The organism is Streptomyces sp. NPDC048751 (assembly GCF_043198595.1).
Lineage (GTDB): Bacteria > Actinomycetota > Actinomycetes > Streptomycetales > Streptomycetaceae > Streptomyces.
The window spans coordinates 673,263-730,933 of the sequence record NZ_JBICUX010000002.1 but is presented as its reverse complement, the minus strand read 5'-3'; the positions used below and the strand labels follow the sequence as shown (position 1 = coordinate 730,933).

Below are 57,671 nucleotides of genomic sequence, written 5' to 3'. Positions count from 1 at the left end.
CCGGCGGGATGGGCACCGTGTGGCGGGCTCACGACGAGCTGGTGGACTGTGAAGTCGCCATCAAGCAGCCCCGGTTGCCCGGCGATCCCGAGGACGAGCAGCACCGGCGGGCCGCCCATCGCCTCTACCGCGAGGCCCGCGCCGCCGCCCGCGTCGACCACCCCTCCGCCGTCACGATCCACGACGTCGTCGTCGAGGAGGAGGGCGGGGCCGCCGAGGGCCTGGTGGACGGACTGCCCTGGATCGTCATGGAGTTGGTCCGCGGCGAGTCCCTGCACGAGGTGCTGCGGCGCGGCCCGCTGGACCCCGCCGAGTCCGCCCGCATCGGCCTCGCCGTCCTCGGTGCCCTGCGCGCCGCCCACGCCGTCGGCATCGTGCACCGGGACGTGAAACCGGCCAACGTCCTGCTCGGCCCGCACGGCCGTGTCGTCCTCACGGACTTCGGCATCGCCCATGTCCAGGGCGAGCAATCCCTCACCGTCAGCGGGGAGTTCGTCGGCTCACTGGAGTTCGTCGCCCCCGAGCGCATGTCGGGCGGCGGTATCGCCGGCCCCGCCTCCGACCTGTGGTCCCTGGGCGTCCTGCTCTACGCCGCTGTGACGGGAGGGTCACCCTTCCGCCGTACGACCGTGGAGTCCACGCTCGCCGCGATCCTCGCCGACGACCCGCCCGAGCCGAAGCAGGCGGGCCCGCTCGGCCCGGTCGTCGTACGGCTGCTGCAGCGGGACCCCGAGCGACGGCCCGGCGCGGAGGAGGTCGCCGCGGTGCTGGAGGCGGTGGCGGAGGGGCGGGCCGTACCGCCGGACGCGCCGCGTGCGCCGGACCCGGTCGCGCCGGTCGAGCAGAATGCCCCGGTCGCGCCGCAGCCGGGGGAGACCTCGGAGGGGCCCGCGCCCGCGCCCACCCCGACGCCGCCCGCACCCGCGCAGCCCGAAGTCCGCCCCAAGCGCCGTACCGCCCCGGTCGCCGCCGTCCTGCTCGGCGGGCTCCTCGTCGGCGGCATATGGCTCGGCACCTCGTCCGCCCTCATGGAGACCGAGGGCGGCTCCGCCTCCGCCGCGGTGGAGACCACGGGGCGCGGCGAGACCCCGGGACCGCCCGGCGCCTGGAAGGCCCACAAGGAGGAGGACCTGGACGCCGTCCTCTCCGTTCCCGCCGCGTACAAGCGGCTGTACGAGACGGGAGTCGCCAAGGGCCCGTCCCGACAGGTCGTCTACGGCGGCGAGGACGGCAGGATCGCGGTCGCGCTCCTCCAGTGGGACGAGGCGCCCGGCACGACGCAGGGGCAGGCCGAGCAGTCGGAACTGTGGGGCGAGTACGAGCACAGCACCCCCCAGTACTCGCGCACCACCTTCGACGGCGACGAGGCCGTTCTCGCCGACACCACGTACGACCCCGACGGCAGGCCCACCCGTGTGCTGAAACTGGTCGTCCGCACCGACGCGAACCGCATGTACGAGCTGCGCGTGTCCATGCCCAAGGGAACGCCGGAGGAGAAGAAGGGGACGGCGGTGTTCAAGGGGGCCCGCGACCGCCTGGAGATCGAAAAAGGCTGAAACGCGGCCGGTCGCCTCGGAAACACCACCGTCCAACGCCCTGATCAGCGCGTTCGTTGCCAGTGACCACTGGCGCCGTGTGTGCGCCCGGTGAATCCTCATTACCGGCGGGTACCCAAAGTCCTCCCCGCGTCATACCCTGCGCGCATGACGGACTCGCAGGCCCCCGAGAAGACCGGCACCGAGAGCGGCACCGAGAAGACCGGCACCTCCTCCACCGGCACCAACCCGATCGCCCCCGCCCCCCTCGGCGTACGGACCGCCGAGGACGTGGTCACCCCCGAGCTGGTCGCCCAGCTCACCAAGGGCGTGACCGGCTCCGGTCGGACCGCCAACCACACGCCGTTCACCGGCGAGAAGCTCGCCGACCTGCCCGAGTCCACACCCGAGGACGTGGCCCTCGCCTACGACCGGGCCCGCGCCGCCCAGGCCGTCTGGGCGCAGACCCCCGTCCGGCAGCGGGCCGCCGTGCTGCTCCGCTTCCACGACCTGGTCCTGGAACGGCAGGCCGAGGTCCTCGACCTGATCCAGCTGGAGACCGGCAAGGCCCGTCTGCACGCCCACGAGGAGGTCCAGGCCGTCGCGGTCGCGGCCCGCCACTACGGTCGTAAGGCCCCCGCCTACCTGCGGCCCAAGCGGCACGCCGGCGCCGTGCCCGCCCTCACCAAGGTCACCGAGCTGCGTCACCCGCGCGGGGTCGTCGGCCAGATCGCCCCCTGGAACTACCCCCTGGAACTGTCGGTCGGCGACGCGCTGCCCGCGTTCGTCGCGGGCAACGCGGTCGTGATGAAGCCGGACACGGAGACCTGCCTGACCGCCCTGTGGGCCCGTGACCTGCTCATCGAGGCGGGCCTGCCCGCCGACGTCTTCCAGGTCGTCCTGGGCGAGGGACCGGTCGTCGGCCCCGAGGTCGTCAAGCACGCCGACTACGTCTCCTTCACCGGCTCCACCCGCACCGGCCGCGAGGTCGCCCAGGGCGCCGCCGCCCGCCTGGTCGGTGTCTCCCTCGAGCTCGGCGGCAAGAACGCCATGCTGGTCCTCGAGGACGCGGACGTGGAGAAGGCGGCCGCGGGCGCGGTCCGGGCCTGCTTCTCCTCCGCCGGCCAGCTCTGCATCTCCATCGAGCGGCTGTTCGTCCACGAGTCGATCGCGGACGCCTTCGTCGAGCGGTTCGCCGCCCGCACCAAGGCCATGCGGCTCGGCACGTCCCTCGCCTACGGCGCCGACATGGGCTCCCTCGTCGGCGACCGCCAGCTGGAGACGGTGACGCGGCACGTGGACGAGGCCGTCGCCAAGGGCGCGAAGCTCGTCGCGGGCGGTGTGGCCCGCCCGGACATCGGCCCGTACTTCTACGAGCCCACGATCCTCGACGGCGTCGAGGCCCCCATGTCCGTGTGCACGGAGGAGACCTTCGGCCCGGTCGTGTCGATCTACCGCTTCAAGACCGAGGACGAGGCGATCGACCTCGCCAACTCCACGCCGTACGGCCTGAACGCGTCGGTCTGGACGAAGGACGGCCGCCGTGGCCGCGACGTCGCCGCCCGCCTGCGCACCGGCACGGTCAACGTCAACGAGGGCTACGCCCCCGCCTACGGCAGCGTCCAGTCCCCCATGGGCGGCATGAAGGACTCCGGCCTCGGCCGCCGCCACGGCTCCGAGGGCATCCTCAAGTACACGGAGGCCCAGACGGTGGCGCAGCAGCGGCTGCTGCCGATGGCGCCGTCGCTGGGGATGGACGACGAGAAGTACGCGCAGTTCATGAGCCGCAGCCTGCGCCTGATGAAGGCGTTCCGCTTCAAGTAACCCATCCGGCCCGCACGGACACTCAACGAGGAGAACACGTGCCCCAGGACGCTTACGACTACGACGTCATCGTCGTCGGCTCGGGCTTCGGCGGCTCGGTCACGGCCCTCCGCCTCTCGGAGAAGGGCTACAGCGTCGGCGTCCTGGAAGCCGGCCGCCGCTACACCCGCGAGTCCCTCCCGAAGAACTCCTGGGACCTGAAGAACTACCTCTGGGCCCCCAAGCTCGGCATGTACGGAATCCAGCGCATCCACCTGCTGGGCAACGTCATGGTCCTGGCCGGGGCCGGCGTGGGCGGCGGCTCCCTCAACTACGCCAACACCCTCTACGTACCGCCGAAGGCCTTCTTCGACGACCCCCAGTGGCGTGACATCACCGACTGGCAGGACGAGCTGAAGCCGTACTACGACCAGGCGCAGCGCATGCTCGGCGTACGGGTCAACCCGACCATGACCCCCTCCGACGTCCACCTGAAGGCGGCCGCCGAGCGGATGGGCGTGGGGGACACCTTCCACCTGGCTCCGGTGGGCGTGTTCTTCGGCGACGGCAAGGACGCCGACGGGTCGGCGAAGGCCAAGCCGGGGCAGGAGGTGGCCGACCCCTACTTCGGTGGCGCGGGGCCCTCCCGAAGGGCCTGCGCGGAGTGCGGCGAGTGCATGACGGGCTGCCGCCACGGCGCGAAGAACACCCTGAACGAGAACTACCTCCACCTCGCCCAGAAGGCGGGCGCGCAGGTGCACCCGATGACGACGGTCGTGTCGGTGACGGACGACTCACGGGGCGGCTACGCGGTGGCCACGCTCCCCACGGAGCACGGCCGCAGGTCCAGGGGCCGGGTCTTCACCGCCCGCAGGGTGGTCCTGGCGGCCGGCACCTACGGCACCCAGACCCTCCTGCACCGCATGAAGGCCAACCGGCTGCTTCCGTACGTCTCCGACCGCCTGGGCGAGCTGACCCGCACCAACTCCGAGGCGCTGGTGGGCGCGCAGACCGACAACCGGCGCTACCGCAAGGTGACGGGCGAGCCGAAGGCCGACTTCACCCGGGGAGTCGCCATCACGTCCTCGATCCACCCGGACGAGAACACCCACATCGAGCCGGTCCGCTACGGCAGGGGCTCCAACGCGATGGGCGGCCTGTCGATCCTTCAGGTCCCCTACGTGGAGGGCTCGTCGAGGGTCGCGGCCTGGCTGCGCAGCGCCGCCCGCCACCCGCTGCTGGTCCTCCGTTCGCTGTCCAACCGCCGCTGGTCGGAGCGGACCATCATCGGTCTGGTGATGCAGTCGCTGGACAACTCCCTGACGACGTACCTGAAGCCGACGGGCGTGGGGAAGGGCCTGCTGACCGCCCGCCAGGGCCACGGCGCCCCCAACCCCAAGCAGATCAGGGCCGCCTCGGAGGCCGCCTCCGCCCTCGCCGCCGACATCAACGGCTTCGCCGGGTCCAACGTGGGCGAGCTGATGGGCACCCCGCTGACGGCCCATTTCCTGGGCGGCTGCCCGATCGGCTCCTCCCGCGACACCGGCGTCATCGACCCGTACCACCGCCTCTACGGCCACCCCGGCATCTCGGTCGTGGACGGCTCGGCGGTCTCGGCGAACCTCGGCGTCAACCCGTCCCTCACCATCACCGCCCAGGCGGAACGCGCGATGTCCTACTGGCCCAACAAGGGCGAGGCGGACCCCCGTCCGGCGCAGGGGGCGGCCTACGAACGCCTGAAGCCGGTCGAGCCGAAATCCCCGACGGTCCCGGCGGACGCGTTCGGCGCGCTGCGGCTGCCGTTCCTGGGGATGCCGGCGGTACCGCCGAAGAAGTAGGCGCCCGCACCGGGAAACAGGGAGTCGGAAAGGAAAGAGGGACTCGCGCTCCCCTCCGAGCGCGAGTCCCTCTCTCTGTCCTGGGTCAAGCCTTACGCGCCGGCCTCGGCCTTGCGCCGACGCACCACGAACACCGCACCCGCACCGGCGACGACGGCGACACCGCCGACGAGCCCGATGATCGGCAGGGCGGAGCTGGAGCCGGTCTCGGCGAGGCTGCCGTTGACCTGCGGGGTGTTGCTGCTCGGCTTCTGGTCCGTGACGGGGGCCTTGCCGCCTTCCTGCGGCTTGGTGCCGTCGGTGTCCGTGCCCGGGGCGACGATCTGGAACTTGTAGGAGATCTCACCGAAGCCGGTGCACTCGCTGTCGCTGTCGCCGTAGATCGTGGCGCCCAGCGAGAAGCCGGCACCGACCGGGGCGGACTTCGTCACGTTGACACGCAGCGGGATGTTGACCTCGTAGCCGGGCTCCAGCGTGTCGGTGTACCCGACGTACCCGACGGCGTAGCCACCCTCGTTGAGGTCCTCCCAGACCTTGTCCTCCGGGTTCCAGGCCTGGAGCTGGACCTGCTTGCTCGTGAACAGGTCCTCGCCGGCCTTGTCGGAAGAGGCCCCGGCGAAGAAGTCGAGGTCCTGGAGGGTGGAGTCGGAGTTGTTGGTGACGTTCAGCGAGAACTTGTGCCAGCCGCTGCCCGCCGCGATCTTGCCCGGCAGGCCGGAGATGCTGACGTCGACCTTGGTGTCCTCGCAGAACGAGGGCTCGGGCTCGGGCTCGTCCGTCGCCGAGGCGCTCGGGGACGGCGTGGTGCTGCCCGACGGCGAGGCCGAGGCGGAAGCGGACGAGGAGGCGGAGGCCGAGGAACTCGCCGAGGCGGACGCGGACGCGCTCGCGGACGACGAGGCGGACTCGGAGGCCGACGCGCTGGCGGACGCCGAGGAGCTCTCGCTGGCGGACGCGGACGCGCTGGCCGACGTGGAGGAGGTCGGCTCCTCCGCGAAGGCAGCAGGAGCCGAGAGCAGAGCGAGCGGGGCTATGGCAGCCGTCGCGGCCGCAACGGCCATGGCACGGCGAAGCTTCATGAAGACCTCGAAAGTCTGGTGTGCTGCGACCCTCGCAGCACGTGCTTTGGGGAGGCCTCCGCGTGTGGGGCGCGGGTGTGGCCCTTGGTTCCGATGGTTTGATCAGTGAGGCCCGTGAATGGTTGCGCTCCCACTCACACAATTTTTATGTGCTCTGGCTCACATACGGTTTGCGGTGTTCGAGGAAGACCCAGTGAGACGTCGACGGGTCTGACGTACTCTCTGCTCCCACACCCAACTCGCAGAAGGGCGCCGGGCGTCGTGGCCGACAGATCGTCTGATGAGGGGTCCATACCCGACGAGGCGTGGGAGAAGTTCCTCCGGGACAGCGAAAGCGGGGCGGGGAGGGACGTTCCCAAGGAGCCCTCCGCGCGGGCGCGGCTCGTTGCTCAGCGGTTACGGGAGCAGGACGCGCGGGGTGAGGCCCCCGCGGGGTGGCGGACCGGGCCGGCGTCGCAGGAGCTGAACGGGCGGAAGGCCCGGCGCAAGAAGGCGTGGACGGTGGTCGGGGTGGTCGCCGCGATCGCGGTCGGCGTCGTGGCGCTCAAGCCGTCGCTGCTGCCCGGGGACCCGTTCGGCACCGGGGAGTCGGATGTCGCCGCGTCTCCGCTGCCCGCCGAGACCGCCGCCCCGACCGGCGCCCCCGCCGAGGCGCCGCCGCAGACCCCCACCCTCGACGCGCCGTTCGCCGGTTCCCCCGCCCTGCGCTGGGCCGACGGCGAGGCCGGGATCGTGCTGCCCAGGGCGACCGCGGTCGGAGGGGCTTCGAAGGCGCGCGTGGAGGAGGCGCTGAAGCTCACCAGGAAGCTGCTCGTCGCTGCCAACCTCGACCCCAAGGTCCTGCGCGGCGAACGCCCGGAAGCCGCGCTCGGCGTCCTCGACCCCAAGCAGCCCGAGTTGGTCGACGATCTGAACACGTCCCTGCGCTCGCCCAGCGAGAAGCACGATCCGCTGCGGATGTTCAGCCGGTTCGATCCCGACGAGGTCCGGCTCGTGGGTGACGTGGTCAAGACGCGTGGGCGCATCACCTTCGAGAAGGGCAAGCACAACGGCGTCGCCGTGCACGCCGACTACACCTTCGTCTACCCCGTCGTCCGCGCCGACGGCTCGACCGAGGTCACCCGCACCATCGTGCGCCGCGCCCTCGACGTCGAACTCTCCGACCCCGCCCACTACAACGCCACCCCCGGCCGGCTGGTCGTAGTGAAGTACAACGAGGAGGCCGGCAACTCCTCCTGCGACGTCCACGACGGCTACCTGCATCCGAACTTCCCGAGCGACGCGCCGACCAGCGCCCCGCCGAGCGGGCCGACGACCGACCCGTACGACCGCAGCAAGGAACTCGGCGCCGACGGGTGGGAGGACTGCGGGACGGTCTCCCGCGTCTGAGCCGGTCCGGCGCACGGGCAGAGCGAAGGGCCCCGCGAGACGGAACCGCGGGGCCCTTCTTTCGTCAGCACCAGCGTCAGGGCAGCGCCGGTGCCTCGGGAGCGGCGCCGGGGGGTTGCGCCGCTTGCCTCGCCCGCCTCGGTCGGCGCCCCGATGCGGTCGGGGCACGTGGGTGGTCTCGACCTCTGGCGGTCGGTCGGCATCGCAATGCGGATGTCCGCGAAGGGACTTGGGGGCTTTCTACGCATCGTGCTGGATGGACGCGGCCTCCGCAACCGTTTGACCCGGCCTAGATGCATTTTTGCATTTTTCCGCCGGTCGGCCCCGGGCGTCCCCGGAGCCGGCCGTTCTCTTGAGTGACCGGGCTGCTGTCCCCTGCCGTCCGGTCACTTTCCTGGAGCGAGGTCCCACAGCGCACGGCACGTTCCGCACGCCTCATCGCTCCAGCGAGCCACGCGTGGTTCTTTCGGGCCCGCCCCTGGCTGACACGGACACCCCGACCAACGAACCCGTCCGCGGTGCGGTCACGCTCCGTACGGGTGAGAACGGGGCCGAACTCAGATGCGACCCCGGCACAGCTCGAGCAGTGTCATCGCGACGGACGTGCCCGGCTTGCCCAGCGCCTCGCTGTAGTGGTTGAGGATCTCCATCTCGCGGGAGAGGTTCACGCGCCGGCCGCCGGAGGTGATCCGCGCGTCCTGGATGACGGCGGACACGGCCATCCGTTCCTGGATCAGCCCGATGATCCGGTCGTCCAGGGCGTCGATGCGCTCACGTGCGCCGGTGATCACGTCGGCGGCCTCGGCGGTGCGGGCGCCGGTGATGTCGTTGGCGGTCATGGCGGTCATGGGGGCTCCTCATCGGTTCGGTGATCGGTTCGGCGAGAGGTGCCCCGGAGCGGCAGGATCCGGAAAACGCCAGGCGCCCCGGACCTTGTCGGCCCGGGGCGCCTGGGAAGTCGCTTGTCAGTTGCTCAAGCAGCACGACCATGGCAGCCGGTGGGCCCGGTGCCATAGGTAAAGAGGAAGGTCGTGTGCGTGAGCATGGGGTCAGTATGCCGTGCCGCCGGGTGACGTCCAAGGCGGTTCACATCCTGAGACGCGGGGGTGACGTCGGCGACGGGACCGGCCGCACGCCCACTCGGTAGAATTGGCCAGCACAGAGACCCCGCCCCACCGCCGGAAGGCCCCCGTGTCATCAGCGACTCCCGCTGCCGCCGCCCCCGACACCGTCCTGGTCGTCGACTTCGGCGCGCAGTACGCCCAGCTCATCGCCCGTCGAGTCCGCGAGGCCCGGGTCTACAGCGAGATCGTGCCGAGCACCATGCCGGTCGCGGAGATGCTCGCCAAGAACCCGGCGGCGATCATCCTCTCCGGCGGCCCCTCGTCCGTGTACGAGGAGGGTGCCCCCCGCCTCGACCGCGAGCTCTTCGAGGCCGGCGTCCCCGTCTTCGGCATGTGCTACGGCTTCCAGCTGATGGCCACCGTCCTAGGCGGCACCGTCGACAACACCGGCGCCCGTGAGTACGGCCGTACGGACCTGCACGTCAGCAAGTCCGGCTCGACCCTCTTCGAGGGGACCCCGGGCGAGCAGGCCGTGTGGATGTCGCACGGCGACGCCTGCTCCGCCGCCCCCGAGGGCTTCACCGTCACCGCGTCCACGGACGTCGTCCCGGTCGCCGCCTTCGAGAACGACGAGAAGAAGCTCTACGGCGTCCAGTACCACCCCGAGGTGATGCACTCCACGCACGGACAGCAGGTGCTGGAGCACTTCCTGTACCGCGGTGCGGGCCTGACCCCCGACTGGACCACCGGCAACGTCATCGACGAGCAGGTCGCCGCGATCCGTGAGCAGGTCGGCGACAAGCGCGCCATCTGCGGCCTCTCCGGTGGCGTGGACTCCGCGGTCGCCGCCGCCCTCGTCCAGAAGGCCATCGGATCCCAGCTGACCTGCGTCTACGTCGACCACGGCCTGATGCGCAAGGGTGAGACCGAGCAGGTCGAGAAGGACTTCGTGGCCGCCACCGGCGTCCAGCTGAAGGTCGTCGACGCCGAGGAGCGGTTCCTCAAGGCGCTCGCCGGGGTCTCCGACCCCGAGGAGAAGCGGAAGATCATCGGACGCGAGTTCATCCGTGTCTTCGAGCAGGCCCAGGCGGAGATCATCGCGGACGAGGGTCCCGCGGTCGAGTTTCTCGTCCAGGGGACCCTGTACCCCGACGTGGTCGAGTCCGGTGGCGGTACCGGCACCGCCAACATCAAGTCCCACCACAACGTCGGCGGCCTCCCCGAGGACCTCGAGTTCCAGCTCATCGAGCCGCTGCGCAAGCTGTTCAAGGACGAGGTCCGGATGGTCGGCCAGGAGCTCGGCCTGCCCGAGGAGATCGTCCAGCGCCAGCCGTTCCCGGGCCCGGGCCTCGGCATCCGGATCGTCGGCGAGGTCACCAAGGAGCGGCTCGACCTGCTCCGTGAGGCCGACGCCATCGCCCGCGAGGAGCTGACGGCGGCCGGCCTCGACCGCGACATCTGGCAGTGCCCCGTGGTCCTGCTCGCGGATGTCCGCTCCGTCGGTGTCCAGGGCGACGGCCGCACCTACGGCCACCCGATCGTCCTGCGCCCGGTCTCCTCCGAGGACGCCATGACCGCCGACTGGTCGCGCCTGCCGTACGACGTCCTCGCACGCATCTCCACCCGGATCACCAACGAGGTCCGCGACGTCAACCGTGTCGTCCTCGACGTGACGTCGAAGCCGCCGGGCACCATCGAGTGGGAGTGATCCCACCGAGCCGGTTCATGTCCGCTTGAGAGTGCGCACCGGCTCTCCGGGCTTCCAGACCTGGGCGACCAGATACGTGTCGTCCTCGACGTAGGTCCGTACGACCTCCGTCAGCTCGGTGCGGAAGAGGTGGAACGGCTCCGGCGGTTCCACCTCTTTCACGTATCCGGACTTCACCGCCGGGTCCTCCACCTCGATCGCCCGCCCGCTGATCCGTACGTCCCCACCGCCCATGCCGGTGCCCTCGCCCGGGTTGGCCTGGAGGGCGAAGCGCGGGTCGCGGCGCAGGTCGAGCGCCTTGAGCGAGTCCGGCATCATGCCGAGCCACAGCTCACCGTGGAGGAACCGCACCTCCAGGCCGGAGGTGCGCGGTGAGCCGTCCCTGCGCAGGGTCGCCAGGACATGGTGGGTGAAGGCGCCGAAACGCTCCTCGACGAGCGCGGCGAGATCGGGTTCGGCGGTGACGAAGGTCGCCCAGTTCTCTGTCATACGGCGAGTCTCGCGCCGATACCCGACAGCTGCTGTCCGGTATCAGTGGCCTTCCACCCCGTACGGCACCGGCCGTACGAACCGCTCACGCCCCGACTCGTCCCGCACCTGCGTGCAGCCCGCCGCCGTGAGCTGTGTGGCCAGCTTGGCGCGCCGGGCCGCGTTGACGCGGAGGGCGAGCAGCAGGAACGCGGGCAGCAGCACGGCGAGCGGGAGCAGGACGACGTACTTGCCGGTCACCACCGCCAGGAACAGGAACAGCAGCGGGAAGGCCCAGGCCATGGTCAGCAGCTGCTTGCGGTTGGCGGCGGCGCCCAGACCGTCGTACCGGATGAGTGTCGTGATCAGGTCGACGTCCTTCTGCGCCTCCGGGACCGGAGTGATCGAACCCAGGTACATGCCGGGGACCGGGCGGCCGGGGCCCGGGTCGGGGAAGGCCGCCCAGTTGGCCGCCGCGCGCTGCCGCGCCCAGGGGCTCGGGTCGGGGACGAGATACACGTGCGCGATCTTGTGCTTGCCGACCAGGCGGACGTCCGCGTACCGGTAGCCGTAGCACTCGGCGATGTACGCGAGCGCGCCGAAGGTCGGCCACTCGGCGAACGGGTGCACGAGCTCGATGGTGTCCTGGGTCGCGATCTGCCGCATCAGAGCGGGGATGTGCCGGTCGGCGATGCTCACGGAAGCCTCCAGTGGCTGAAAAGTGTTGCTGAATATCGGATTCCGCACACCAGACCAGTGAGCCGGGGCAAGGGTTGCATGCACCCGGGCCGCGCTTGGGCGCGTCATCTTTACAAAAGACCCCTGCCCTTTTGGGCTGACCGACGGTAACTTCCGCCCCGTAAAGCAACCCCCGCAGGAGGACCTATGCAAGGGCCCACGCCGCCCCTCCCGCTGCCCACCGACCAGTTGCAGTTCGCGATGCCGCCGATGCACGACACGGTCGAGGACGAACGCCGACACCGCAAGGAGCGGCTGGCGGGCGCGCTGCGGATCTTCGGACGGCTCGGCTTCGAGGACGGGGTCTCGGGGCACATCACCGCGCGCGACCCGGAGTTCAGCGACTGCTTCTGGGTCAACCCCTTCGGGATGCCCTTCAAGCACGTCACCGTGAGTGATCTGGTGCTGGCCAACTCGGACGGGCAGGTCATCGACGGCCGCTACCACGTCAACCAGGCCGCGTTCACCGTACACAGCCAGGTGCACGCCGCCCGCCCCGACGTCGTCGCGGTCGCCCACTGCCACTCCGTGCACGGACGCGCCCTCTCCGCCCTCGGCGACCTGCTCGACCCGATCACCCAGGAGAGCTGCGCCTTCTACGAGGACCACGCCCTCTACGACTCCTACACCGGCGTCGCCGTCGACGCGCAGGAGGGCCGGCGCATCGCGGCCGCGCTCGGCTCCCGCAAGGCGCTCGTGCTGCGCAACCACGGGCTGCTCACCGTGGGGGACTCGGTGGACGCGGCGGCCTGGTGGTTCCTGTCCATGGAACGGTCCAGCCAGGTGCAGTTGACGGCGAGGGCCGCCGGGCGGCCGATCCTCATCGACCACAAGCTGGCGGTGGCGACCCGCGAACAGCTCGGCGGCGACCTGGTGGCCTGGATCAACTACCAGCCGCTGTGGCAGGACATCAGCCGGAGTGAACCCGATCTGCTCAGTTAGAGCCCTCTGAGCGCCGCCGCCTTCGTCATCGCTGACTCCTCGTTATCGAAGTTCGAGCGGCCCGGTCAATACGGCGGCCGAAGCCTCACCCGCACTGACCACACCTGCCGGACGCGACCCCCGGAACGTAGGGCACAATTCGCGTCATCGCAGGGGTGTGGCACGGGAGAAGAACGGCGGTGGCCGGAGGCTGCGCAGGGCCACCGGTCGTCCTGGTTCGTGGGGAAGGCGGGCGGCGGACGTGGCGGTCCAAGAGGCGAGACAGGGCGCGGACATGGGCGCGCACTCAGGTGGCTGCACCTGCGGGGACTGCCCGCACGGGGCACGCGCGGGACACCGGCGGGCCGTGGCCGAATTCCTGCTGAGACGGGACGAGTTCGCGGCCGGGCAAGGACTTCCCGCCGCCGTGGCCCACTCGGCCTCGGCCTCCCGCCAGTGGGTCTCGGAGGAACTGGCGCAGTCCGCGGAACTCGTCGCCGAGCGCGGCCGGGCCGAGGGCGCCGCCTGGCTGGCACGCCTGTGGGGCAGGACCGCGTTCACCGTGTGGGCGTCGGTCGTCCTGCTGCTCCTGGTCCAGGCGCTCACGGCGATCGGCGCGGGCTGGACCGCCGCGCGCACGGCCGGACTGCTCGCCGCGGTGCTCGTGGGCGGCGCGCTGACGGCCGCGTCCTGGTTCCACCGCGCCCGCGGCGGGGCGCTGGCCCCGGTCATCGGCGAGGACAACCGCCTGTCCACCTCGCGCGCGGTGGCCACGGCGTGGGTGCTGTTCGTTGCCTACGCGGTGCTCGTACTCGTCGGACAGCTGGCCGCCGCCTCCGGGAACGCCCGGCGGGACGCGCTGATCTCCGGGCTCGAACTCGCCCGCGGCGCCGGTGCCGTGACCGTCCTCGCGGTGGTGTGCGGGATCGCCGTACTGGTGCGGCGGGTGGTCGGGCTGCGGGTGCTCGGCCAGCGGCTGCAGAAGGTACGGGCGGACCGGCCACGCGCCGCCGACCTGCTCACCGACGACTCGGGCCGCGGCACCTTCGCCGACATCCAGTACGTCGTGATCAGCGCCGTCGCCCTCGCCTTCGCGGCGGTGCGCCTCGCCCGCCGCCCCGAGCAACTGCCCGACCTGCCCTGGGGGCTCGCGGTGGTCGTGCTGGTCTCGGCGGCCACCTACCTGGCGGGCAAGTACGCCGAGGGCGGCCGGCCCGTGATCCTCTCCGTGGTCCGGGCCCGCGAGGCCGGTGACCTCGACGCGCCGATCCGCACCGGCGACGACATCGAGATCCGGGGCGCCGGTTTCGTGCCGCCGGGCGCGCACGCCGCCGACCGGCTGTCCCGGATGGTCGTCCGCATCGGCCCCGTCAACGTCCACGTCCCACTCGTCCCGGTCACCGGCGGCTTCAGCAACCCGACCGACGCCGTCCTGACGGTGCCGGTCCCCGCGGACGTGGAGCCGGGGCGGGTGGAGGTGCAGGTGGTGACCGCCGCGGGGGTGGAGACGAACCGGTACACGATCGACGTGACGGAGTGACCGGGGAGACGTCCCGGCTGTCAAGAACCTGTCGGTGTGCACGAGAGGGGTGAGCGGGACCTCCCTTTCGTACGTATGGTCTGTTGAGGGGCCATGTCACGGCGGCGGAGAGGCGGCTAGGAGCCATGACTCACGGCATGCGTTCGGACACTCACACCCCCTATCTCGACAGTGGGCACAGCTGGCGGGACAACGCCACCCGCTACGCCCTGCTCCCACTCCGTGTCTTCCTCGGCGTCACCTTCATCTACGCCGGCCTGGACAAACTCACCGACGCCGCCTTCCTCAAGGACTCCGGTGCCGGATCCATCGGCGACACGATGCGCGCCGTCCGGGACTCCTCGGCCATCCCGGCCCTCGTCGACATGGCCCTGAAGAACCCCGTCGGCTTCGGCTACGCCATGGCCTTCGGGGAACTCGCCGTCGGCATCGGCACCCTGCTCGGACTCCTCACCCGCGTCGCCGCACTCGGCGGAGCATTGATCTCCCTCAGCCTGTGGCTGACCGTGAGCTGGGGCTCCGACCCGTACTACTACGGCAACGACCTCGCGTACCTCATGGCCTGGCTCCCCCTCGTCCTGGCAGGTGCTCCCTTCCTCTCCGTGGACGCCATGCTGCGGAGGCGACGGCGGGGCGGCGGGTACCGGTAGGCCGCGGGCCCGCCGCTCACACGGGCCCCGTCGGCCGGGCTGACGACGGCTCAGCGGCGGGGGAACGGCGGCGTCGGCGTATCCCGCGGGTGAGGAAGGCGACCGCGCCCGCCAGACAGAGACCGCCCGTGACGATCGGGATGACCGCGAACCACGGAGTGTCCCAGAGGCCGCCCGCGTCCCCGGCGTAGAGGACGCCGGCCAGGGTGAGGAACGCACCGGCGACCAGCCTTCCGGGCTGGAACTCATGACGCAGCACGGCTCACCTCCGCCTGTCCCACGCCGACCCGGAGATCCAGGTCGAGCGTGCCGGTGCCCTTGCCGCCCGAGGCCGGCGCCAGGGTCACCTCCTTGTACCTGCCCGGCTTCACGTCCACGTCCTTCTTGTCGTCACCCGGCAACTGGACGTCCCCCAGGCCCACATCGATGTTCAGCCGCACCGTCACGTCCGGCGGCACGATCACCCGCAGCCGGCCCACGCCCACCTCGGCCCGGGCGGTCACGGTCTGGCCCTTGGCCGGGTCCAGCCGGGACAGGTCCAGGATGCCGACGCCGGTACCGAGGTCGTACTTGTGCCGCACGTCCGCCACCGCGGCGGGCCGCCATGTCTCACGTATCCACTGGGTGCCGACGTCCTTGGGCAGCGCGGCCGAAGCGGCGAGCAGCCCCGCCGTCACGACCGCCAGGAACACCGACCCGGCTCCCATGCGCCCGAGGAAAGCGCTGACGGCCATGCCCACCCCGAAGACCACGAGCGCGAGGGACAACCCCGTCTGCAAGCTGGTACCGAGCGGATGGTCGTCCCAGGTCAGCCGGGTGCCTAGGGCACCGGCGAGCACGGCGAGCAGGAAGACCCAGCCGCCGATCCAGCGGGGGCCGCGCGGCTTCGGCCGGGGCCTGGCACGCAACGCGTCCCTGTCCGCGCGGCCGCGTCCGTCGGTGCCGCGGCCGATGTTGACGGCCGCTGCGATGTCGCGGTCGGCGGAGTCGCGGGGACCCCAGAGATAGCCGGTGCCTCCGACGTGTGTGCCGTCCTTGACGATGGGCTCGCGCCACCAGGAGGGGTAGGCCGAGGGGACCGGCGGTGCCTGCGCCTCCGGGGGAGCGTCGGCCGCGGCCTGGGCGGCCAGCGGGTCGGGGTCGGGCGCGCCGCGTCGCGGCGACCAGTATCCGGCGCCCGCGAGGAGCAGGGAGAGGACGACGGAGAAGGCCAGCACGCCGCCGTTCTTCAACATGGACAGGAAGACCCCGCAGCCGACCAGCGCGAACAGCACGGCCGCCAGCGCCTGCCCGTCCACCCGGCCGGTGAGGAGCTTGCGCACCTCGTTCTGGTCCTCGCGTGCGTACGGCACGAAGAGCCAGGCGAAGCCGTAGAAGATGAGGCCGATGCCGCCGGTCGCGGAGAGCACCGCGAGCGTGATCCGGAAGATCACCGGGTCCATGTCGCACTGCCGCCCGAGCCCCGAGCACACCCCGGCGATCATCTTGTGCTGCCGGTCACGGCGGAACCGGTGCGGGGCGTCGGCTTCCTCGACCGCCTGTTCACCGGCTCCACCGGCACCCTGTTCACCGGCGGCGCTGCGGGGCGTCTCGCCGGGTGCCTTTCCGGGGGCGGGGCGCGCGTGGGGCGTGGCACCCTCGTCGGGCACCGCGTCCGCGGCGTGCTGGTGATCGGTCATGCGTCCATGGTGACGGGCGAGGCGCTTCGGCGGCAGTCGGAACGACCCTGGTCGGACCCTGATATCGCCCCTGAGCCGACGCGGGGGAACCGTTCGACGGCCACGCCGTTCGACCCGCCGCCCAAGCGGGCCGTCACCCCGGGCGTCAACGGCTCCGCACAGCTCACGAGGGCTCGGACGCGGGGTCAAGGGGTGCTGGACGGCGTGGGGGAGCCGGCGCGGGCGCAGGCGTAGGGCAGGGGCTTGCAGAGCACGTCGGGTATCGCCGCGGGCGCGAGGACACCGATGAGCACGAAGGCCACCATGGCCAGCGCGATGACGGCGGTGAGGACGAGGACCCCTTTCTGCCGGCGGGCGGCCCGCTCGGCGGCCTTCTTGCCGGGGATCTCAGGGGCGGCCCGCTTGGCGGGCGCCCGAGGTACGGGCGCGGGCCCGGGACGAGCGGGTGCGGTGTCATCGGTGCCGGACGGCCTGGACGGGGTGGGGAGCCGCTGCACGGGTTGCGGAGTGTTCGTCCTCGCCGGCACAGGACGGTCGCCGCCGTTCGTGGAGGTGGTCCGACGCTCGTCCCGCCGCACGCCCGTGGCTTCCGTCCCGAAGGCCGGAGGCACCGGGGGGAAGGGAGGTGAGGGGGGTGAGGGGGGTGGCGGGGGTGTGCTCGCGGGCACCGGTCGGGTCTGCGCGGCCTGCCCGCGACCGCTCAGCGGCGCGTCGGGGCGCAGCCGTGCCAGCGGCGGGATGTCGTCCGGGTCGGAGTCGAGGTCCTGGAGGAGTCGGGCGACGAGGCCCAGGACCCGGAAGTCGGAGCTGTGCGAGAGGACGTCGAACGCCTCCGAGGTGTTGGGGTCGGCGAAATCGCCCATGCCCAGCAGCAGCCGCTCGTCCTCCGGTTCCCGCAGCTCCGTCCACAGGTCCGGGTCGTGGGCCAGGGCGAGAAGGCTGAGTTGGATGACACGGGCGGGGAAACGGTCCATACGAGGGCCGAACAGGTCCACCGCCCGCGGATGCTGGTAGTGGCGGTGGCCCCCCTCGGGCCGTGCGGCACCGGCCAGGTCGGGCACGTACATGGCGTCGTAGTCCACGAGCCGCACCCGGCGGCCGGCGGAGACCAGGACGTTGCCGTGCTGGAGGTCGCCGTGGGCGATGCCGAGTTCCTCCAGGCGCAGCACGACATCGGTGAAGTCACTGGCCAGCTTGCGCAGGTACGTGCTGTTGTGCACGTTCTGGTCGATCCAGTCGATCAGCCCGGGGGCACGGATCCACGTCATCTTGGTGACCGGCCAGCGGTTCTCGCCGACCCGGATTCCCTCGGGCAGGAACTGCACGGGGACGTACCAGCGGTCGGTGTCCGGATCGACGTCGGCGAGCCTCGCGCAGATGCTCCGGTAGCGCTCCGGCCGGATGTCCGAGGCCCGCGTGAAGCACTTGACGCCCCACTCGCGCTGCCCGCTCTCGGAGACCAGGTGGTAGACACCGCCGAAGTTGCCGCTGCTCGCCATCGGACCCAGCAGGACGTCACCGGTGACCCGCGCCGTCCGGAGGTCGGCGTCGTCGGGAAAACACAACTGAGGGTGTTGCAGGGCGGTGCTGTAGTCACCGAGGGTGGGAAAGCGGCCGAAGCCCGCGGGGTCAGGGGTGGTCATCGTCGGTCTCCTCCCGGATACCGCGGAGGGGTGCCGTGTCGGGGTCCCCGGGTTCGGCGCCGAGGACGGCGGCCATGAGGGTCACGTCGTCGTTGCGGAGCACGCCTTCCGCACGCAACTGCGTGATCACGTGCGCGAACCGCGCGTCGTCGCCCCGAGCCAACCTCGTCAGCTGTTCCCACGGAGACGTTCCCGCCTCCTGACTGAACAGCGCCCAGGCCGCCAGCGCGTCACTCGCCAGGAAGAAGACGTCGCCCGGCAACGCCCAGCCGCCCGCCAGGGTGACCCGCCCGGCACCTCCCGGGCCGAGGGCCTCCAGACTGTGGACCAGGGCCGGGGTCCTGCCGAACGCGCCACTGGTGGTCAGCGGGAAGGCCGTGACCAGTGTGCCGTCGCGCACCTGGAACAGCTCGCAGTCCCCGACGGCCGCCGCTTTCCACATCCAGGAGACCACCGGTCCGCCGTCGCCGGGTACGGGCGTCAGGGCGACCGCCAGCACGGCGGCGGCCGCGCCGTCCGTGAGCCGGCGCGGCTCCCAGTAGTGCAGGGGACGGCCCAGCTCCCGGACGTAGGAGCGCAGCCAGGCGGGCCATCCGTCGGCCAGTGACGTCACCACGGCGCGGAACGCGTGCGGGTCCGACAGCGTGCGCAGTGGGCACGCGCAGAGTTCCTTGACGAGCATCCGGGCCCATTCCCCCGACAGCGCGGACTCGGTGGCGCCGTCGGCGACCGCGAGACGCTCGGTGCGGGCGGCGGCGCCCGCCGGTCCTGTGCGGTCGCCCTGCGCGGTGGCGTAGGCGGCGTCTTCGTACTCGTCCGGCGTGTTGCCCGCCTTGTGCAGTCGCCGGACGGTGACGTCCCAGGTCACCGCACCGCGGAGCCGGGCGCCGGCGCGACATGGCGGGTGCCGATGTCCAGCAGCTTGATCACGTCGACGGCGTTGCCGTTGAACACCAGGCCCCGGCTGCCGTACCGGACCGGGACGTTCAGTGATCCCGCGGTCTCCCGCATGCTGTCCGGCAGTTCGCTGGACATCGCGAACAGCAGCTTGCCCTCGAGCGGCAACTCGTCGGGGGCCTGCGGATACAGCATGGGATCGAGCGGAGTTGAGGTCACGTGCGCGTTGAAGAGCAGTACTTGGCCGTCCTGGGTCGACAGGGACCGCACCCGCTCGGCGGGCTCGACCGGTGACTCCCCGGTGGCCAGACCGTCCGTCAGATTGACCACGATCGGAGGAAAACTGCGCGGATGCTCGTCCACCCACTCCGACAGCAGGTCATGGGCGTAGTCCAGGGCGGCGGTCATGTCGGTCCGGCCGGCGGCTGTCGTCTCCACCCACACCGGGAACCTCACCGGCACGTCGATCACGCCCCCGGCCCCGTCCGACTGGGTCCGCGTCCGCTCCTCGACCCGGGCAGGATTGTCGCGCAACTCGCTGATGGTCACGATGTCCTTGTCCGCGAGCGGGCCGCAGAACAGTGAGCGGACGGTGTCGTTGTAGCCGATGATCGAGATGTCGTAGTAGTTCTTGACCTTCGACTGGGCGCTCGGGCTGGCCCGTTGCACGAGTTCGAAGACCAGCCGGTTCAGGGCGTCGGCGACCTCCTCGGACTTGGGGCGGGTGCCCCCGAAGAAGGGCGAGTCCATGGAGCCCGACTGGTCTATGAGCAGGACCACGTACGTCGGGTGAGCGCTGTTGATCTCCGCCTCGTACGGCATGCTGTCTCTTTTCCGCTCTGTGGATGGTCGTGTGCAGGGGGTGTCGGGTGTGCGGCTGGGGTGGACGGGCGGGCTGCGGCCCGTGCCACGCGGGCGTCCGGGGCCTCAGCCGACGCGGTTGAAGAGGACGGTCAGGGCCGCGTCTATCTCCGGGTCGATGCGCAGGGCACCCTGTGGCCCGCCGGTCCCGTCCCGCACGGCCACCGCGTAGAGGTGGCAGTCGGACGAGCCGGTGAACACCAGGCCGCCCCGCGCGCGGGGACCGCACCGGCCGATCCGGCCCCCCACGCGCCACGACCACAGCCTGCGCCCGCTCCCTTCGGCGACGGCCCACAGGTGCCGGTCACGGGTGGCCACGAAGACCATGCCGGGGCCCCGGGCCAACGGGCTGGTCACGGCGGTGGGCAGGGCGACGACGGACAGCAGGTGCCCCGATACCGGGTCGTGGACCCAGACCGCGCCTTCGGCGCCCTGCGAGCCGCCCACGTACAGGGCACCGCCCGCGACCAGTGGCGGCCCGGTGAGCACGCCGTCGGTCGAACGGGTCCACAGGACCTCTCCCGATGTGGCGTCGCAGGCGTACACCCGGCCGTCCGGGGTGCCGCCGACCAACAGGTCGCCGGCCAGTGCGATGCCGCACCCGTTGAGGTCACCGAGTTCGGGCCGGGACCACAGGACGCTGCCGTCGGCGGCCAACCGGTGCAGACCGGTCACGGTGGGCATCCACAGGCATCCCGGCCCCGGAAGCGCGCTGGAGGCCAGCACGTCCGCGGGCACGCCGGGAACGGCGACCGTGCGCGAGGACAGGTCGCGGAGGTCCACCGTCTGCAGGGTGCCGCCGATCCCGCCGAGCCAGACACGGTCGTCGACCACGGCGGGCGCGGAGCCCAGCGGGTCGTCGATGGGCGCCGACCACTCCACTTGGCCGTCGTCCGCGCGCAGGCTGTACAGGACGCCGTTCCGTGCCGCCAGCAGGATGCGGTTCCGGTACGGCACCGGGCGTGCCTGGCAAGGCCCCCCGGCCCGGAACTCCCACAGAGGGGTGCCGCTGTGGCCCTCCAGAGCGCGCAGTACGCCCTCGCCGCGGTCGGTGCCCGCGACGTAGAGGACGTCGCTCGCGTACGCCAACGGGGCGTCGGGCAGGAAGCCGAGGTCTGTCGTCCATCCGCTGGGCCGGGGCGCTCGTGCCGATGGGGCGGCGCCCGGGACCATGGTTCGCTGCCCGTGCCCGGCGGCGTGGTGGGCGCCGTGCACGGCATCGGCCGGGTCCGTGACAGCCGCCGGCAGCTCGGTGTTCGGCGCCGGCTCGTCGGGTGGCGGGGTGACGTCGGGCAGGGACGCGACGTGGGGCGCCGGCTGGGCGAAGTGATCGACCATGGCCGACGCAGCCTCTGGCGCCGTCGGCACCGGTGCGGGGGCGGTGAGCGGAATTTCCTCCGCCGCGGACAGCTCGCCGGGGCCCTGCCCGGCGGGTTGCGGGACGTCGGCGTACGGCACGTCGGCAGGGTCGGGCGGCAGGGTGCCGCAGTCGTTCGTCCGCCGGCTCGGGGCGGCGTTGGCCGCGGGCGGGTTCGCCGGTGCCGTGGCAGCCGGCAGGGTGGTGCGCGTGGCGCCGAACGTGGTGACGGTGGCGATGGAGGCGCGGCCGGCGGCCGTCGTCCGGACCATCCGGCTCGTCCACTTCGCGAGCGCCGTGTGAGGCTTGACGCCCGTTTCCCGGAGGCCGGCCGAGGCCCGGAGCGCGACCTGTTGAGGCGACGGCCTGCGCCGAGCACGATCACGGGTGCAGTCGTCCACAAGTCTGCCGAGAGTTTTGGCACCGGCTTCGGAAGCCGAGCTCATGGTGTTCAGCAGGATCTTCCCGAGCGCGTACACGTCGGCCGCGGTCCCGCCCCACTCGCCCCGGAACTCGATCTCGGGCGCCACATAGACGAGGCCGAAGCACGGATGACTCAGCACGCCCCCGGTGAGGCTCTGCGTCCGAGGGGCCCGGCTCAGTGGTCCGATCAGGGAGTGATCGGTCAGCAGTGGCCCGCTCGCCGTGCACAGGATCGTGGAGGGATCGAGCGCGCCGTGACTACGTTTGTCCTCAGCCAGTGCCCACAGCACCTTCGCGACCGACTCCGCCAGCCACAGGGAGAGCGGCACGGACAGCCGGCCGGTATGGCTCACCATCTTGTGCAGCGTGGGCGCGGCCACGAAATCCGTCACCAGACAGAAGCCGTCGGGGCTCAGGTCACCGGGGGGCAGGACACCGCGCACGGCGACGGCTCCCGGCACCCGGGTGTCCCGGGCGTGAACGGCCGCCTGTTCCAGGAGGAACGGGCTCGCCGGATGGGCCGTCCAGCGTGCGTCGACCCGCGTGACGGCCACGGGCGTGCCGTCGTCCGCCCGCCCCTTGAAGGTCTCGCCGAGCAGTCCCTGCCGCAACGACGTTCCCAACCGGTTGCGGACCGTCGCGGTCGGCATGCCCGCCGAGTCGGCCTCCGCCCCGGGCGGCGCTGCCTTCCTGGCCCGGCGGCCCGGCGCGAACCTCACGGGCACGGATCCTGGACGAGCACGTGGGTGCGGCCGGCCCCGACCTCGACGGCGTGCACGCGGCCGTCGGCCGAGCCCACGTAGACCAGACCGTCCGCCACGGCGACCGCGGAGTCTATGGGACCGTCCGCTTCGAACCAGGGCCAGTGACGGCCGGTGTGGCCCTGTACGACGTGCACCACGCCGTCCTGGCCCGCCACGTAGACGCACTGGCCGTGCGGTGTCGGCGTCGCCCGTATCGCGGCGCCGACCGGGTACCGGTGCAGGACCTTGGCGTCGGTCAGGGACAGGGCGTACAGCCCGCCGTCGCTACAGCCCACCCACACCAGCTCGCCCTGGACGGCGGGGGAGGCGATGACCCGGCCCTCGGTCCGGAAGCGCCAGCGCTGGGTCCCGCTCGCGGCGTCGAAGGCGTACACATGGCGGTCCCCGCTGCCCACCAGGACGGTGTCGCCCGCGACCACGGGTCCGCCCTGCAGTTCCCCGCCGGTCGGTGCCCGCCACAGCCGTGTGCCGTCGGTGGCGTCGAAGGCGTACAGGTAGTGGTCCCATGCCGCCGCGTAGACGGTGCCCGGTTGTTCGCGGACGGCCGGTGCCCCGAGGACGGCCCGGCTGCCCGCGCTCGCCCGCCAGCGCACTCGGCCGGACCCGGGCTCCAGCACCGTCACCACACCCTCGCGGTCGCCCAGACAGATCAGGGATTCCGTCGCCGAGGGCGTCGAGGGCGCGGTGTTGCCGGTGCTGTGCCGCCACAGCGTGGCGCCCGTGCCTAGGTCCAGCGCGTAGACGGCGCGGTCGGCGCAGGGGACGATCACGGTTTCGCCGACCGCGGCCAGGGTGCATTCGACCCGGGCACCCACCGCGCGGGTCCACACGGGTCTCCCCCCGGCGCAGTCCAGCGCCTGCACGGTGCCGTCGAGCGCGGCCACCAGGAGCCGGCCCCGGTGCGGCAGCGGCGTGGCGTAGTAGGTCGGGCCGGGCAGCCGGTGGGACCAGCGCGGCGCGATGCGGGTCGCCGCCAGGGGACCGGTCGGGGGCGGGGGCAGGGGCGGGGTGGGCTTCGTCGGCGGCCGGTGCGGCGGGGGACCGGCCGGTAAATCCGCGGGTGCCTGCGGCACGAGTACGTTCTCGTAGCGCCGCAGCACCTCCTGGGCGCCCTCCGGCAGCCATGCGAGAGCACCGAGACCGGTCACCGTCCGCCCGATGCCGAGGCCCTGCGCGGCCAGGGCGAGGCGATCGGCCCGATCCATCAGGGCACGGGCGGAGATCCGGCGGGACGCGTCCTGGACCATGCAGATGTCGACGAGTTCGCGGACGTCGGCGGGCAGTTCCGCCATGTCCGGCGAGCCGTCCGGCCGGCGGGCGACCATCACGCCGTTGTCGCTCAGCGGCAGGTCCTCGCCCGTCACGGCGAAGGCCAGCACGCCACCGAGCGCGTACACGTCGGTGGCCCCGCCGACACCTCGGTTGCGGACCTGCTCGGGTGACACGTAACCCGCCGTGCCTCTCGGCGTTGTCAGGCTGCCGGACGGCCGGGTGATGTCCCGGACCAGCCCGAAGTCGATCATGCTGGGACCGTCGGGGGTGACGAGGACGTTGGAGGGCTTCAGATCACGGTGCACCAGGCGCAGCTCGTTCAGTCTGACGAGGATCCGGGCCAGTTCCCGGACCAGCGCCATGGCCGCCGGCACCGGGAGCGGCCCGGACTCCTTCACCAGGTCCTTCAGGGTGGGCGCCTTGACGTAGTCGATGGCGAGCCAGGGCCGGAGTCCGTCGAGGCTGTAGTCCTGCACCGCGGGTGTGCAGTGGCCGCCGAGTTTCCGGCAGGCGACGACCTCACGTGCGAACCTCTCGCGGAACTCCGCGTCCAGGACGTGGTCGGCCTTGATCGTCTTGATCGCGGCGGGCCGCCCGCCGTGCGCGAGTTCGCCCAGGTAGACGCGGCCCATGCCGCCCTGCCCGATCACGGCACGCAGACGGTAGTCCCCGATCCAGCGTGGGTCCTGGGCGCCCAGGGCCTGAAGGACATTCGGGGCTGCAGACGTCGCCATGACCGAAACCGCCTATGTGCTCGATACCGACAGATGCATGCCGTCTCAGTCAAAGACGTTGATAATCATGGAAGTTGGGCAGATGGCACGATAGCTCACCCGAATATCCACGATCAATCGAAAGTGCTTATTTTCCCCTTGTGCGGATTTCGTCGACCACGACGACGGGTGCGCCAACCCGCTCCGGGACTTTCCCCTCCTGCACGGACCCCTTAGGGGGCGACCCCTGATGCTCCGGGCCGCCGCCCGTGTGAACATCGGTGACATGCCGGAAGCCGCAGTGCCCCTCGCCGAACCGCGGCCCCCGCGCAAGCTCTACCGAAGCAGCGACGGACGCTGGCTGGGCGGGGTGGCGCGAGGGCTCGCCGGGCATCTCGGCCTGCCCGTGATCTGGGTGCGGCTCGTCTTCGTCGGCCTGTTCATGGCGGACGGTCTGGGCGCCCTGTTGTACGGGGCGTTCTGGTTCTTCGTGCCGCTCGGTGTCGGCGGTGTCGGCGGCCAGAAACCCCCGTCGCTCGTCAGCGCCGAGACCTCGCCCGACGGCCGCCGCAGGCTCGTCGCGCGCAAGCCGGACAAGGGGCAGATCGTCGCCCTGCTGCTCATGGTCGTCGTGGCGATGGTCTTCGTCGGCAGCGTCAACCTGAGCAGCGGCGCCAAGGTGTATCTGCTGCCCGCGGTCCTCGTCGGCGCGGGCGTCGCCCTCGTCTGGCGCCAGGCGGACAACGCCCGGCGGGCCCGCTGGGTCGAGGTCGGCAGCCGCCGCCGCACCCTCACGCTGCTGCGCGCGGGCGGCGGTGTCCTCCTCGTCACCGCCGGTGTCTCCGGCATCTTCGTCCTGCAGGGCTCCGCCGCCCACCTCGGCTCGGTCCTGCAAGCGGCCCTCGCCGTCCTCGTCGGGATAACCCTCCTCGCCGGGCCGTATCTCGTCCGCATGACGCAGGACCTCTCCGAGGAGCGCCTGATGCGCATCCGCGCCCAGGAGCGCGCCGAGGTCGCCGCCCACGTCCACGACTCGGTGCTGCACACCCTGACCCTGATCCAGCGCAACGCGGAGAACGCGGGCGAGGTGCGCCGCCTCGCCCGCGCCCAGGAGCGCGACCTGCGCACCTGGCTCTACAAGCCTGAGGGCACCGGCAAGGACGAAGCCGACGAACCGACCACCCTCGCCGACGCGGTCCGGCGCAACGCCGCGGAGGTCGAGGACAAGCACGGCGTCCCCATCGAGGTCGTCGTCGTGGGCGACTGCCCACTCGACGAAGGGACCAGCGCACAGATGCAGGCCGCGCGCGAGGCGATGGTGAACGCCGCCAAGTACGGTGGCGAGGGCGGCGCCGTGCAGGTCTACGCGGAAGTCGAGGGCAGGACGGTCTTCGTGTCCGTCCGGGACCGGGGCCCGGGCTTCGACCTCGATTCGATACCCGCCGACCGCATGGGCGTTAGAGAATCGATCATCGGCCGCATGGAACGCAACGGCGGCACGGCGCGGCTGCGCGCGGTGCCCGACGGCGGCACGGAGGTCGAGCTGGAGATGGAGAGGGCGGAGAAGACGTCATGAGCGACCCGACCGAGCAGAACACCACGGTGGGAGCGGGGGAGGCGGCCGAGCCCGAGCAGTCCACGGCCGGCGCGGGCGGACGCCATGTGCGCGTGGTCCTCGTCGACGACCACCGCATGTTCCGTACCGGCGTACAGGCCGAGATCGGCCAGACCGCGCAGACCGGCGTCGAGGTCGTCGGTGAGGCGGCGGACGTGGACCAGGCGGTCACGGTCATCACCGCGACCCGGCCCGAGGTGGTCCTCCTCGACGTCCACCTCCCGGGCGGCGGCGGGGTCGAGGTGCTGCGCCGCTGCGCCCCGTTGATGGCCGACGCCGAGCGGCCCGTACGGTTCCTCGCCCTGTCCGTCTCGGACGCGGCGGAGGACGTGATCGGGGTGATCCGCGGTGGCGCGCGGGGCTACGTCACGAAGACGATCACGGGTACCGACCTCGTCGCCTCCATCTTCCGGGTCCAGGAGGGCGACGCGGTCTTCTCCCCGCGCCTCGCCGGGTTCGTCCTGGACGCCTTCGCCTCCACCGACGCCCCGCCGGTCGACGAGGACCTCGACCGCCTCACCCAGCGCGAGCGCGAGGTGCTGCGGCTGATCGCCCGGGGGTACGCGTACAAGGAGATCGCCAAGCAGCTGTTCATCTCCGTGAAGACGGTCGAGTCCCACGTCTCGGCGGTCCTCAGGAAGCTCCAGCTGTCCAACCGGCACGAACTGACGCGCTGGGCGACGGCCCGGCGCCTGGTCTGACCCGCGTCACAGCACCCGCGTCACAGCACCCGTGTCGCCCCCGCGTACGGCATCTCGTCGAGCGGGGCCACCCGTACGGGGGCCGAGGGGTTGGGGGCGTGGATCATGCGGCCGTCGCCGATGTAGATGCCGACATGGGTGATGCCGGAGTAGAAGAACACCAGGTCGCCGGGGAGGAGTTCGGCGCGGGAGACGCGCCGGCCGGCGTTGATCTGGGTGTAGGTCGTGCGGGGCAGGGAGAGGCCCGCGGCGCGGTAGGCGGCCTGGGTGAGGCCCGAGCAGTCGAAGGAGTCGGGGCCGGTCGCGCCCCAGACGTAGGGGCTGCCGAGCTTGCTGTAGGCGTAGGCGACGGCAGCGGCGGCGCGGGAGTTGGGGGCGCCGACGGTCGCCGAGCCCGGTGCCTGGAGGCCGTCGCGGGCGCCCGTCGCGTCGCGTGAGGCGCGGTCCGTGCCCGGGCCGCCCGCACCACTCGCGCCGAACCGCGCGCGATCCTCGGCGCCGAGTCGGGCCAGCAGCCGCCGGGCCGCGCCCAGCTTTCCGGTGACCGTCCTCTTGCGCCGTTGCAGCTGAGCCTGCTGCGCCTTCAGCGAGGTCAGCTCGACGCGCGCGGCCCCCCGCAACTGCTCGATCTCGCGCAGCTGTTTGCGTACGCGTGCGACGGCGCCCGCCTGCCGGTGACCGGCGCGTTCGGCGAAGGCGGCCCCGTCGAGGTACTGGTCGGGGTCGTCGGAGAGGACGAGCTGCAGCGCGGGGTCGAGTCCGCCGCTGCGGTACTGGGACGCGGCGACCGAACCGAGCGCCTCCCGTGCGACGTTGAGCCGTTCCTCCGTGCGCGCGGCCCGGTCCCGCAGGGAGTTCAGCCGTTGCTCGGTCGCCTCGGTCTTCTCCTTCGCGCCGTTGTACTTCTCGGTGGCGGCCTCCGCCTCCTGGTACAGCTGGTCCACCTTGGCCTTGACCTGCGCCGGCGTCAGGTTCGGCTCGGCGTGGCCGGTTCCGTCGAATCCGGTCGCGGTCGCCGCGCCCGCCAGGGCGAGCGTCGCCGCCGTCCGGGCCGTGTTGCCGCTGAACGAGCGCTGTCTGGGCTTGCGGTGCGCTGCCACGTGGACCTGCACGTCCTTTCGTACGACCGCCATGTCCGTACGCCGGGGGAGAGCGTACGGCCGTCGGGGGACGTAGCCGCGGGGGGAGCGGACGTACGACCGCCGGAGACGGTTCCGCGTCCGGCGACGGCCCGCACAGGGGGAGCGAGCCGCCGCCGGACCTTCTCGGCGGTGGTGGCCGACTGCCGCCCCTGGCCCGGGCGGCGGTGGGGAGCCGGTCACCTGAGGGAGGACGGTAGGACGCGGAGTGACGAACTTGTGACGGGTTGTGCGGAACTGGCGCGAGTGGACCGAAGGGTGACCGTACGTGACCGTGATCCCGTTCCGGGCTCGCCGTCTTCACGCAGAGCGATGACCGATGTGGGGAATCCGGGACATGGGGCTGTGGCGGAGTGCTATGGCGCATATATGCAACGCCCTGCGCGCCTCTCGACCGGGCCGGTGTCGGGCGTCCGGCGGCCCCTGATTAGGCTCCGGCTCCATGGACGTACTCATCCATCTCTTCGTCGGCCTGCACATCATCGGCATCGCCTCGCTCCTCGGCGGCTTCCTCACGCAGATGAAGGCGATGGGCCGGGGCACCGCCCGCTTCGTCCCCGCGATGCTGCACGGCGCGCTGACGATGCTGGTCACCGGCGTGATCCTGGTCGGCCTCAACCAGGCCGACGACCAGCCGGTGAACAACATCAAGATCGGTGTGAAGCTGGCCCTGCTGATCGTGATCCTGGGTCTCGTCTATGTGAAGCGGGACGACGAGAAGGTGGACAAGAGCCTGTTCGGGCTGGTGGGCGCGTTGACCACGGCCAACATCTTCATCGCGGTGCTGTGGACGTGACCTCGGCCCGGACGGCCGCCGAGGCCGTCCGCACCGCGCCCCAGGCGACCGCCAGCCACACCGCCACCGCGATCCACAGCAGGGCCTGACCGGGCACCTTCAGCCAGGAGACGTCGAAGGCGTCGGCGACGGACAGCATCGCCGCCGCGGTCATCCCCATCGGAAACACCGCCGCCCAGCGGCGCTCGTCGTAGTGCGGGCGCCGCCGGACGCATTCGGCGGCCACGAGTACGGCGTACCAGCACAGGTCGAGCACGAGCAGGCCGACCGTCACGGTGCGCAGGACGCCGCTGTCGTCGCTGTTCCACAGGTACAGGCGCGCGCTGTCGGCGGCGAGGAGCCTCGATCCGGCGAGCGCCGAGATGGAGAGCGCGCCGCCCGCGATCCACTGGTCGCCCGAGCCCTCGGTCACCTGGCGGAAGTCGAAGCAGAACAGCGCGGCGCAGTACAGCGCCAGGCCGAGCCAGAAAAGCACCAGAGCGGCGTGCGCGAGCCAGTCGGTCGCCTTGGCCCCGGCGAGGGCGGCGGCCAGTACGGCGAGCCCCTGCGTGGCCACACAGCCCAGGAACACCGTCCCCGGCATCCGCCGCCGCCAGCGCGGTACGCCGGCGAGGAGCAGGCCGGGCCACAGCACCACCGACAGCGCCAGCAGAGCCGCCGCGACGGTCTGCTGCCCGAGGGCCGAGAAACCGGTGCCGAGCGCGGCGGTGGCGGCGACCGCCGTGAGCGCGCCCGGCGTGGCCGCCTCCGCCATCCACCGCTCGCGTTCCCACAGCAGCCCCACGGCGAAGCGCACCGCCAGGACCAGCCACGCGGCGGACGCCGCTCCCAGCGCGATCCAGGACAGCACCTCGTACCCCGCCAACCGCAGGCCGACCGCCAGGATGCCGGTCGCCATGACAGCGGCGCCGGTCGTCGGCGATCGCCGCGCCCACCAGGCGCGGAGGGGGGAGGGTCGGGGCATGCCCCGATGCTAAGGAGCCACCTCACCGCGGGCGCGGAAAGGCGCTCCACGCGCGCGTGCCCCCACCCGGTCGGCCCCCGGCGGGGTCAGGCCGGTCGTACGACGCTGTGGATCCCCGACTCGCCGTCGTAGTAGATGGACTCCTCGCGGACGTACGCGCCCGGCTTCGGGGCGTGGATCATCATGCCGTTGCCGATGTAGATGCCGACGTGACTGATGTCGTCGTAGAAGAAGACCAGGTCACCGGGCTGGGCGTCGGCGAGGGAGACCGTGGTGCCGACGTTGACCTGGTCGTAGGTGACGCGGGGGAGGTCCACGCCGGCGGCCTTCCAGGCGGCCTGGGTGAGGCCGGAGCAGTCGTAGGAGTCGGGGCCGGTGGCGCCCCAGACGTACGGCTTGCCGATCTGTGCGCGGGCGAAGGCCAGCGCCTTCTCGGCCTTGGTGGCGTACGAGGAGTCGGTGGGCGTCGACGACGAGGAGGAGGGGGACGAAGGGGACGAGGACGGCGAGGACGGCGAGGAGCTGTCCTGCTGGGCGGCCGCCTCCTCCTGGGCCTTCTGCTGCGCGGCCTGCTGCTTCGCCAGCTCCGCCGCCTTGCGCGCGGCCGCTTCCCGCTTCTGCTTCTCGATCGCGGCGAGCCGCGCCTTCTCCTCCGCCGTCAGCTTCGACAGCAGGCCGCGCGCGTCGGCGAGCTTCTTCTGGACGGTGGTCTTGGCGGTCTTCAGGTCGTTCTGCGAGTCGGTGAGCGTGGCGAGGCTCTCGCTCGCCTCCCGGCGCTTCTCCATCGTCGCCGACTGCTCGGCGAAGTAGTCGTCGACCTCCTGCTTCTGACGACCGGTCATCCGGTCCATCAGCTGGGTCTGGTCGAAGTAGTCCTGCGGGGAGTCCGCCAGCAGGAAGGTCGCGGTGTCGGGCGCGGCCGCGCCGGTGCGGTACTGGGCCGCGGCGTAGGAGCCGAGCCGCTCGCGCTCCTCGTTGAGCTTCTGGGCGCGCTTTGCGACGTCGTCGAGGAGGGTGTCGACGTGCTTGCGCTGCTTCGCGGTCTTCTCCTTGGCCGCGTTGTACTTGTCGGTCGCCGACTCCGCCTGGCGGTAGAGGTCGTCGACCTTCTTCTCGACCTCCTCCAGGCTCGGCTTGTCGTCCGCGGGTGCGGCGTGGGCCGTCTGGGAGAGCAGGGCCACGGAGGTGAGGGCTGCCGTGGCGAGGGCGGGCGTGCGTATGCCCGCCACGCGCGTGCCCGCGGGGCGGGGCTTGCGGTGCTGCGACGCCAAGGGAGGCGACTCCTTCCATCGTCCGCCTACCGGGTTAGCTGTCGGGTTCGGGCGGGTGGTTCGGAAGGGTTGCCCTACGGCCTTGTCCCCGTCGGGGAGTGGGGCCGATTCACCCCAAGGTCTCGGTGGGTCCCCGGCTCCGGCCGGCACTGCGGCGCGGGCGGACTCGGCGGAGGCCGCGCGGCCCGGCGACGTTCGCCGGTGGGGGTCGTACGGCCTGCCCGGCACGGTAGCCAACTGGTGTGGCCCTTGTGAAGGTTGATGGGTGATATGCCCGATACATTTTCGTGACCCGAGGTCAGGGCTTTACTCGTTGGGGCCCATGTGGAGATGTCTGTGACGACTTGGGCGTGTTTGCGACCGCGAAATGAGTTCGTCGCGGATCGTGACGGAGTGGTTCCGCAGGGTGTGAGGGCGGGATTTCCGGGATGTTTTCGGGGCGGCGGCCCGTTGTCGGTGGGGCGCCCTAGACTCGGAGAGCGATGAGCAGCCTCTTTGACGACAGCTTCCTGGCGGACCTCCAGGCCCCGAAGGGCCATGGGGAAGAGCCCCCGCCGCCGCCCGACGACGATCACGTACCGGAGCCGATCCCGGACGATCTGTTCGGCGGGAAGTTCGACGTGCCGCCGGACCGGGAGGAGTACTACCGCGACGGCGCCCCACGCCCGGCGGTGGACCCCGCCGCGCTCCTGGAGGGGCTGAACGAGAACCAGCGCGCCGCCGTCGTGCACCACGGCACCCCGCTGCTCATCGTGGCCGGCGCCGGCTCCGGCAAGACCCGTGTGCTCACCCACCGCATCGCCCACCTGCTCGGCGAGCGGAACGTGCATCCGGGCCAGATCCTCGCGATCACCTTCACCAACAAGGCCGCGGGCGAGATGAAGGAGCGCGTCGAGCAGCTCGTCGGCCCGCGCGCGAACGCGATGTGGGTGATGACCTTCCACAGCGCGTGCGTGCGCATCCTGCGCCGCGAGTCCAAGAAGCTCGGCTTCACGGCGTCGTTCTCGATCTACGACGCGGCCGACTCCAAGCGCCTGATGGCCCTGGTCTGCCGCGACCTGGACCTCGACCCCAAGCGTTTCCCGCCCAAGTCCTTCAGCGCCAAGATCAGCAACCTCAAGAACGAGCTGATCGACGAGGAGGACTTCGCCGCGCAGGCCACCGACGGCTTCGAGAAGACCCTCGCCCAGGCCTACGCCCTGTACCAGTCGCGGTTGCGCGAGGCGAACGCCCTCGACTTCGACGACCTGATCATGACGACGGTCAACCTGCTGCGTGCCTTCCCGGACGTCGCCGAGCACTACCGCCGCCGCTTCCGGCACGTCCTCGTCGACGAGTACCAGGACACCAACCACGCGCAGTACGCCCTCGTCCGCGAGCTCGTCGGCACCTCCGAGCACCCCGTCGACGTGCCGCCCAGCGAGTACGACGTCCCGCCCGCCGAGCTCTGCGTGGTGGGTGACGCCGACCAGTCGATCTACGCCTTCCGCGGCGCGACCATCCGCAACATCCTCCAGTTCGAGGAGGACTACCCGGACGCGACGACGATCCTGCTGGAGCAGAACTACCGCTCCACCCAGACGATCCTCAGCGCCGCCAACGCGGTCATCGAGCGCAACGAGTCCCGCCGCCCGAAGAACCTGTGGACCAAGGCGGGCACGGGCGCGCGCATCACCGGCTACGTCGCCGACACGGAGCACGACGAGGCGCAGTTCGTCGCCGACGAGATAGACCGCCTCACCGACGCGGGCGACGCGAAGGCCGGAGACGTCGCCGTCTTCTACCGCACCAACGCGCAGTCCCGTGTCTTCGAGGAGGTCTTCATCCGGGTCGGCCTGCCCTACAAGGTGGTCGGCGGCGTCCGCTTCTACGAGCGCAAGGAGGTCCGGGACGTCCTGGCCTACCTGCGGGTGCTCGCCAACCCCGAGGACTCCGTGCCGCTGCGGCGGATCCTCAACGTCCCCAAGCGGGGCATCGGCGACCGCGCGGAGGCGATGATCGACGCCCTCTCCCAGCGCGAGAAGATCAGCTTCCCACAGGCACTGCGCAGGGTCGACGAGGCGTACGGCATGGCCGCGCGGTCGACCAACGCCGTCAAGCGGTTCAACACGCTGATGGAGGACCTCCGTACGATCGTGGAGTCCGGTGCCGGACCGGCCACCGTCCTCGAAGCGGTCCTCGAACGCACCGGCTACCTCGCCGAGTTGCAGGCCTCCACCGACCCGCAGGACGAGACCCGCATCGAGAACCTCCAGGAACTCGCCGCCGTCGCCCTGGAGTTCGAGCAGGAGCGGGGCGAGGGGGAGTCGGTGGCGCTGTCCGACTTCCTGGAGCAGGTGGCGCTGGTCGCCGACTCCGACCAGATCCCCGACGAGGACGAGGACGGCTCCGGCGTCATCACCCTGATGACCCTGCACACCGCCAAGGGCCTCGAGTTCCCGGTCGTCTTCCTCACCGGCATGGAGGACGGCGTCTTCCCGCACATGCGCGCCCTCGGCCAGACCAAGGAACTGGAGGAGGAGCGGCGCCTCGCGTACGTCGGCATCACCCGCGCGCGGGAGCGGCTGTACCTGACGCGGTCCGCCATGCGCAGCGCGTGGGGGCAGCCGTCGTACAACCCGCCCTCGAGGTTCCTGGCGGAGATCCCGGACCAGCACGTGGAGTGGAAGCGGACGGGGGCCCCGACGGCTCCGGCCGGTCCGGTCTCCGGGGTCGCGGCGTCGCTGTCGTCGTCCCGCTCGCGCTCGTCGGCCTCGGGCGCGTCCGGCTTCGCCACGCGTCGGACCTCGGAGAAGCCGGTGGTCGCGCTGGCGGTCGGCGACCGGGTGACGCACGACCAGTTCGGCCTCGGGACCGTCGTCGCGGTCAAGGGCACGGGCGGGAACGCCGAGGCGACGATCGACTTCGGTGACACCAAGCCGAAGCGGCTGCTGCTGCGGTACGCGCCGGTCGAGAAGCTCTGACCGAGGCTTTCACGTGCCGAGCCCCCGCCGAAGGGCGGGGGCTCGCAGGGTACTTACCGGCGCGCAAGAACGTTTTACGTGGGGTCCAGCCCGTGGCTGCGCAGCCACGGGAGCGGGTCGACCGGCGAACCTCCGCCCGGGCGCACCTCGAAGTGCAGGTGAGGCCCGGTCGAGTTGCCGGAGTTGCCGGAGTACGCGATGGGCTCGCCGGCCTTCACCTCCGTACCGGCGGGGACCCGGTAGCTGGAGAGGTGGCAGTACCACGTCTCCGTGCCGTCCTTCGCCGTCAGGATCAGCATGTTGCCGTAGGCGACGTTGTACTGCGTCCGCACGGTGCCGTCGGTCGCGGCCAGCACGCTCGTGCCGTACGAGACGGGGAAGTCGATGCCGGTGTGGACGGACATCCAGTTGATGCCGGCCTGGCCGTAGTAGGCGCTGAGTCCGTGCTGCGCGACCGGCAGCGCGTACTTCGGGCGCAGCCGCTCCTTGCGGGCCGCCTCCGCGGCCGCCTTCTTCTGCTCGGCCTCCTGCTGCGCCTTGAGGTCGATGCGTTCCTGCGTGCGGCTGGCCCGGTCGGCGAAGTCGTCCGCCCCGGCGCTCAGGCTCTTGAGCTGGTCGTCCAGCTTGTTGTTGGCGGTGGACGGTTTCACCGCCTTCGTCTGCACGTCCGCGGCGGAGGCGGTGGTGGTCTCCTTGCCGTCGTCGGCCAGGGCCCCGACCGACGCGGCGGCGATCCCGGCGACGCCCATCACACAGGCCGAGGGCACGGCGATGGTCATCAGCGCGGAGCGCTTCGCGGGCGGTCGGCGGCGGGAGCGGTTCCCGCGGGCCGCCGCGCGTGAGCCGGGGAGAGGGACGACCTCTTCCTGGTCGTCGAGGAGCGGGGTGACGGCGGGCAGTTCGCCGGTCGCGGCCAGGTCGCCGTCGCGCGGGGCGGGCTCGTCGAAGGAGACGTGCTCGAAGGTCGCGGTCGCCATCTGGTCGAAGGGCACGGGCTGTTCGTCGAATGACTGCTCGTCGTAGGACGACTGCTGCTCGTCGAACGAAGGCTGCTGCTCGTCGAACGAAGGCTGCTGTTCTTCGTACGAGGCGTGCTGCCCTTCGTACGAGGCCTGCTGCGGCTCGAAGGGCGTGTGGTGCTCGTACTCACCGGTGGTGGGGGTGGCGCTCCCGTCGGAGTTCCACTGGGTGGCGTCGTAGGCGCCGGTGTCGAAGGTCTGGGTGCCCCACTCCCAGTGCTGGGTCTGGTCGGAGGGGCCGCCGGACCGGTCGGGCTGGAGCCAGGCACTCGCGTCCCACTGGCCGCTGGTGTCGGGGGCCGTGGCCTGCGACGGGATCACGGAGAGCCGCTGCGGGTCCGTGGGCCAGGCGGCGGTCTCGTACGCACCGGTGTCGTAGGCGGCGTGGTGCTGGGCCGCGTACGGGTCCTGGTTCAGCGTGTGATGGCTGCCCGTGGACCACTGCGCGGCGTCGTACGAGCCGGAGTTGTGGGTCTCGCCGGGCAGGTCGCCGAAGAGGGGGTCCGTGGCGAAGGTGGTGGTGTCGTGGCCGCCGGTGTGAAAACCGCTGGCGTCGTAGCCGCCGTACGTGGTGAAGTCGCCGTACTGGGCCTCCTGTCCGCCGTGCGACGCGTAGTGCGCCGAGGCGGCGTCCGAGGCCGGAGTCGGGGAGGCCATGGCCCCCGACGGGTGACGATCGTTCACCAACTTCTCTTTCGCCTCGACGACAGGGGCTGCCAGAGCAGTGCGGCGACTGTACCCGGCGGTACGCGGGCACGACAATCTTCGTCAGGTTTCGTGCCCGGGGGAAAGGGGCATTCGGCCGTGTTTCGGGGAACTGCGGGCGCGGGTTTGGCCTTGTGTTCGATGACTGTTCGATATCGGACGGCTGTCGGGGCGCTGTGAGTCGGCTGTGACGGGGGCTCGTCGCGCGGTTCTCACGCCACGGTCAGACCGCCGGCACGGGCGGCCGGCACTTCCGTTCGCGCGGTGTCCGGGGAGTCGAGGGCCTGGCGTATGCCGGTCGCCACCGCCGGGTGCACGGGCAGGGCGAGATGGCCCACTCCGGTGACACGCACGTTCTCCGCGAGCAGGTCGGCGTGGTCGATGCAGGCGGTCTCCAGCGGGTCCATCACGTGGTCGAGGTCGCTCCAGAAGCTGACGAACCGCGTACGGCAGCCGGGCGCCGGGCGGCTCAGCTCCTCCAGGACCTCCGAACCGGGGCGCATCTGGCGCACGATGGGGTGCGCGTTCGCCAGGGGCGCCACCCGGGTGCCCGCGTGCGGCGTGCCGAGGGTGACCAGGGTGCGCACCCGCAGGTCGCCGCCGAGCCGCTGGACGTAGTAGCGGGCGATCAGGCCGCCGAGGCTGTGCCCCACGATGTCGACCCGCTCGCTGCCCGTGCGGGCGCAGATCTCGTCTATGTGCCGGCCGAGCAGCTCGGCGGCGGTACGGATGTCGCAGGTCAGCGGCGAGTAGTTGAGCGACTCGATCTGCTGCCTGCCGTGCTGGGCGAGGTTGCGCCGCAGCAGGACGAAGACGGAGCGGTTGTCGATGAAGCCGTGCAGCAGGACGACCGGCGGCTTGGCCTCGGTCGGGAGCCGTGCCGCGTCCGGAGAGGGGGGAGGGGGGACGGTGTCGCCCCGGCGTTCCTGGAAGATGCCGGAGGGATAGAGGAGGAGGTGGCCCGTCAGGATCGCGATCTCCAGGGCGGTCGCCTTCAGCAGCGCCGCGGAGAGCCCTGCCAGCCTGGTCGGCAGGAGTCGCTGACACAGGGGGAGAAAGGGTGTCAGCGCCTTGGTGACCTTCATGGCCGACCTCCTGTCGACACACCGGAGGACGGCCCTGTCCCCCGGGTGCTCTCGGCCTTTGCGCCGGTCCCTGGGGAACGGTGCATCGTGAACGTTTGTCCCATCGTGTGATTTCCCCCTCCCTATCCACCGTGAAACTGCCGGTTGCGGGATGCTGGAGATAACGTTCGTTCACTTCCGCAGCGGCTCATCCGGTGCAGTGGGCGGAGGAATGTGCGGTACAGGCGAGCTGTAGCGGCACGCGTGGCGTGTGCCGTAGTTGTCGGTACCCATGACTCGGTACACATGGATGTATCGGTACGGATGGATGTAGTCGCTTCATGGAGGCAGTGATGGGTGTGGCAGCCGGTCCGATCCGCGTGGTGGTGGCCAAGCCGGGGCTCGACGGCCACGATCGCGGGGCCAAGGTGATCGCGCGGGCGCTGCGCGACGCCGGTATGGAGGTCATCTACACCGGGCTCCATCAGACCCCCGAGCAGATCGTGGACACCGCGATCCAGGAGGACGCCGACGCGATCGGCCTGTCCATCCTCTCCGGCGCCCACAACACGCTCTTCGCCGCGGTGATCGACCTGCTCAAGGAGCGCGACGCGGAGGACATCCTCGTCTTCGGCGGCGGGATCATCCCCGAGGCGGACATCCCCCCGCTGAAGGAGAAGGGCGTCGCCGAGATCTTCACACCCGGCGCGACGACCCAGTCCATCGTGGACTGGGTACGCGCGAACGTGCGACAGCCCGCGGAGGCGTAGGGCCGTCGCGGCGTGGGGTGGGCTGGGGTCCACTGTCGGTGGGCCGGTGACTGGGGTGAGCCCGGGGAGCCTCGGCAGGCCGGGTGACCGGCCGTGGGTCGAGGTGCTTGGTGGTCGGCTGGGGGCGCCTCGGCGGGTCGGGTGACCGACACTGGACCCAGGCGGTTGGCGGGCCGGGCGGCTGGGTGCGTCGGTGGTCGGGCGGCTGGGTGCGTCGGTGGTCGGGCGACCGACCGTGCGCCGGGGTGCGTCGGTGGCCCGGTGATCGGCACTGGACCCAGGCGGTTGGCGGGGCGGCTGGCTGGGCGGTCCGGGTGGTCGGCGGGCGGCCGCCGGGTGTGTCGGTGGGCCGGGGTGAAGGACTCGAGGTTTACGCCGGTTTCAGCTCCTCCGTCATCGCCGCGCGCAGGCGCAGCGTTGTGACCAGGCGTTGGAAGGCCTCCGCCCAGTAGCCCCCGGCTCCGGGCGAGGCGTCCTCCGGCTCGTCCGGTATCGCGAGCAGGCCGTCGAGGCGGCCGGCCTCGGACGGGTCGAGGCAGCGCTCGGCCAGTCCCATCACCCCGCTGAAGCTCCAGGGATAACTCCCCGCGTCCCGCGCGATGTTGAGCGCGTCCACCACGGCCCGCCCCAGCGGCGCCGCCCACGGGACCGCACACACCCCGAGCAGCTGAAACGCCTCGGACAGACCGTGGGTCCCGATGAACCCGGCGACCCACTCGGCCCGCTCGTCGGCGTCCAGCGCGCCGAGCAGCTTGGCCCGCTCGGCCAGCGACACCGCCCCGGGACCGCCGGCCTCGGGCGCGGCGGGCACCCCGAGGAGCGCCCGCGACCACTCGGCGTCCCGCTGCCGCACCGCCGCCCGGCACCACGCCGCGTGCAGTTCGCTCTGCCAGTCGTCCGCCACAGGCAGCGCCACGATCTCCCGGGCCGTACGCCCGCCCAGCCGCCCCGGCCAGGTGCCGAGCGGGGCCGCCTCCACCACCTGCCCCAGCCACCAGGACCGTTCCCCCCGGCCCGCGGGCGCCTTGGCCACGACGCCGTCACGCTCCATACCCGCGTCGCACTCGTGCGGTGCCTCCACGCTGATCGTCGGCGCGTCACGCGTGTGGTCGACGGCCACGCAGGCCCCCGCCCGGTCCGCCATGCGCGCGGCGAGCGCCGAGTCGGGCAGCGCCGACAGCAACTCCGCCGCCGTCGCCCGTACGTTGCGGCTGCGGTCGGACAGGGCCTGCTCCAGGAACGGCTCGTCCTCGGGGCCGAGACCCGTGCGCAGCGAGTCGAGGAACATCAGCCGGTCCTCCGCCCGCTCCGTCGACCACGTCGCCGCGAGCAGCTCCCGCGCGGCCGCCGGCTCGCGCGCCCGTATCGCCGCGAGGAGCCCGACCCGCTCCGCGAACAGGCCCTCCTGCCACAGCTGTCGCACCCGCGCGGTCTCCTCCGGTCCCGGCAGCGCCGCGCCCCCGCCCGGCGTGGCGCGCAGGGCGAACCGCCAGTCCGGGTTGAGCCGGGCGAGCCACAGCGCGCGCGGCCCCGCGAACGTCAGCGCCGCGGGCCGCAGGTCCGTACGCCCCCGGGCCGCGTCCAGCAGCGCGGGCAGCGCGTGCGGGGGCGCCGCGTAACCCTGGGTGTTCGCCGCCGCGAGCCACTGGGGCAACAGCTCCATGAGGTCCGGTGCCGCCCCTCTGCGGCCGGCACCGGCCGTGGCGGAACGGTCGGCCAGCAGCATCGCGAGCCTGCGGACCGCCGCGTCCGGCAGCGCCGGGCGCGGGTCCTCCGGAGCGGGCTCCGGGCGCCGCGCCGCCCGCGCGGGCCGCAGCCCGGCCCGCCGCCGTACGGTCTCCACGGCCGCCGCGTCCAGCAACGCCACCGGCGCCTCCCGCCCCGGCCCGAGGCCCGGGGGTGTGCGCCGGTCTGTGCCGAGCAGGGCGGCGGTGACGAGGTTCTCCCAGGTGGAGGACGTGGAAGTCGTGTTCATGAGGACCACCCTCGGGTGCTCTGCGGGACTGGAGTCGGTCGAACGCTCTTCAGCACAGCCGTACCGCCTCTCCCGCCCCCTCCGGCCAGGCCGTCAGGGGAGTGAAGCCGCGGTGGCCGCACTCGCCGAAGACCTTCACCGGGGCGCCGCCCGAGAGGGCGACCAGGCGCCACAGGCCGGGTCGGGAGCACGCGGCGGGCGTGAGGGGGAGGGCCGAGTCCGCGTCGGCGTCCGCCAGTTGCCACGAGTCGCCGTCCGGGGCCGGTATGACCCGGTCCAACGTCACCGGGACCGAGTCCAGCCACGGGTCGGCGCGCAGGGCCTCCCCGTAGCGGGCGGCCGCCTGAGCCGTCGTCACCCCCGGGGGCCGCAGCGCGGTCGGCGCGGGCGCCGCGAACCTCTCGCCCAGGGCCGCACGCCGCCGGCCCGCGCCCGGATACGCGGACACCTCCGCCTCCAGGACCAGCCCGACCGGCAACGTCAGCTCGGGAGCCCGGCCGGCGGCGCCGTAAGAGAGGAGCAGGACCGTGCGGTGCGACTCGGCGCCGTGGAGCCAGACGCGGCGGGTGGTCAGCTTCGCGTCCCCCGTGTCGTACTGCGCGAGGACCAGCCAGCGGTCGCGCACCGGCGGGCCGTCCGCCGTGGTCGGCAGGCCGACGCGGGAACGGACCGTCGCCGCGAGACCGGCGGGGAGTCGCTCGCGGCGCAGCCAGCCCTGGTCGAGGAGATGCAGCAGCGCGCACTCCTCCAGCAGACGCACCGGCCAGCCGGGCCCGGAGGACGGGATCGCGCCCAGCTCCCGCACGCGTGCGGCGAGTCCCGGCGCCTGCGCGTCGACCATGCGGGCCGCCGTCTCCTCCCACAGCCCGTACCCTGCCTGCTCCGCCGAGGCGAGCCCGCCGCGCAGCAGGTCCGCCAGGCGCTGCTCCAGCTCCGTCGCCCCGGCGGTGACCCGCTCGGCCCGGCGCTCCGCCCTGCGCCGCGCCGCCTCGGGGTCGGCGGAGCCGGACGCGGAGCCCTCCGGGCCGGCCGCCCGCTGTTCCTCCGCGCGCCTGCGCCGCCCCGCGAGCCACGGCTCGGCCCAGTCCGGCGCCTGCCGCCCTCGAGGCACCGCCCCCTCCGCGCCCGACCAGAGCAGCAGCAGTCCGAGCGCGTGCTTGCACGGGAACTTGCGGCTCGGACAACTGCAGTCGTACGCGGGACCGGACACGTCCCCGAGATCCACGACCGTCTGGTACGGCCTGCTGCCGCTGCCCTTGCACAGCCCCCACACCGCCCCCTCGGCAGAACTGCCCGTCTCCGACCACGGCCCGGCCGCGCCGAGTTTGCTGCCCGCTTTGCGTGACGCGGTGTCAGGCGCGAGTGCCAGCACCTGGTCCGCACTCCAGCGCACCCCCTGCTGAGTCATGCCATCGAAGGTAGATCCCCCCACTGACAATCGACCCCGTGAGCGTCCACCGCGAGGCGTTTCCGCAGGTCGCAAAGCATTGTCAGTGGCGTGGTGCACGGTGGACACCAGATCCGAACCGGCCGAGCTGGAGGGGGCCTCAGCCATGTCTGTGTCCGTCGACCCGACGTTCGTGGAACCGAGTGAGAAGCAGCCGACCGAGGCGTTGCGCCCGCACGCCGAGGACGCCTTCGCCGGTGAACTCGCCGCGCTCGCCGCCCAGGACGACCGGCCGCGCCCGGCCCGCTGGAAGCTGTCGCCGTGGGCGGTCGCCACCTATCTCCTCGGCGGCACCCTGACGGACGGCACGGTGATCACACCGAAGTACGTGGGTCCGCGCCGCCTCGTCGAGGTCGCCGTCACCACGCTCGCCACCGACCGCGCCCTGCTCCTGCTCGGCGTGCCCGGCACCGCGAAGACCTGGGTGTCCGAGCACCTGGCGGCGGCAGTCAGCGGCGACTCGACCCTGCTGGTGCAGGGCACGGCCGGAACCCCGGAGGAGGCCATCCGCTACGGCTGGAACTACGCGCAGCTGCTCGCGCACGGACCGAGCCGTGGCGCCCTCGTCCCCAGCCCGGTCATGCGGGCCATGGCGGAGGGGATGACGGTGCGCGTCGAGGAGTTGACCCGCATCCCGGCCGACGTGCAGGACACGCTCATCACGATCCTCTCCGAGAAGACGCTGCCGATACCGGAGCTGAACCAGGAGGTGCAGGCCGTCCGTGGCTTCAATCTGATCGCCACGGCCAACGACCGCGACCGCGGCGTCAACGACCTGTCCAGCGCCCTGCGCCGCCGCTTCAACACGGTGGTCCTGCCGCTGCCGGATAGCGTCGAGGCCGAGGTGGACATCGTCTCGCGCCGCGTCGACCAGATCGGCCGCTCCCTCGACCTGCCGGCCGCGCCCGACGGCGTCGACGAGATCCGCCGCGTCGTGACCGTCTTCCGCGAACTGCGCGACGGGGTCACCGCCGACGGCCGTACGAAGCTGAAGTCGCCCAGCGGCACCCTGTCGACGGCGGAGGCCATCTCCGTCGTGACCAACGGCCTCGCCCTCGCGGCCCACTTCGGCGACGGCGTGCTGCGGGCCGGCGACGTGGCCGCGGGCATCCTCGGCGCCGTCGTACGGGATCCGGCGGCCGACCGCGTCGTCTGGCAGGAGTACCTGGAGGCGGTCGTGCGCGAACGCGACGGCTGGAAGGACTTCTACCGGGCCTGCCGGGAGGTGAGCGCGTGAACCACGGGGGGCGTGCGGTGAGCGGGGAGCTGAGCAACGGCAGCCGCGAGGGCGGCGACGGGGGCGGCAACGGTGGTGACGACTCGAGTTGGCTCCGGAGGGGAGGGGGACGGTATGGCGACGGCGGGAGTTGAGGGGGACCGGGGTGCGGGCTTCGAGGCAGGGCCGTTGCTGCTCGGGGTGCGGCATCACGGGCCGGGGTCCGCGCGGGCGGTGCGGGGTGCGCTGGAGGCGGCGCGGCCACGCGTGGTGCTGATCGAGGGCCCTCCCGAGGCCGACGCGCTCATCCCGCTGGCCGCCGAGGAGGACATGCGGCCACCGGTCGCCCTCCTCGCCCACGCCGTCGACGAGCCCGGCCGCTCCGCCTTCTGGCCGATGGCCGAGTTCTCCCCGGAATGGGTCGCGATCCGCTGGGCGCTGGAGCAGGGGGTTCCGGCACGGTTCATCGACCTGCCGGCCACGCACACGTTGGCGTGGGAGAGGGGAGCGGAGGAGGAGGCCGACTCGGGCGAGGGCGTCCCTGTTCTTGACGACGTACGTGTCGATGTTCGTGTCGATCCACTCGCCGCCCTCGCCGATGCCGCCGGTTACGACGACGCCGAGCGGTGGTGGGAGGACGTCGTCGAGCACCGGGCGGCGGCGGGGGAGCGCGACGCGTTCGCGCCGTTCGTGGTCCTGGAGGAGGCCATGGGGGCGCTGCGGGAGGCCTACGGCAGCGGGGGACACGACCGGGACCTCGTGCGGGAGGCGTACATGCGGCTCCAGGTGCGGGCGGCGCGGCGCGAGTTCGGGGACGCGGTGGCCGTGGTGTGCGGGGCCTGGCACGTGCCCGCGCTGCGGCGGAAGGTCGCCGTCGCCGCGGACCGGGCCCTGCTGAAGGGGCTGCCCAAGGTCAAGGCGGACATGACGTGGGTGCCGTGGACGTACCGCAGGCTGTCGCGGTTCAGCGGGTACGGCGCGGGCATCGACTCGCCCGGCTGGTACGGGCATCTGTTCGCCGCCCCGGACCGGCCTGTCGAGCGGTGGATGACCAGGGTGGCGGGGCTGTTGCGGGCGGAGGACCGGATCGTGTCCTCGGCGCACGTCATCGAGGCGGTGCGGCTGGCGGAGACGCTCGCGACGATGCGTGGCCGCCCGCTGGCCGGACTGAGCGAGACGACCGACGCGGTACGTGCGGTGATGTGCGAGGGCTCGGACGTGCCGTTGGCGCTGGTGCGGGACCGGCTGGTCGTGGGGGACGTGCTGGGAGAAGTGCCGCGGACGGCGCCTGCGGTGCCGTTGCAGCGTGACCTCGACCGGCTCCAGCGGCGGCTGCGGCTCAAACCGGAGGCGCGGGAGCGGGAGGTGGAGCTCGACCTGCGCAAGGAGACCGACGCCGAGCGCAGCAGGCTGCTGCACCGGCTGCGGCTGCTGGGTGTGGGCTGGGGGGAGCCGGTCGTCTCGCGCGGCAGCACGGGTACGTTCCGGGAGACCTGGCGGTTGCGCTGGGAGCCGGAGTTGTCCGTGCGGGTCGCCGAGGCGGGTGTGTGGGGGACGACGGTGCCGGCCGCCGCGACCGCCAAGGCGGAGGCGGACGCCGTGGCCGCGCGGGGCCTCGCCGAGGTCACCGCGCTCGCCGAGCAGTGTCTGCTGGCCGGCCTGTCCGGCGCGTTGCCCGCCGTGATGCAGGCCCTCGCCGACCGCGCGGCGCTCGACACCGACGTCGGTCACCTCGCCCAGGCCCTGCCGGCCCTCGTCCGCTCCCTGCGCTACGGCGACGTACGCGGCACGGACACCGGCGCGCTGGGCGAGGTCGCCGAGGGCCTCGCCGAGCGCGTCTTCGTCGGCCTCCCCCCGGCCTGCGCCGCGCTGGACGCCGACGCGGCGGAGGAGACGCGGGGCCATGTGGACGCGGTCCACACGGCGGTGGGGCTGCTCGGTGACACCTCCGCGCCGCACCAGAGCGACCTGCGCGGCCGGTGGCGGGCCGTGCTGCGGGTGTTGTCCGGGCGGGACAGCGTGCCCGGGGTCGTACGCGGGCGGGCCGTACGGCTGTTGCTGGACGACGAAGGGCTGGGGCAGGAAGAAGCGGCGCGGCTCATGGGGCTGGCGTTGTCTCCGGGGGCGGCGCCGGGGGACGCGGCCGCGTGGATCGAGGGGTTCGTCGGGGGCGGGTCCGGGGGCGGGATGCTGCTCGTGCACGACGAACGGCTCCTCGGACTGGTCGACGCCTGGCTGACGGGCGTGCCGGCGGAGGCGTTCACGGACGTACTGCCGCTGCTGCGGCGGACGTTCTCGGCGTACGAGCCCGGGGTGCGCCGGACCTTGGGCGAGCTGGTCCGGCGGGGGCCGGGGGAGCGGGGGAGTGCGGTGGGGGCGGCCGCCGGCATACCCGGCTTCGCACCGGAACTCGACGCCGACCGCGCGGATGCCGTCCTGCCCGTGGTGCGGTCGCTGCTGGGACTCGACGGTGACCGCGAACAAGCCGAAGACAACAACCTTGCGGGGGTGGCGGGATGACGACCGAAGCACTGGTGCAGCCGGGGGAGGCCCATGGCCAGGTGGTGGCGGCCGGCCGGGACGGGCGCGGGCTCCGCGCGGAGGACCGCCCGACGACGACGGTGACGGTGGTCCCGTTGTGGGACCGGCGTCGCACGGAGGTGCGCGGATGACGGTCGAACCCATGGATCCGGCACAGGAGCGGCTGCGCCGATGGCGGCTGGTGCTCGGGGGCGACGCGGCGGACGGCACCGGGTGTGCGCTCGCCGGACGGGACGCCGGGATGGACGGAGCGCTCACCGCGCTCTACGGAAAGGGCGACAGACCGCAGTCCGGAAAGGACCGTTCGGCGGGGCTGGGGGCGTCGGCGCCGTCCGTGGCCCGTTGGCTCGGGGACATCCGGACGTACTTCCCCTCCTCCGTCGTCCAGGTCATGCAGCGCGACGCGATCGACCGGCTCGGGCTGTCCACGCTGCTGCTGGAGCCCGAGATGCTGCAGGCGGTGGAGGCCGACGTGCACCTCGTCGGCACCCTGCTCTCGCTCAACAAGGCGATGCCGGAGACGACGAAGGAGACGGCACGGGCCGTCGTGCGCAAGGTCGTCGACGACCTGGAGAAGCGGCTCGCCACCCGCACCCGGGCCACCCTCACCGGCGCCCTCGACCGCAGCGCCCGCGTCAGCCGGCCGCGCCACCACGACATCGACTGGAACCGCACGATCGCGGCCAACCTCAAGCACTACCTGCCGGAGTACCGGACGGTCGTGCCGGAGCGGCTCGTCGGTTACGGGCGGGCGTCGCGGTCCGTGAAGAAGGAGGTCGTCCTCTGCATCGACCAGTCGGGGTCGATGGCGGCGTCGGTCGTGTACGCGTCCGTGTTCGGGGCGGTGCTCGCGTCCATGCGGTCGATCGACACACGGCTCGTCGTCTTCGACACGGCGGTGGTCGACCTCACCGACCAGCTCGACGACCCCGTCGACGTCCTCTTCGGCACCCAGCTGGGCGGCGGCACCGACATCAACCGGGCCCTCGCGTACTGCCAGTCGCAGATCACCCGGCCCGCGGACACGGTGGTCGTGCTCATCAGCGACCTCTACGAGGGCGGGATACGCGACGAGATGCTGAAGCGGGTCGCGGCGATGAAGGCGTCGGGGGTGCAGTTCGTGGCGCTGCTCGCGCTGTCCGACGAGGGGGCTCCCGCCTACGACCGGGAGCACGCGGCGGCGCTCGCGGCGCTCGGCGCACCGGCGTTCGCCTGTACGCCCGACCTCTTCCCGGAGGTGATGGCCGCGGCGATCGAGAAACGGCCGCTGCCCGTCCCGGACACGGCGTGACCTGACGATTTGTCGACCGAATTCGGCCATCGAAATCCGGACATGCCTACCCATCGGTAACGGAGGGCTTGCGCAACCTCGGGCGTCCCGTGCAAGGATCGACGCCTCGTCAAGCGGTGCGCCTCGCTCCGCCGTACGCCGTACGTGAGGACGATCCCTCTCTTGATCTGGCCAGCAGCCCTGTCCGGTGCCGCGCTGCGCGACCTGCGCACAGCGGCCGGTCGGCGTGCGCTGGAAGTGGCGCTGCTGGTGGGCGGCTTGTTCGTGCTCGGGTTCCTCTGCGGAGCGCAGGCGCACGCGGCGGAAACCACGACGACGGCGAGCACAACGACGGCGAGCACGACGACGGCGAGCACAACGACGGCGAGCACGACGACCGTTGCCGCCCCGGCGGTGACGACGTCGACCGTGACCGGCCTGACGGGGAGTGCATCGGCGGGGCACGAGGAGCCCGTGGCGGAGGTTCCGTCCGTCGACAAGGCCCTCCACCCGGTCCGCGGACTGGTGAAGTCCGTCGCTGACGGTCTGGCGGAGGCGCAGCGGCAAGTGCCGCCGCTCCCGCCGGTGTCCTCGGCGCCTCCACTGCCCGACCTGCCGGGCGCGTCGGACGGCACCGACCTTCCCGGGCTGCCCGCGCTTCCGGGGCAGGTGCCTCCGAAGCCGGTCACCTCCACGCCACTGCCTGCCGGGCAGGCGCCGCAGACGTCGCACCCTCCGGTTTCGTCCGCGGACGAGCGGGGCCAGACCTCGCACCGGCATGCCCATACGGCGGCGACAGCCACCTACGGGCCGCTCCCGGCCACCGTACGGGCGGGAGACACCGCCCACGCCGACACCTCTCGCCCCGCTCGCCCCGGGCACGTACCCGAGCAGCACGCGCCCGGCGGTGGTTCGAGCGGCGTGCTGGTCGGCCAGGCGGCGCTGGGCAACGGCACGTCGCGGCACGGCGACGGGCACGCCGTCACCCCCCGTCATCCGGTGCAACCGGCGCTCATGCCGGGCACCACCACGCGTACGGACGCGACCGGTACCCGGGACAGGTACCGGGACATTCCCGTCTTCCCCGCTTAGGGCAGGCCTCCCCGCGCCCGGACCTGCCGCGCGGGGGCGGCACAGGTCTGCCCGCCCACCGGAATGTCTCCAAGCCTCCCGAAGTCCCGGATTCCCTAAGGATCTGACGTACGCATGAACAAGAACATCCGCCGTTCCATCGTCATAGCCGCCGGTGTCACCGGAGCCTGGGCGCTCGGCTCCACCGTCGCCAGCGCCGATGAGCTGCCCGTCTCCTCCCTCTCCCTCACGGACCCGACGGCCGACGCCGACGCCGGCACCGTCGAGCACGTGCACCGCTCCCTCGACGCCGAGGTCACCGCCCCGCAGGTCACCGCCCCGCAGGTCACCAAGGTGCGGGGCGCGCAGGCCATCAACGGTGCCCGGGCGGCCCGTGCGGCGCAGCACAAGGCGCAGGCCTCGGCCCGGACCACGGCCACAGCCACAGCCACGACCACGGCCACAGCCACGACCACAACCACGGCCGTAAAGGAGAAGGTGAAGGAGAGGACGACCGACGCCACCACCCCCGTCCCCACCTCCCCGCAGCACGGCATCGACTACCTCTTCGGCCCGCTCTCCGCCTTCGCCCCGGAACTGGACGTGGCCCAGGCCGGGGCGGCCACGACCGACGCCGTCGTCCCGCCGATCGCGGGCGCCGCCGTACGCGGGGTGCTCCCGGTGGCGGACCGGGCCGTGACGGGTGCCGCGCCCGTGGCCGGCGGCGCGGTGACCGGCGCACAGGGCACCGCAACCGAAGCCGTCGCGGGCGTGCGACGCACCGCCGCGGGAGCCGTCACCGGCGTCCAGCACACCGCCACCACAGCCGTCTCCGGCGTCCGGCCCGTCGTCGGCGGTGTCGTCGCGGACGTACCCCCGTACGCCACCGGCCTCGTCGGCCAGGTCGCCGACGACGCCACCGCGGCCGTACTGCCGCCGGTCGCGAACACCGCTGTCCACGGCGTCGTGCCTGTTGCCGGGCAGGCCGTGGTGGACGCCGGTGGGGTGGCGTACGGCGTCACGGGGGACGTCGAGGCCTTCGCGGGCGGGATCACCTCCGGTGTGCCCCCGCTGGCGTACGGGGTGACCGGGCAGGTGGGGCCGTTCGCGGAGGGGGCCGTGGGGGACGTGCCGCCGTTCGCGCAGGGGGTCACCGGGTCCGTCGAGCCGGTCGTCGACACGGTGACCGACACCGTGCGGCCCGTCGTCCACGGTGTCGGCGGCAGCGCCACGGCACTCGCGTACGGCGTGACCGGCGACGTGGCCCCGTTCGCGGGCGGGGTGGCCGGCGAGGTCGGCCCCTTCGCCCACGGCGCCGCCGGTCAGGTCGCGCCCTTCGCGCAGGGCCTCTCCGGAACCGTCGGGGACACTGCCGCTCCGCTGGCCCATCACGCCGTCACCGGCACGGCGGGCGTCGCCGACTCGCTCGCCCCCGCCGCCGGTCACAGCACTCCGTACGGCATCTGACAGCCGTACGCCGTCGACCCCGCGCGACACAGTCCCGGACCGGCCGAAAACCGTCGGCCGGTCCGGGACGAGACCGCGCGGACCGGGCCGGATGGTCCCCATTGGGGTGGGGATCGCCCGGCCAGGGGCCCTTCGGGGCCGTTCAAGGGGCCTCACCGGGCCAACCCCAACCCGGTGAGGCCCCGCACCCGCGGCACGCTGTGCCAGTGAGGGCGGCATCATGTGACAGGTATCACCGCTCAGGTGTGACCACCGATTTAGAGACCCCCCGCAAGCGGGGATAACCTGCGAGACGGACATGCCGCGCGCTCGGACACCGTGTGCGCCTTCCTAGTGACTGGCGGACGTCACGTTGCCCATCGCGGCACGCCCACGCATCCAACGAACCGCGAGATCACTGATAGGGACGGAAGCGCGTGGACCTGTTCGAGTACCAGGCGAGGGACCTCTTCGCCAAGCACGATGTACCGGTGCTGGCCGGTGAAGTCATCGACACGCCTGAGGCGGCCCGCGCAGCCACCGAGCGCCTCGGTGGCAAGTCCGTCGTCAAGGCTCAGGTGAAGGTCGGTGGCCGCGGCAAGGCCGGCGGCGTGAAGCTGGCCGCCACCGCCGACGAGGCCGTGGAGCACGCCACCAACATCCTCGGCATGGACATCAAGGGCCACACGGTCCACAAGGTGATGATCGCCGAGACGGCTCCCGAGATCGTGGAGGAGTACTACGTCTCCTTCCTCCTCGACCGTGCCAACCGGACCTTCCTCTCCATCGCGTCCGTCGAGGGCGGCATGGAGATCGAGGAGGTGGCGGAGACCCGCCCCGAGGCCGTCGCCAAGACGCCGATCGACGCCAACGTGGGCGTGACCCCCGAGGTCGCCCGCCAGATCGTCGAGGCCGCGAAGTTCCCGGCCGAGGTCGCCGACAAGGTCGCCAACGTCCTCGTGACCCTGTGGAAGACCTTCGTCGAGGAGGACGCCCTCCTGGTCGAGGTCAACCCGCTGGCCAAGGTCGCCTCCGGTGACGTCATCGCCCTGGACGGCAAGGTCTCCCTGGACGAGAACGCCGAGTTCCGTCAGCCGGAGCACGAGGCCCTCCAGGACAAGGAGTCGGCCAACCCGCTCGAGGCCGCCGCCAAGGAGAAGAACCTCAACTACGTCAAGCTCGACGGTGAGGTCGGCATCATCGGCAACGGCGCGGGTCTCGTCATGAGCACCCTGGACGTCGTCGCGTACGCCGGTGAGGCGCACGGTGGCGTCAAGCCCGCCAACTTCCTCGACATCGGCGGTGGCGCCTCCGCCGCCGTCATGGCGAACGGCCTGGAGATCATCCTCGGCGACCCGGACGTCAAGTCCGTCTTCGTCAACGTCTTCGGCGGCATCACCGCGTGCGACGAGGTCGCCAACGGCATCGTGCAGGCGCTGAAGCTCCTCGAGGACCGCGGCGAGGAAGTCACCAAGCCGCTGGTCGTGCGTCTGGACGGCAACAACGCCGAGCTGGGTCGTCAGATCCTCTCCGACGCCAACCACCCGCTCGTGCAGCGCGTGGACACCATGGACGGCGCGGCCGACAAGGCCGCCGAGCTCGCGGCTGCGAAGTAAGGGACGAGGGACACCACAGCCATGGCTATCTTCCTCAACAAGGACAGCAAGGTCATCGTCCAGGGCATGACCGGTGCCACGGGCATGAAGCACACCAAGCTCATGCTGGCCGACGGCACGAACATCGTGGGTGGCGTGAACCCCCGCAAGGCGGGTCAGTCGGTCGACATCGACGGCAACGAGATCCCGGTCTTCGGCACGGTCGCCGAGGCGATCGAGAAGACGGGCGCCAACGTGTCCGTCCTCTTCGTGCCGCCGGCCTTCGCGAAGGCCGCCGTGGTCGAGGCGATCGACGCGGAGATCCCCCTCGCGGTCGTCATCACCGAGGGCATCGCGGTCCACGACTCCGCCGCGTTCTACGCGTACGCCGTGGAGAAGGGCAACAAGACCCGGATCATCGGCCCGAACTGCCCGGGTCTCATCACCCCCGGCCAGTCGAACGCCGGCATCATCCCCGGTGACATCACCAAGCCGGGCCGCATCGGTCTCGTCTCGAAGTCCGGCACGCTGACGTACCAGATGATGTACGAGCTGCGTGACATCGGCTTCTCCTCGGCCGTCGGCATCGGTGGCGACCCGGTCATCGGCACCACCCACATCGACGCGCTCGCCGCGTTCGAGGCCGACCCCGACACCGACCTGATCGTGATGATCGGTGAGATCGGTGGCGACGCGGAGGAGCGGGCCGCCGCGTTCATCAAGGAGAACGTGAAGAAGCCGGTCGTCGGCTACGTCGCGGGCTTCACCGCGCCCGAGGGCAAGACCATGGGCCACGCCGGCGCCATCGTCTCCGGCTCCTCCGGTACGGCCGCCGCGAAGAAGGAGGCCCTCGAGGCCGCCGGCGTCAAGGTCGGCAAGACGCCGACCGAGACGGCGAAGCTCGCCCGCGAGATCCTCGCCGGCTGAGTCACCTGCTCGCGTGCCGGTGGGCCCGTCCCCTCTGTGGGGGCGGGCCCACCGGCGTTCTCGGCCATGGCATGTCGTCGCGCGCCCGCCAGGGATTACGGGACAGCCCTCAGCGGGGGAGCGGCAGGACTCTCTCCGGGCCGCCGGCCATCTCCTCCCTCAGCTTGTCCCGTAGTTCCAGCTCCTCCTCCGACAGCGCGCCCAGGGCCACCTTCGGCGGGACCCCCCGCACCGCCTGGCCCGGGGCCACCGGGGGCTCGTAGTGGGTGGGGGCCGTTTTGAGGGCGAGTGCCGTGGTCCCGATGAGGGCGACGGTGAAGGCGATGGCGGCGCGGGTCCAGAAGCGGGCCCGGCCTTCGCCGTGGGTGCGCACTGCCGGGGGCGGGGCGGCGCGCAGGCGTTCCGCGGAGGCCAGTTCGGCGAGGCGTCGGTGGAGCAGGGCAGGGTCGGACAGTTCCGGGAGGCGGGCGGCGACGGCCTCGCGGGCGTGCAGGAGGCGGTGCGCGGTCGCCGGAGTGCTCGCCTCCGCCTCCGCCGCCGTCTCCGGCAGGTCGAGACCGACCCCGTCGTACAGCACGAGCGTGCGGCGGTACGACGGCGGGAGGGCCAGCAGTACGTCCAGCAGGGAGCGGTCGCTCGCGGCGGCGGGCGGCGGTTCGGGGTGCCGGTAGCGGGGGCGGAACCGGTGCCAGGGGGAGAGGGCCCAGTCGTACGCCGTCGCCCGCACCCAGCCCGCCGGGTCGCGGTCCCGTGCCACCTCCGGCCAGCGCTGCCACGCCACTTGGAAGGCCCGCTCGACCGATTCGCGCGCCAGCTCCCGACGCCCGGTCAGGAGATACGTCTGCCGCACGAGGGCGGGGGCGCAGAAGGCGTACAGGGCGTCGAAGGCCTGAGCGGGCGTCAGCGTCTCTGCCCGAGTGCGCCCCTGAGTCCGGGTCAGCCTTCTGACATTCAGCGAGGCCAGCAACCTCGCGTACGCCTCCCCCGTCTGGCCGCCGGGAGTCGTGCGGCCGGTCTCCCATCCGCGCACCGTCTTGCGGGGGACACCCAGTTGCTCGGCGATGTGCGCCTGCGTCAACGCGTTGTCCTCGCGCAGGCGCCGCCGTTCCTTGGGCGGAGGGAGCGGGAAAAAGAACATAAACGTATATTGAGCGACACTTCGATGGTTCTCCTGTTACGACGGAAAAGCGCGTGTCGTTGGGAGCATGGCGGTCGTGACGCAGATGACCGACCGCCGACCGCCCCTGCCTGTCCTGCTCACCGGCCTGCGCGGCCGGTCGCCCGGGCTGGCCGACGGCCTCGTGGGCGGCGCGCTCGCGGCGGGGCTGGGGCTCGGCTCGTTCGCCGTACTGGTGACGCTGCTGTGGATCAGCTCGCCGTACCCCGACAGCGGGCCGGGCGGGGCGCTGCATGTCGCCGCCGCGCTGTGGCTGCTGGCGCACGGAGCGGAGCTGGTCCGCACCGAGACGCTGTCCGGTGTCCCGGCACCCGTGGGCCTCACCCCGCTGCTGCTGCTCGCGCTGCCCGCCTGGCTGGTGCGCCGGGCGGCACGGGACGCCGTGGACGGGGACGAGGAGGAGGCGCCGGTGGGCGGCGGTACGGCGTGGGTGGGTGTCGTCCTCGGCTACCTCGCCGTCGGCGCGGTGGCCGCGCTGTACGCGGCGGGCGGTGATCTGCGCCCCTCGTGGGGGCGGACGGGCGTGAGCGTGTCGGTGCTCGTCGCGATCGCCGCGGCCGTGGGGGTGTGGACGGCGTACGGGCGCCCTCGTTGGGGGGAGGTGGGGGCCGTGCCTCCCCTCGGTTCACGGCGGCTGGTCCTCGGGGCGGCGGCGCGCGACCGGCTCGGTGCGGCCTGGCGGGCGGCGGGAGCGGGCGCCGGGGTGCTCCTCGGGGGTGGGGCGCTGCTGACGGCGGTGTCGCTGCTGTGGCACGGCGATGTGGCGCGGGTGTCCTTCCTGCAGCTGACGGAGGGGATGTCGGGCCGCTTCACCGTGCTGCTGCTGTGCCTGGCCCTGGTACCGAACGCGGCGGTGTGGGGAGCCGCCTACGCGACCGGCCCCGGCTTCCTCCTCGGCGCGGGGCACGTCGTGAGCCCCCTCTCCTCGGCCCCCGCTCCCTTGCTGCCCCCGTTTCCGTTGCTGGCAGCCGTGCCGGACGCCGGACCCGGCACACCCCTGACCTGGGCCGCGGGCGCGGTGCCGGTGGCGGCGGGCGTGACGGTGGGGTGGTTCGCGGCACGGGGGGCGGTCGGCTGTTCGCGCTCACGGGCGGCCGGTGTGGCCCTCCTCGCGGCCGTGCTCTGCGCGTCGGCGCTCGCCGTCCTCGCGGCACTGTCGGGCGGACCGCTCGGCGTGGCCACCCTCGCCCGCTTCGGACCGGTGTGGTGGCAGGTGGGCGCCGCGGTGCTGCTCTGGACGGCACCGGTGGCGGTACCGGCCGCGATGGTGGCGAGCACCCGCACGCGACGTCCCCGGAGGCGGGCCCCTGGCGGCGAGCCCGCGAGCATCGGCAGGGCGCGGGAGGCGATGCGCGGGTTGTACGGCCGCGGCGACGACGCGAAGCACGCCGAGCGGGACGGTCACGGCGATGCGCGGGACCCCGTACGAGGTGGCAGCGACGACCCGCGCGACGCCGTACGCCCCACGCCCCTCGTCGACGACACCGACGAGCCCTACGACTTCCTGCCCGCCGACCCGACCCCGCCCGCGCACCCCAAGCCGTCAGCGCCCCCGGACCCGAAACCGGTGCACTCGGCGCCGCCGGAGCCGGACTCGCCGGACAGGCCCTAGCTGCCCGCCCCCAGAACGCCCCGAAGCTCCTCCGGCAGCAACTGCTTGCAGGTCTGCTTCGCCTCGCTGGTGAGGGCGTCCTCCGTGCAGGTGTAGTAGTCGCGGTAGACGAGTTGGGCGGTGAAGGTGATGGCGACCAGGGCGATGGCCAGGGACGCGGTGACCAGGCCGCTCACCGCGGCCGTCGTCTGCGGACGGGCGCCCATGTTCGCGGCGGCGGGGTCCGGGTTGCGGGGCTTGGCGCGCAGGGCGCTGATGCCCCAGTAGAGGGCGAGGGCGCCCAGCAGCAGAGCCACGTACGACCAGCTGAAGATGGCGACGAACAGGGCCCACATGCCGCACATCAGCGCGTACCGCGCATGGCGCTGGACCGGGTCCGTGGGGTCCCAGCGAGGGGGCGGGCCGGGGGTGCCGCCCGGTCCCTCGGGACCCGCGCCGGGGCGCTCGCCGAAGCCGCCGCCCTGGGCGCGGCCGGGCTGGCGGTCGCTCCACTGGCCGCCCCAGGGGGAGCCGGCGGGCGGAGTGTCGGAGGAGGAGTCGTCCTGGCCGCCGGGAGCGGGGTGACGGGGCTGCCAGGGGCGGTCCGGGGCGCCCTCGGGGGGCGGGGCGAAGGGGTTGTCGTCCTGGGCGGGGGCGTCGCGCTGATCGTCGCCGTTCTTCTTCCCGGCGTCACCCGAGGCCGCGTCGGGGGGCGAGGCGGGGCGCTCCCGCAGCAGCACGGCGCCGCGCTGCCCTGCGCGCGATGACTGCGGGGGGAGCGTGGCGAGTCGCAGACTGCGGTCCGGCATCAAGTGAGCGTCTTCCCCTAGGCGAATACGACGGTCTGGCAAAACTCCGCGGGAGCTGTCACTACGGCAACGCACCGCACGACGACCGCGTTCCCGAACCCGCTCCTGGCAGACGCTACCTTCCGGCCACGCCCCCGTCCCATGGGGGCCGCCCGGTGTGCCGGTATCGTTGCTGACGGTCGACCGCTTCGTAGACTTCCCCGTATCCCGGGGCGCGAAGCATTCGTACGACCATACAAACGCTCCCCCGAGAAAGGGCCCCACCGTGGCCGCCAAGCCTGTGGCCAAGCGCCTCGTCGTGCTGGTCTCCGGATCCGGCACCAACCTGCAGGCGCTCCTGGACGAGATCGACCGGGTCGGGCCCGAGGCCTACGGCGCCGAGGTCGTGGCCGTCGGGGCGGACCGGGAGGGCATCGAGGGACTCGCGCGCGCCGAGCGCGCCGGGCTGCCGACCTTCGTGTGCAGGGTCAAGGACCACGGCAGCCGCGAGGAGTGGGACGCGGCACTCACCGAGGCGGTCGCCGCCCACGAGCCCGACCTCGTGGTGTCCGCCGGCTTCATGAAGATCGTGGGGAAGACGTTCCTCGCGCGCTTCGGCGGGCGGCTGGTCAACACCCACCCCGCCCTCCTCCCCAGTTTCCCGGGAACCCACGGAGTGCGCGACGCGCTCGCGTACGGCGCCAAGGTCACCGGCTGCACCGTCCACTTCGTCGACGACGGCGTCGACACCGGACCGATCATCGCTCAGGGCGTGGTGGAGATCCGGGACGAGGACGACGAGAGCGCTCTGCACGAGCGCATCAAGGAAGTCGAGCGAAGGCTGCTCGTCGAGGTCGTGGGGCGCCTCGCCCGCAACGGCCATCGCATTGAGGGACGAAAGGTAGTTATCCAGTGACCGCCGAGAGCACTGCCACGGCCGAGAGCACCAAGCGGCCCATCCGTCGCGCGCTCGTCAGTGTCTACGACAAGACCGGGCTCGAGGAGCTCGCCCGCGGGCTGCACGAGGCCGGCGTCGAGCTCGTCTCCACCGGCTCCACGGCCGCGCGGATCGCCGGGGCCGGCGTCCCGGTCACCAAGGTCGAGGAGCTCACCGGCTTCCCCGAGTGCCTCGACGGCCGCGTCAAGACCCTGCACCCCAAGGTCCACGCCGGCATCCTCGCCGACCTGCGTCTGGAGGACCACCGGCAGCAGCTGGCGGAGCTGGGCGTCGAGCCGTTCGACCTCGTCGTCGTCAACCTCTACCCGTTCCGCGAGACCGTCGCCTCCGGGGCCTCGCCCGACGAGTGCGTCGAGCAGATCGACATCGGCGGCCCCTCCATGGTCCGCGCCGCCGCCAAGAACCACCCGTCGGTCGCCGTGGTCACCAGCCCCGCGCGCTACGGCGACGTCCTGGCGGCCGCACAGGGCGGCGGCTTCGACCTCGCCACCCGCAAGCGGCTGGCCGCCGAGGCCTTCCGGCACACCGCCGAGTACGACATCGCGGTCTCCTCCTGGTTCGCCTCCGCCTACGCGCCGGCCGACGACTCCCCCTTCCCCTCCTTCCTCGCCACCAGCCTGGAGCGCGCGCACACCCTGCGCTACGGCGAGAACCCGCACCAGCCCGCCGCCCTCTACACCGCAGGCACGGGCGGCCTGGCGGAGGCCGAGCAGCTGCACGGCAAGGAGATGTCGTTCAACAACTACACGGACACGGACGCCGCCCGCCGTGCCGCGTACGACCACACCGAGCCCGCCGTCGCGATCATCAAGCACGCCAACCCGTGCGGCATCGCGGTCGGCGCCGACGTCGCCGAGGCGCACCGCAAGGCGCACGCCTGCGACCCGCTGTCCGCGTTCGGCGGCGTGATCGCCGTGAACCGGCCGGTCAGCAAGGAGATGGCCGAGCAGGTCGCGGAGATCTTCACCGAGGTCATCGTCGCGCCGGACTACGAGGAGGGGGCCCTGGAAGCCCTCGCCAAGAAGAAGAACATCCGCGTGCTGCGCTGCCCCGACGGCCCCGCCCACCCCGTCGACGTCAAGCCGATCGACGGCGGCGCCCTGCTCCAGGTCGCCGACCGCCTCCAGGCCGACGGCGACGACCCGGCCAACTGGACCCTCGCGACCGGCGAGGCGCTGGACGCCGACGAACTCCAGCAGCTCGCCTTCGCCTGGAAGGCGTGCCGGGCCGTGAAGTCCAACGCGATCCTGCTCGCCAAGGACGGCGCCTCGGTCGGTGTCGGCATGGGTCAGGTCAACCGCGTGGACTCCGCGAAGCTCGCCGTGGAGCGGGCCGGCGCCGAGCGCGCGCAGGGGTCGTACGCCGCCTCCGACGCGTTCTTCCCCTTCCCGGACGGCCTGGAGATCCTCGTCGAGGCCGGCGTCAAGGCCGTGGTCCAGCCCGGCGGTTCGGTCCGTGACGAGCTCGTCGTCGAGGCCGCGCGGAAGGCGGGCGTCACGATGTACTTCACCGGGACGCGTCACTTCTTCCACTGAGGGTCACTGACGCACCAGGGCCGTGTCTCCCCGTACGGGTGAGACACGGCCCTTGGTCGTGCGTGGAGCGAAACCCTCAGTACCGCGGAGCCGATCAGTACCGCGGAGCCGCTCAGTACTGCGGGCGGTTGAACCACGCCTTGCCGTTGGCGTTGCCGACGAACACGGCCACCAGGATGGCGAGCACGGTGTGGATGAGGCCGACGACGACGAACGGGTATATGCCGAGCACCGCGGTGATGATGCCGAAGACGAGGATCGTGACGCGGACGCCGTTGCGGCCGGAGTTGAACTTCGTGGCCAGCACGATCGCGAACACGGCCCAGGCCAGCGCGAAGACGGTCATCGCCCACAGCATCCCGGACGACTGGTCGGCCAGGTCCTGGAAGGCGGAGTTGTCCTTGAGCGAGTCGTCGTTCTTCGCGGCGTTGACACTGACGGCGGCGAAGGCGAACAGGGCCACGCCGAGGATCTGCAGACCCACGATGATCCACAGCAGCACACGGGCGGTGTTCACGGTGCCGGGCATCGTCGTCGGGGCCGGGGCGCCGGCGTAGGCGCCGACCGGCGGGGCCTGCGGGTAGCCGTAGCCCGGAGCGGGGGGCTGCTGCTGGGGGTAGCCGTAACCGGGCTGCTGCTGCCCCTGGGGAGCGCCGTAGGGGTTGTTCGGGTCGCCGTAACTCATGGCGGTGTTTCCTCCGTCTGTTGCTAGTGCGGGGACGGCGCGCGGCCGTGGCGGAGGAAAGGTCACAGAAGCGGTGCGTCCCCCCGATACTGCCCGCGGC

At 72.2% G+C, this 57,671-nt stretch carries 45 protein-coding genes and 1 riboswitch (1 of these 46 only partly in view); of the genes, 24 read left to right on the top strand and 21 right to left on the bottom strand.

All coding sequences use genetic code 11. From position 1 onward, the window contains the following. From ACGFNV_RS10265 to ACGFNV_RS10255, 3 genes are all read left to right on the top strand, one after another. Positions 1–1,556: the 3' portion of a serine/threonine-protein kinase gene (locus tag ACGFNV_RS10265; protein WP_393621068.1), read on the top strand. Its footprint begins 79 nt before the window's first position; 1,556 of the gene's 1,635 nt are visible here — the last part of the coding sequence; the start codon falls outside the window, past its left edge; the stop codon is at positions 1,554–1,556. A gap of 147 nt (positions 1,557–1,703) precedes the next feature. Continuing rightward, positions 1,704–3,359: a succinic semialdehyde dehydrogenase gene (locus ACGFNV_RS10260; RefSeq protein ID WP_393621066.1), complete on the top strand. Its 1,656-nt coding sequence runs from the start codon at positions 1,704–1,706 to the stop codon at positions 3,357–3,359. 38 nt (positions 3,360–3,397) lie between these two features. Continuing rightward, positions 3,398–5,176, top strand: coding sequence for a GMC family oxidoreductase N-terminal domain-containing protein (locus ACGFNV_RS10255; RefSeq protein ID WP_393621064.1), 1,779 nt, complete (start codon positions 3,398–3,400; stop codon positions 5,174–5,176). A gap of 92 nt (positions 5,177–5,268) precedes the next feature. Here ACGFNV_RS10255 and ACGFNV_RS10250 read toward each other — a convergent pair whose 3' ends face one another. Then, the gene (locus ACGFNV_RS10250; protein ID WP_393621062.1) at positions 5,269–6,255 is read right to left on the bottom strand and encodes an LAETG motif-containing sortase-dependent surface protein; all 987 of its coding nucleotides are present in this window, start codon (positions 6,253–6,255) and stop codon (positions 5,269–5,271) included. A gap of 261 nt (positions 6,256–6,516) precedes the next feature. On the opposite strand from ACGFNV_RS10250, the gene ACGFNV_RS10245 reads away from it, so the two are divergent. Beyond that, positions 6,517–7,644, top strand: coding sequence for a hypothetical protein (locus tag ACGFNV_RS10245; protein WP_393621060.1), 1,128 nt, complete (start codon positions 6,517–6,519; stop codon positions 7,642–7,644). A 557-nt stretch (positions 7,645–8,201) separates the two neighbouring features. Here ACGFNV_RS10245 and ACGFNV_RS10240 read toward each other — a convergent pair. Next, positions 8,202–8,483 (bottom strand): chorismate mutase, encoded by a 282-nt coding sequence (locus tag ACGFNV_RS10240; RefSeq protein ID WP_393621492.1) that lies wholly within the window; start codon positions 8,481–8,483, stop codon positions 8,202–8,204. Between the two features lie 352 nt (positions 8,484–8,835). Here ACGFNV_RS10240 and guaA point away from each other — a divergent pair, with 352 nt between their 5' ends. Next, positions 8,836–10,416: a glutamine-hydrolyzing GMP synthase gene (gene guaA / locus ACGFNV_RS10235; protein WP_393621058.1), complete on the top strand. Its 1,581-nt coding sequence runs from the start codon at positions 8,836–8,838 to the stop codon at positions 10,414–10,416. A 15-nt stretch (positions 10,417–10,431) separates the two neighbouring features. On the opposite strand, the gene ACGFNV_RS10230 is transcribed toward guaA, so the two are convergent. Then, a complete protein-coding gene (locus tag ACGFNV_RS10230) occupies positions 10,432–10,905 on the bottom strand; it encodes a pyridoxamine 5'-phosphate oxidase family protein (RefSeq protein WP_393621056.1) in 474 nt (157 codons plus the stop codon). Positions 10,906–10,947: 42 nt separating this feature from the next. Beyond that, positions 10,948–11,583 carry a hypothetical protein gene (locus tag ACGFNV_RS10225; RefSeq protein ID WP_393621054.1) on the bottom strand — a complete coding sequence of 212 codons (636 nt, stop codon included), beginning with the start codon at positions 11,581–11,583 and terminating at the stop codon, positions 10,948–10,950. Between the two features lie 186 nt (positions 11,584–11,769). Here ACGFNV_RS10225 and ACGFNV_RS10220 point away from each other — a divergent pair, with 186 nt between their 5' ends. From ACGFNV_RS10220 to ACGFNV_RS10210, 3 genes are all read left to right on the top strand, one after another. Then, positions 11,770–12,564, top strand: coding sequence for a class II aldolase/adducin family protein (locus tag ACGFNV_RS10220; RefSeq protein ID WP_393621052.1), 795 nt, complete (start codon positions 11,770–11,772; stop codon positions 12,562–12,564). Between the two features lie 241 nt (positions 12,565–12,805). After that, the gene (locus ACGFNV_RS10215) at positions 12,806–14,083 is read left to right on the top strand and encodes a hypothetical protein (protein ID WP_393621050.1); all 1,278 of its coding nucleotides are present in this window, start codon (positions 12,806–12,808) and stop codon (positions 14,081–14,083) included. A 125-nt stretch (positions 14,084–14,208) separates the two neighbouring features. Further along, positions 14,209–14,733, top strand: coding sequence for a DoxX family protein (locus ACGFNV_RS10210; RefSeq protein WP_393621048.1), 525 nt, complete (start codon positions 14,209–14,211; stop codon positions 14,731–14,733). A gap of 16 nt (positions 14,734–14,749) precedes the next feature. Here ACGFNV_RS10210 and ACGFNV_RS10205 read toward each other — a convergent pair whose 3' ends face one another. The 7 genes from ACGFNV_RS10205 to ACGFNV_RS10175 form a co-directional block, all read right to left on the bottom strand. Further along, complete coding sequence (locus ACGFNV_RS10205; protein WP_393621046.1) at positions 14,750–14,992, bottom strand: hypothetical protein; 243 nt, start codon at positions 14,990–14,992, stop codon at positions 14,750–14,752. After that, positions 14,979–16,412 (bottom strand): PspC domain-containing protein, encoded by a 1,434-nt coding sequence (locus ACGFNV_RS10200; protein ID WP_393621044.1) that lies wholly within the window; start codon positions 16,410–16,412, stop codon positions 14,979–14,981. The genes ACGFNV_RS10205 and ACGFNV_RS10200 overlap by 14 nt, the downstream gene beginning before the upstream one ends. 185 nt (positions 16,413–16,597) lie before the next feature. Beyond that, positions 16,598–18,055 (bottom strand): hypothetical protein, encoded by a 1,458-nt coding sequence (locus tag ACGFNV_RS10195; protein WP_393621042.1) that lies wholly within the window; start codon positions 18,053–18,055, stop codon positions 16,598–16,600. Further along, the gene (locus ACGFNV_RS10190; RefSeq protein WP_393621040.1) at positions 18,042–18,923 is read right to left on the bottom strand and encodes a hypothetical protein; all 882 of its coding nucleotides are present in this window, start codon (positions 18,921–18,923) and stop codon (positions 18,042–18,044) included. The genes ACGFNV_RS10195 and ACGFNV_RS10190 overlap by 14 nt, the downstream gene beginning before the upstream one ends. Next, positions 18,920–19,774: a VWA domain-containing protein gene (locus ACGFNV_RS10185; RefSeq protein WP_393621038.1), complete on the bottom strand. Its 855-nt coding sequence runs from the start codon at positions 19,772–19,774 to the stop codon at positions 18,920–18,922. Before ACGFNV_RS10185 ends, ACGFNV_RS10190 begins: the two co-directional genes overlap by 4 nt. 105 nt (positions 19,775–19,879) lie before the next feature. After that, the gene (locus tag ACGFNV_RS10180; protein WP_393621037.1) at positions 19,880–22,312 is read right to left on the bottom strand and encodes a PQQ-binding-like beta-propeller repeat protein; all 2,433 of its coding nucleotides are present in this window, start codon (positions 22,310–22,312) and stop codon (positions 19,880–19,882) included. After that, positions 22,309–24,363: a PQQ-binding-like beta-propeller repeat protein gene (locus ACGFNV_RS10175; RefSeq protein WP_393621035.1), complete on the bottom strand. Its 2,055-nt coding sequence runs from the start codon at positions 24,361–24,363 to the stop codon at positions 22,309–22,311. Before ACGFNV_RS10175 ends, ACGFNV_RS10180 begins: the two co-directional genes overlap by 4 nt. A gap of 265 nt (positions 24,364–24,628) precedes the next feature. Here ACGFNV_RS10175 and ACGFNV_RS10170 point away from each other — a divergent pair, with 265 nt between their 5' ends. Both ACGFNV_RS10170 and ACGFNV_RS10165 read left to right on the top strand, forming a co-directional pair. Further along, entirely contained in the window at positions 24,629–25,918 is a 1,290-nt protein-coding gene (locus tag ACGFNV_RS10170; protein WP_393621033.1) for a PspC domain-containing protein, read from the top strand. Next, the gene (locus ACGFNV_RS10165) at positions 25,915–26,658 is read left to right on the top strand and encodes a LuxR C-terminal-related transcriptional regulator (RefSeq protein WP_393621031.1); all 744 of its coding nucleotides are present in this window, start codon (positions 25,915–25,917) and stop codon (positions 26,656–26,658) included. The genes ACGFNV_RS10170 and ACGFNV_RS10165 overlap by 4 nt, the downstream gene beginning before the upstream one ends. Before the next feature lie 20 nt (positions 26,659–26,678). Here the strand turns inward: ACGFNV_RS10165 and ACGFNV_RS10160 are convergent, their stop codons facing one another. Next, positions 26,679–27,758, bottom strand: a complete 1,080-nt coding sequence (locus ACGFNV_RS10160) for an NlpC/P60 family protein (protein ID WP_393621490.1) — start codon at positions 27,756–27,758, stop codon at positions 26,679–26,681. Positions 27,759–28,239: 481 nt separating this feature from the next. On the opposite strand from ACGFNV_RS10160, the gene ACGFNV_RS10155 reads away from it, so the two are divergent. Further along, the gene (locus ACGFNV_RS10155) at positions 28,240–28,593 is read left to right on the top strand and encodes a hypothetical protein (RefSeq protein WP_133927573.1); all 354 of its coding nucleotides are present in this window, start codon (positions 28,240–28,242) and stop codon (positions 28,591–28,593) included. Here the strand turns inward: ACGFNV_RS10155 and ACGFNV_RS10150 are convergent. Both ACGFNV_RS10150 and ACGFNV_RS10145 read right to left on the bottom strand, forming a co-directional pair. Next, positions 28,571–29,557, bottom strand: a complete 987-nt coding sequence (locus ACGFNV_RS10150; RefSeq protein WP_393621029.1) for a tellurite resistance/C4-dicarboxylate transporter family protein — start codon at positions 29,555–29,557, stop codon at positions 28,571–28,573. The two genes, ACGFNV_RS10155 and ACGFNV_RS10150, sit on opposite strands and share 23 nt — an antisense overlap. Positions 29,558–29,643: 86 nt before the next feature. After that, the gene (locus ACGFNV_RS10145; protein ID WP_393621027.1) at positions 29,644–30,828 is read right to left on the bottom strand and encodes an NlpC/P60 family protein; all 1,185 of its coding nucleotides are present in this window, start codon (positions 30,826–30,828) and stop codon (positions 29,644–29,646) included. 7 nt (positions 30,829–30,835) lie between these two features. After that, positions 30,836–30,995: riboswitch (cyclic di-AMP (ydaO/yuaA leader) on the bottom strand. Positions 30,996–31,310: 315 nt separating this feature from the next. Between ACGFNV_RS10145 and pcrA the strand changes: the two genes are divergently transcribed. After that, positions 31,311–33,791: a DNA helicase PcrA gene (pcrA, locus tag ACGFNV_RS10140; RefSeq protein ID WP_393621025.1), complete on the top strand. Its 2,481-nt coding sequence runs from the start codon at positions 31,311–31,313 to the stop codon at positions 33,789–33,791. A 74-nt stretch (positions 33,792–33,865) separates the two neighbouring features. On the opposite strand, the gene ACGFNV_RS10135 is transcribed toward pcrA, so the two are convergent. Further along, on the bottom strand, positions 33,866–35,494 hold the full coding sequence (locus tag ACGFNV_RS10135) for a peptidoglycan DD-metalloendopeptidase family protein (RefSeq protein ID WP_393621023.1): 1,629 nt from the start codon (positions 35,492–35,494) through the stop codon (positions 33,866–33,868). Between the two features lie 233 nt (positions 35,495–35,727). Continuing rightward, positions 35,728–36,600 carry a lipase family alpha/beta hydrolase gene (locus ACGFNV_RS10130; RefSeq protein WP_393621021.1) on the bottom strand — a complete coding sequence of 291 codons (873 nt, stop codon included), beginning with the start codon at positions 36,598–36,600 and terminating at the stop codon, positions 35,728–35,730. 332 nt (positions 36,601–36,932) lie between these two features. Here ACGFNV_RS10130 and ACGFNV_RS10125 point away from each other — a divergent pair, with 332 nt between their 5' ends. Further along, on the top strand, positions 36,933–37,349 hold the full coding sequence (locus ACGFNV_RS10125) for a cobalamin B12-binding domain-containing protein (protein WP_133927567.1): 417 nt from the start codon (positions 36,933–36,935) through the stop codon (positions 37,347–37,349). 370 nt (positions 37,350–37,719) lie between these two features. Here the strand turns inward: ACGFNV_RS10125 and ACGFNV_RS10120 are convergent, their stop codons facing one another. Together ACGFNV_RS10120 and ACGFNV_RS10115 are read right to left on the bottom strand one after the other, a co-directional pair. Further along, entirely contained in the window at positions 37,720–39,324 is a 1,605-nt protein-coding gene (locus ACGFNV_RS10120) for a DUF5691 domain-containing protein (protein ID WP_393621019.1), read from the bottom strand. Between the two features lie 49 nt (positions 39,325–39,373). Continuing rightward, positions 39,374–40,732: an SWIM zinc finger domain-containing protein gene (locus tag ACGFNV_RS10115; RefSeq protein ID WP_393621017.1), complete on the bottom strand. Its 1,359-nt coding sequence runs from the start codon at positions 40,730–40,732 to the stop codon at positions 39,374–39,376. A 145-nt stretch (positions 40,733–40,877) separates the two neighbouring features. Here ACGFNV_RS10115 and ACGFNV_RS10110 point away from each other — a divergent pair, with 145 nt between their 5' ends. The 8 genes from ACGFNV_RS10110 to sucD all read left to right on the top strand — a co-directional run bounded on the left by ACGFNV_RS10110 (position 40,878) and on the right by sucD (position 50,837). Next, on the top strand, positions 40,878–42,008 hold the full coding sequence (locus tag ACGFNV_RS10110; RefSeq protein ID WP_393621015.1) for an AAA family ATPase: 1,131 nt from the start codon (positions 40,878–40,880) through the stop codon (positions 42,006–42,008). A gap of 114 nt (positions 42,009–42,122) precedes the next feature. After that, complete coding sequence (locus ACGFNV_RS10105; protein ID WP_393621013.1) at positions 42,123–44,507, top strand: DUF5682 family protein; 2,385 nt, start codon at positions 42,123–42,125, stop codon at positions 44,505–44,507. Next, positions 44,504–44,659, top strand: a complete 156-nt coding sequence (locus tag ACGFNV_RS10100) for a hypothetical protein (protein ID WP_166662300.1) — start codon at positions 44,504–44,506, stop codon at positions 44,657–44,659. The genes ACGFNV_RS10105 and ACGFNV_RS10100 overlap by 4 nt, the downstream gene beginning before the upstream one ends. Further along, on the top strand, positions 44,656–45,819 hold the full coding sequence (locus ACGFNV_RS10095) for a VWA domain-containing protein (RefSeq protein ID WP_393621011.1): 1,164 nt from the start codon (positions 44,656–44,658) through the stop codon (positions 45,817–45,819). Before ACGFNV_RS10100 ends, ACGFNV_RS10095 begins: the two co-directional genes overlap by 4 nt. A 162-nt stretch (positions 45,820–45,981) precedes the next feature. Then, positions 45,982–46,890, top strand: coding sequence for a hypothetical protein (locus tag ACGFNV_RS10090; RefSeq protein WP_393621009.1), 909 nt, complete (start codon positions 45,982–45,984; stop codon positions 46,888–46,890). 114 nt (positions 46,891–47,004) lie between these two features. Then, entirely contained in the window at positions 47,005–48,336 is a 1,332-nt protein-coding gene (locus tag ACGFNV_RS10085; protein WP_393621007.1) for a hypothetical protein, read from the top strand. A 416-nt stretch (positions 48,337–48,752) separates the two neighbouring features. Further along, a complete protein-coding gene (sucC, locus tag ACGFNV_RS10080) occupies positions 48,753–49,931 on the top strand; it encodes an ADP-forming succinate--CoA ligase subunit beta (protein ID WP_393621005.1) in 1,179 nt (392 codons plus the stop codon). 21 nt (positions 49,932–49,952) lie between these two features. Next, positions 49,953–50,837, top strand: a complete 885-nt coding sequence (sucD, locus tag ACGFNV_RS10075) for a succinate--CoA ligase subunit alpha (protein WP_133927558.1) — start codon at positions 49,953–49,955, stop codon at positions 50,835–50,837. A 109-nt stretch (positions 50,838–50,946) separates the two neighbouring features. Here the strand turns inward: sucD and ACGFNV_RS10070 are convergent, their stop codons facing one another. Further along, on the bottom strand, positions 50,947–51,975 hold the full coding sequence (locus ACGFNV_RS10070; RefSeq protein ID WP_393621003.1) for a helix-turn-helix domain-containing protein: 1,029 nt from the start codon (positions 51,973–51,975) through the stop codon (positions 50,947–50,949). A gap of 67 nt (positions 51,976–52,042) precedes the next feature. Between ACGFNV_RS10070 and ACGFNV_RS10065 the strand changes: the two genes are divergently transcribed. Beyond that, the gene (locus tag ACGFNV_RS10065) at positions 52,043–53,626 is read left to right on the top strand and encodes a DUF6350 family protein (protein ID WP_393621001.1); all 1,584 of its coding nucleotides are present in this window, start codon (positions 52,043–52,045) and stop codon (positions 53,624–53,626) included. Here ACGFNV_RS10065 and ACGFNV_RS10060 read toward each other — a convergent pair. Further along, positions 53,623–54,414, bottom strand: coding sequence for a hypothetical protein (locus ACGFNV_RS10060; RefSeq protein WP_393620999.1), 792 nt, complete (start codon positions 54,412–54,414; stop codon positions 53,623–53,625). The genes ACGFNV_RS10065 and ACGFNV_RS10060 overlap by 4 nt on opposite strands. Positions 54,415–54,679: 265 nt before the next feature. Here ACGFNV_RS10060 and purN point away from each other — a divergent pair, with 265 nt between their 5' ends. After that, positions 54,680–55,309 (top strand): phosphoribosylglycinamide formyltransferase, encoded by a 630-nt coding sequence (gene purN, locus ACGFNV_RS10055; RefSeq protein WP_393620997.1) that lies wholly within the window; start codon positions 54,680–54,682, stop codon positions 55,307–55,309. Further along, on the top strand, positions 55,306–56,886 hold the full coding sequence (purH, locus tag ACGFNV_RS10050; RefSeq protein ID WP_393620995.1) for a bifunctional phosphoribosylaminoimidazolecarboxamide formyltransferase/IMP cyclohydrolase: 1,581 nt from the start codon (positions 55,306–55,308) through the stop codon (positions 56,884–56,886). The genes purN and purH overlap by 4 nt, the downstream gene beginning before the upstream one ends. 112 nt (positions 56,887–56,998) lie before the next feature. Here the strand turns inward: purH and ACGFNV_RS10045 are convergent, their stop codons facing one another. Then, a complete protein-coding gene (locus ACGFNV_RS10045; protein ID WP_393620993.1) occupies positions 56,999–57,571 on the bottom strand; it encodes a proline-rich domain-containing protein in 573 nt (190 codons plus the stop codon). Positions 57,572–57,671 lie beyond the last annotated feature (100 nt).

Bases quoted from the DNA above. Each gene is read 5' to 3' on its own strand.
- ACGFNV_RS10150 (WP_393621029.1), bottom strand. From the start codon at position 29,557: ATGCCCCGACCCTCCCCCCTCCGCGCCTGGTGGGCGCGGCGATCGCCG.
- ACGFNV_RS10125 (WP_133927567.1), top strand. From the start codon at position 36,933: ATGGGTGTGGCAGCCGGTCCGATCCGCGTGGTGGTGGCCAAGCCGGGG.
- sucD (WP_133927558.1), top strand. From the start codon at position 49,953: ATGGCTATCTTCCTCAACAAGGACAGCAAGGTCATCGTCCAGGGCATG.
- ACGFNV_RS10070 (WP_393621003.1), bottom strand. From the start codon at position 51,975: ATGTTCTTTTTCCCGCTCCCTCCGCCCAAGGAACGGCGGCGCCTGCGC.
- ACGFNV_RS10170 (WP_393621033.1), top strand. From the start codon at position 24,629: ATGCCGGAAGCCGCAGTGCCCCTCGCCGAACCGCGGCCCCCGCGCAAG.
- ACGFNV_RS10065 (WP_393621001.1), top strand. From the start codon at position 52,043: ATGGCGGTCGTGACGCAGATGACCGACCGCCGACCGCCCCTGCCTGTC.
- ACGFNV_RS10085 (WP_393621007.1), top strand. From the start codon at position 47,005: ATGAACAAGAACATCCGCCGTTCCATCGTCATAGCCGCCGGTGTCACC.
- ACGFNV_RS10220 (WP_393621052.1), top strand. From the start codon at position 11,770: ATGCAAGGGCCCACGCCGCCCCTCCCGCTGCCCACCGACCAGTTGCAG.
- ACGFNV_RS10120 (WP_393621019.1), bottom strand. From the start codon at position 39,324: ATGAACACGACTTCCACGTCCTCCACCTGGGAGAACCTCGTCACCGCC.
- ACGFNV_RS10105 (WP_393621013.1), top strand. From the start codon at position 42,123: ATGGCGACGGCGGGAGTTGAGGGGGACCGGGGTGCGGGCTTCGAGGCA.
- ACGFNV_RS10045 (WP_393620993.1), bottom strand. From the start codon at position 57,571: ATGAGTTACGGCGACCCGAACAACCCCTACGGCGCTCCCCAGGGGCAG.
- ACGFNV_RS10175 (WP_393621035.1), bottom strand. From the start codon at position 24,363: ATGGCGACGTCTGCAGCCCCGAATGTCCTTCAGGCCCTGGGCGCCCAG.
- ACGFNV_RS10165 (WP_393621031.1), top strand. From the start codon at position 25,915: ATGAGCGACCCGACCGAGCAGAACACCACGGTGGGAGCGGGGGAGGCG.
- ACGFNV_RS10060 (WP_393620999.1), bottom strand. From the start codon at position 54,414: ATGCCGGACCGCAGTCTGCGACTCGCCACGCTCCCCCCGCAGTCATCG.
- ACGFNV_RS10115 (WP_393621017.1), bottom strand. From the start codon at position 40,732: ATGACTCAGCAGGGGGTGCGCTGGAGTGCGGACCAGGTGCTGGCACTC.
- ACGFNV_RS10110 (WP_393621015.1), top strand. From the start codon at position 40,878: ATGTCTGTGTCCGTCGACCCGACGTTCGTGGAACCGAGTGAGAAGCAG.
- ACGFNV_RS10095 (WP_393621011.1), top strand. From the start codon at position 44,656: ATGACGGTCGAACCCATGGATCCGGCACAGGAGCGGCTGCGCCGATGG.
- pcrA (WP_393621025.1), top strand. From the start codon at position 31,311: ATGAGCAGCCTCTTTGACGACAGCTTCCTGGCGGACCTCCAGGCCCCG.
- ACGFNV_RS10240 (WP_393621492.1), bottom strand. From the start codon at position 8,483: ATGACCGCCAACGACATCACCGGCGCCCGCACCGCCGAGGCCGCCGAC.
- ACGFNV_RS10230 (WP_393621056.1), bottom strand. From the start codon at position 10,905: ATGACAGAGAACTGGGCGACCTTCGTCACCGCCGAACCCGATCTCGCC.
- ACGFNV_RS10195 (WP_393621042.1), bottom strand. From the start codon at position 18,055: ATGACCACCCCTGACCCCGCGGGCTTCGGCCGCTTTCCCACCCTCGGT.
- ACGFNV_RS10250 (WP_393621062.1), bottom strand. From the start codon at position 6,255: ATGAAGCTTCGCCGTGCCATGGCCGTTGCGGCCGCGACGGCTGCCATA.
- ACGFNV_RS10260 (WP_393621066.1), top strand. From the start codon at position 1,704: ATGACGGACTCGCAGGCCCCCGAGAAGACCGGCACCGAGAGCGGCACC.
- ACGFNV_RS10100 (WP_166662300.1), top strand. From the start codon at position 44,504: ATGACGACCGAAGCACTGGTGCAGCCGGGGGAGGCCCATGGCCAGGTG.
- ACGFNV_RS10185 (WP_393621038.1), bottom strand. From the start codon at position 19,774: ATGCCGTACGAGGCGGAGATCAACAGCGCTCACCCGACGTACGTGGTC.
- ACGFNV_RS10200 (WP_393621044.1), bottom strand. From the start codon at position 16,412: ATGACCGATCACCAGCACGCCGCGGACGCGGTGCCCGACGAGGGTGCC.
- ACGFNV_RS10210 (WP_393621048.1), top strand. From the start codon at position 14,209: ATGACTCACGGCATGCGTTCGGACACTCACACCCCCTATCTCGACAGT.
- ACGFNV_RS10130 (WP_393621021.1), bottom strand. From the start codon at position 36,600: ATGAAGGTCACCAAGGCGCTGACACCCTTTCTCCCCCTGTGTCAGCGA.
- ACGFNV_RS10155 (WP_133927573.1), top strand. From the start codon at position 28,240: ATGGACGTACTCATCCATCTCTTCGTCGGCCTGCACATCATCGGCATC.